63 protein-coding genes (2 of these 63 only partly in view) are annotated in these 56539 nt (G+C 44.0%); 42 read left to right on the top strand and 21 right to left on the bottom strand.

What is annotated here, in order from left to right; all coding sequences use genetic code 11:
* Positions 1 to 227 carry the beginning of a TolC family protein gene (locus R7H07_RS15765; RefSeq protein ID WP_206959784.1) on the bottom strand. 1189 nt of this gene lie to the left of the window's left edge, so only the first 227 of its 1416 coding nucleotides appear in the window; its start codon is at positions 225 to 227; its stop codon lies off the left edge, out of view.
* A gap of 130 nt (positions 228 to 357) precedes the next feature.
* Positions 358 to 585: a hypothetical protein gene (locus R7H07_RS15760; protein ID WP_005377125.1), complete on the bottom strand. Its 228-nt coding sequence runs from the start codon at positions 583 to 585 to the stop codon at positions 358 to 360.
* A 476-nt stretch (positions 586 to 1061) separates the two neighbouring features.
* On the opposite strand from R7H07_RS15760, the gene R7H07_RS15755 reads away from it, so the two are divergent.
* On the top strand, positions 1062 to 2681 hold the full coding sequence (locus R7H07_RS15755) for a sensor histidine kinase (RefSeq protein WP_053306993.1): 1620 nt from the start codon (positions 1062 to 1064) through the stop codon (positions 2679 to 2681).
* On the top strand, positions 2678 to 3364 hold the full coding sequence (locus R7H07_RS15750; RefSeq protein ID WP_206959786.1) for a response regulator: 687 nt from the start codon (positions 2678 to 2680) through the stop codon (positions 3362 to 3364). The genes R7H07_RS15755 and R7H07_RS15750 overlap by 4 nt, the downstream gene beginning before the upstream one ends.
* A gap of 91 nt (positions 3365 to 3455) precedes the next feature.
* Here the strand turns inward: R7H07_RS15750 and R7H07_RS15745 are convergent, their stop codons facing one another.
* Positions 3456 to 5591 carry a TonB-dependent siderophore receptor gene (locus R7H07_RS15745; RefSeq protein WP_053306995.1) on the bottom strand — a complete coding sequence of 712 codons (2136 nt, stop codon included), beginning with the start codon at positions 5589 to 5591 and terminating at the stop codon, positions 3456 to 3458.
* Between the two features lie 100 nt (positions 5592 to 5691).
* Positions 5692 to 6657 carry a helix-turn-helix domain-containing protein gene (locus R7H07_RS15740; RefSeq protein WP_065274583.1) on the bottom strand — a complete coding sequence of 322 codons (966 nt, stop codon included), beginning with the start codon at positions 6655 to 6657 and terminating at the stop codon, positions 5692 to 5694.
* 537 nt (positions 6658 to 7194) lie between these two features.
* On the opposite strand from R7H07_RS15740, the gene zwf reads away from it, so the two are divergent.
* The 5 genes from zwf (at position 7195) to R7H07_RS15715 (ending at position 12473) form a co-directional block, all read left to right on the top strand.
* Positions 7195 to 8697 (top strand): glucose-6-phosphate dehydrogenase, encoded by a 1503-nt coding sequence (zwf, locus tag R7H07_RS15735; protein WP_017634563.1) that lies wholly within the window; start codon positions 7195 to 7197, stop codon positions 8695 to 8697.
* The gene (gene pgl, locus R7H07_RS15730; protein ID WP_017634562.1) at positions 8694 to 9410 is read left to right on the top strand and encodes a 6-phosphogluconolactonase; all 717 of its coding nucleotides are present in this window, start codon (positions 8694 to 8696) and stop codon (positions 9408 to 9410) included. Before zwf ends, pgl begins: the two co-directional genes overlap by 4 nt.
* Positions 9411 to 9448: 38 nt before the next feature.
* Entirely contained in the window at positions 9449 to 10897 is a 1449-nt protein-coding gene (gnd, locus tag R7H07_RS15725; protein ID WP_005377160.1) for a decarboxylating NADP(+)-dependent phosphogluconate dehydrogenase, read from the top strand.
* Between the two features lie 197 nt (positions 10898 to 11094).
* Positions 11095 to 11949, top strand: coding sequence for a hypothetical protein (locus R7H07_RS15720; RefSeq protein ID WP_053350327.1), 855 nt, complete (start codon positions 11095 to 11097; stop codon positions 11947 to 11949).
* The gene (locus tag R7H07_RS15715) at positions 11946 to 12473 is read left to right on the top strand and encodes a hypothetical protein (RefSeq protein WP_053350328.1); all 528 of its coding nucleotides are present in this window, start codon (positions 11946 to 11948) and stop codon (positions 12471 to 12473) included. Before R7H07_RS15720 ends, R7H07_RS15715 begins: the two co-directional genes overlap by 4 nt.
* 10 nt (positions 12474 to 12483) lie before the next feature.
* Here the strand turns inward: R7H07_RS15715 and R7H07_RS15710 are convergent, their stop codons facing one another.
* A complete protein-coding gene (locus R7H07_RS15710; protein WP_005377162.1) occupies positions 12484 to 12687 on the bottom strand; it encodes a hypothetical protein in 204 nt (67 codons plus the stop codon).
* A 578-nt stretch (positions 12688 to 13265) separates the two neighbouring features.
* On the opposite strand from R7H07_RS15710, the gene R7H07_RS15705 reads away from it, so the two are divergent.
* Positions 13266 to 13403, top strand: coding sequence for a hypothetical protein (locus R7H07_RS15705; RefSeq protein ID WP_005377165.1), 138 nt, complete (start codon positions 13266 to 13268; stop codon positions 13401 to 13403).
* A 61-nt stretch (positions 13404 to 13464) separates the two neighbouring features.
* Here R7H07_RS15705 and R7H07_RS15700 read toward each other — a convergent pair whose 3' ends face one another.
* Positions 13465 to 15231: a sigma-54-dependent Fis family transcriptional regulator gene (locus R7H07_RS15700; RefSeq protein ID WP_065274581.1), complete on the bottom strand. Its 1767-nt coding sequence runs from the start codon at positions 15229 to 15231 to the stop codon at positions 13465 to 13467.
* Between the two features lie 239 nt (positions 15232 to 15470).
* Here R7H07_RS15700 and R7H07_RS15695 point away from each other — a divergent pair, with 239 nt between their 5' ends.
* The gene (locus R7H07_RS15695) at positions 15471 to 16991 is read left to right on the top strand and encodes an aldehyde dehydrogenase family protein (RefSeq protein ID WP_005377169.1); all 1521 of its coding nucleotides are present in this window, start codon (positions 15471 to 15473) and stop codon (positions 16989 to 16991) included.
* A gap of 126 nt (positions 16992 to 17117) precedes the next feature.
* Here the strand turns inward: R7H07_RS15695 and exsE2 are convergent, their stop codons facing one another.
* Both exsE2 and exsC read right to left on the bottom strand, forming a co-directional pair.
* A complete protein-coding gene (gene exsE2, locus R7H07_RS15690; RefSeq protein WP_005377171.1) occupies positions 17118 to 17423 on the bottom strand; it encodes a T3SS regulon translocated regulator ExsE2 in 306 nt (101 codons plus the stop codon).
* A gap of 8 nt (positions 17424 to 17431) precedes the next feature.
* Positions 17432 to 17878 (bottom strand): type III secretion system regulatory chaperone ExsC, encoded by a 447-nt coding sequence (gene exsC, locus R7H07_RS15685; RefSeq protein WP_005377174.1) that lies wholly within the window; start codon positions 17876 to 17878, stop codon positions 17432 to 17434.
* 388 nt (positions 17879 to 18266) lie between these two features.
* Here exsC and R7H07_RS15680 point away from each other — a divergent pair, with 388 nt between their 5' ends.
* The 19 genes from R7H07_RS15680 (at position 18267) to R7H07_RS15590 (ending at position 33396) form a co-directional block, all read left to right on the top strand.
* On the top strand, positions 18267 to 18680 hold the full coding sequence (locus R7H07_RS15680) for a YscW family type III secretion system pilotin (protein WP_054579559.1): 414 nt from the start codon (positions 18267 to 18269) through the stop codon (positions 18678 to 18680).
* A gap of 609 nt (positions 18681 to 19289) precedes the next feature.
* Positions 19290 to 20150, top strand: a complete 861-nt coding sequence (locus tag R7H07_RS15675; RefSeq protein ID WP_005377191.1) for an AraC family transcriptional regulator — start codon at positions 19290 to 19292, stop codon at positions 20148 to 20150.
* 148 nt (positions 20151 to 20298) lie between these two features.
* Positions 20299 to 21279, top strand: coding sequence for a T3SS regulon anti-activator ExsD domain-containing protein (locus R7H07_RS15670; RefSeq protein ID WP_206959788.1), 981 nt, complete (start codon positions 20299 to 20301; stop codon positions 21277 to 21279).
* Positions 21280 to 21291: 12 nt separating this feature from the next.
* Positions 21292 to 21720 (top strand): YscB family type III secretion system chaperone, encoded by a 429-nt coding sequence (locus R7H07_RS15665; protein ID WP_017821346.1) that lies wholly within the window; start codon positions 21292 to 21294, stop codon positions 21718 to 21720.
* Positions 21717 to 23591, top strand: coding sequence for a type III secretion system outer membrane ring subunit SctC (gene sctC / locus R7H07_RS15660; RefSeq protein WP_025768114.1), 1875 nt, complete (start codon positions 21717 to 21719; stop codon positions 23589 to 23591). Before R7H07_RS15665 ends, sctC begins: the two co-directional genes overlap by 4 nt.
* A 5-nt stretch (positions 23592 to 23596) precedes the next feature.
* Entirely contained in the window at positions 23597 to 24898 is a 1302-nt protein-coding gene (gene sctD / locus R7H07_RS15655) for a type III secretion system inner membrane ring subunit SctD (RefSeq protein WP_031781102.1), read from the top strand.
* Entirely contained in the window at positions 24885 to 25088 is a 204-nt protein-coding gene (locus R7H07_RS15650) for an EscE/YscE/SsaE family type III secretion system needle protein co-chaperone (protein ID WP_017821343.1), read from the top strand. The genes sctD and R7H07_RS15650 overlap by 14 nt, the downstream gene beginning before the upstream one ends.
* Before the next feature lie 18 nt (positions 25089 to 25106).
* Positions 25107 to 25355, top strand: a complete 249-nt coding sequence (gene sctF, locus R7H07_RS15645; RefSeq protein WP_005377199.1) for a type III secretion system needle filament subunit SctF — start codon at positions 25107 to 25109, stop codon at positions 25353 to 25355.
* 3 nt (positions 25356 to 25358) lie between these two features.
* Entirely contained in the window at positions 25359 to 25718 is a 360-nt protein-coding gene (locus tag R7H07_RS15640; RefSeq protein ID WP_005377200.1) for a YscG family type III secretion system chaperone, read from the top strand.
* Complete coding sequence (locus R7H07_RS15635) at positions 25715 to 26350, top strand: YopR family T3SS polymerization control protein (RefSeq protein WP_206959796.1); 636 nt, start codon at positions 25715 to 25717, stop codon at positions 26348 to 26350. The genes R7H07_RS15640 and R7H07_RS15635 overlap by 4 nt, the downstream gene beginning before the upstream one ends.
* An 8-nt stretch (positions 26351 to 26358) precedes the next feature.
* The gene (gene sctI, locus R7H07_RS15630) at positions 26359 to 26703 is read left to right on the top strand and encodes a type III secretion system inner rod subunit SctI (protein ID WP_005387149.1); all 345 of its coding nucleotides are present in this window, start codon (positions 26359 to 26361) and stop codon (positions 26701 to 26703) included.
* Positions 26703 to 27449, top strand: a complete 747-nt coding sequence (sctJ, locus tag R7H07_RS15625; RefSeq protein ID WP_206959798.1) for a type III secretion system inner membrane ring lipoprotein SctJ — start codon at positions 26703 to 26705, stop codon at positions 27447 to 27449. The genes sctI and sctJ overlap by 1 nt, the downstream gene beginning before the upstream one ends.
* The gene (gene vscK, locus R7H07_RS15620; protein ID WP_005387147.1) at positions 27442 to 28107 is read left to right on the top strand and encodes a SctK family type III secretion system sorting platform protein VscK; all 666 of its coding nucleotides are present in this window, start codon (positions 27442 to 27444) and stop codon (positions 28105 to 28107) included. The genes sctJ and vscK overlap by 8 nt, the downstream gene beginning before the upstream one ends.
* Positions 28086 to 28724 (top strand): HrpE/YscL family type III secretion apparatus protein, encoded by a 639-nt coding sequence (locus R7H07_RS15615; RefSeq protein WP_005387146.1) that lies wholly within the window; start codon positions 28086 to 28088, stop codon positions 28722 to 28724. Before vscK ends, R7H07_RS15615 begins: the two co-directional genes overlap by 22 nt.
* A 134-nt stretch (positions 28725 to 28858) precedes the next feature.
* Entirely contained in the window at positions 28859 to 29341 is a 483-nt protein-coding gene (locus R7H07_RS15610) for a type III secretion system chaperone (protein ID WP_242539610.1), read from the top strand.
* A gap of 3 nt (positions 29342 to 29344) precedes the next feature.
* The gene (locus tag R7H07_RS15605; RefSeq protein ID WP_025768118.1) at positions 29345 to 30508 is read left to right on the top strand and encodes a VopS family T3SS effector adenosine monophosphate-protein transferase; all 1164 of its coding nucleotides are present in this window, start codon (positions 29345 to 29347) and stop codon (positions 30506 to 30508) included.
* 255 nt (positions 30509 to 30763) lie between these two features.
* A complete protein-coding gene (locus R7H07_RS15600) occupies positions 30764 to 31210 on the top strand; it encodes a type III secretion system chaperone (RefSeq protein ID WP_033906168.1) in 447 nt (148 codons plus the stop codon).
* A gap of 239 nt (positions 31211 to 31449) precedes the next feature.
* Complete coding sequence (locus tag R7H07_RS15595) at positions 31450 to 31908, top strand: CesT family type III secretion system chaperone (RefSeq protein ID WP_005387141.1); 459 nt, start codon at positions 31450 to 31452, stop codon at positions 31906 to 31908.
* Positions 31909 to 31917: 9 nt separating this feature from the next.
* Positions 31918 to 33396 (top strand): cation transporter, encoded by a 1479-nt coding sequence (locus R7H07_RS15590; RefSeq protein WP_065274576.1) that lies wholly within the window; start codon positions 31918 to 31920, stop codon positions 33394 to 33396.
* Between the two features lie 89 nt (positions 33397 to 33485).
* On the opposite strand, the gene R7H07_RS15585 is transcribed toward R7H07_RS15590, so the two are convergent.
* The 10 genes from R7H07_RS15585 to vscN form a co-directional block, all read right to left on the bottom strand.
* Entirely contained in the window at positions 33486 to 34388 is a 903-nt protein-coding gene (locus R7H07_RS15585; protein ID WP_373920872.1) for a DMT family transporter, read from the bottom strand.
* A 106-nt stretch (positions 34389 to 34494) separates the two neighbouring features.
* Positions 34495 to 35205 (bottom strand): helix-turn-helix domain-containing protein, encoded by a 711-nt coding sequence (locus R7H07_RS15580; protein ID WP_054576983.1) that lies wholly within the window; start codon positions 35203 to 35205, stop codon positions 34495 to 34497.
* A 102-nt stretch (positions 35206 to 35307) separates the two neighbouring features.
* Positions 35308 to 36357 carry a SctU family type III secretion system export apparatus subunit VscU gene (gene vscU, locus R7H07_RS15575; RefSeq protein WP_005387129.1) on the bottom strand — a complete coding sequence of 350 codons (1050 nt, stop codon included), beginning with the start codon at positions 36355 to 36357 and terminating at the stop codon, positions 35308 to 35310.
* Positions 36358 to 36372: 15 nt separating this feature from the next.
* A complete protein-coding gene (gene sctT / locus R7H07_RS15570; RefSeq protein ID WP_137282056.1) occupies positions 36373 to 37158 on the bottom strand; it encodes a type III secretion system export apparatus subunit SctT in 786 nt (261 codons plus the stop codon).
* Positions 37155 to 37421, bottom strand: a complete 267-nt coding sequence (sctS, locus tag R7H07_RS15565) for a type III secretion system export apparatus subunit SctS (RefSeq protein WP_025768124.1) — start codon at positions 37419 to 37421, stop codon at positions 37155 to 37157. Before sctS ends, sctT begins: the two co-directional genes overlap by 4 nt.
* A 13-nt stretch (positions 37422 to 37434) precedes the next feature.
* Positions 37435 to 38085 (bottom strand): SctR family type III secretion system export apparatus subunit VscR, encoded by a 651-nt coding sequence (gene vscR / locus R7H07_RS15560; protein ID WP_005377232.1) that lies wholly within the window; start codon positions 38083 to 38085, stop codon positions 37435 to 37437.
* Positions 38082 to 39050 carry a SctQ family type III secretion system cytoplasmic ring protein VscQ gene (gene vscQ / locus R7H07_RS15555; RefSeq protein ID WP_086046790.1) on the bottom strand — a complete coding sequence of 323 codons (969 nt, stop codon included), beginning with the start codon at positions 39048 to 39050 and terminating at the stop codon, positions 38082 to 38084. The genes vscR and vscQ overlap by 4 nt, the downstream gene beginning before the upstream one ends.
* On the bottom strand, positions 39047 to 40258 hold the full coding sequence (locus R7H07_RS15550) for a type III secretion system needle length determinant (RefSeq protein WP_206959803.1): 1212 nt from the start codon (positions 40256 to 40258) through the stop codon (positions 39047 to 39049). The genes vscQ and R7H07_RS15550 overlap by 4 nt, the downstream gene beginning before the upstream one ends.
* Before the next feature lie 9 nt (positions 40259 to 40267).
* The gene (locus tag R7H07_RS15545; RefSeq protein WP_042523778.1) at positions 40268 to 40729 is read right to left on the bottom strand and encodes a type III secretion protein; all 462 of its coding nucleotides are present in this window, start codon (positions 40727 to 40729) and stop codon (positions 40268 to 40270) included.
* Positions 40726 to 42048 (bottom strand): SctN family type III secretion system ATPase VscN, encoded by a 1323-nt coding sequence (vscN, locus tag R7H07_RS15540; protein ID WP_086046788.1) that lies wholly within the window; start codon positions 42046 to 42048, stop codon positions 40726 to 40728. The genes R7H07_RS15545 and vscN overlap by 4 nt, the downstream gene beginning before the upstream one ends.
* A 185-nt stretch (positions 42049 to 42233) precedes the next feature.
* Here vscN and sctW point away from each other — a divergent pair, with 185 nt between their 5' ends.
* From sctW to R7H07_RS15470, 14 genes are all read left to right on the top strand, one after another.
* Entirely contained in the window at positions 42234 to 43127 is an 894-nt protein-coding gene (gene sctW / locus R7H07_RS15535; RefSeq protein WP_005388156.1) for a type III secretion system gatekeeper subunit SctW, read from the top strand.
* Positions 43108 to 43392, top strand: a complete 285-nt coding sequence (locus tag R7H07_RS15530) for a TyeA family type III secretion system gatekeeper subunit (protein ID WP_005377239.1) — start codon at positions 43108 to 43110, stop codon at positions 43390 to 43392. The genes sctW and R7H07_RS15530 overlap by 20 nt, the downstream gene beginning before the upstream one ends.
* Positions 43379 to 43753 (top strand): type III secretion chaperone SycN, encoded by a 375-nt coding sequence (gene sycN, locus R7H07_RS15525; RefSeq protein WP_005388159.1) that lies wholly within the window; start codon positions 43379 to 43381, stop codon positions 43751 to 43753. Before R7H07_RS15530 ends, sycN begins: the two co-directional genes overlap by 14 nt.
* On the top strand, positions 43750 to 44127 hold the full coding sequence (gene vscX, locus R7H07_RS15520; RefSeq protein ID WP_064368455.1) for a type III secretion system protein VscX: 378 nt from the start codon (positions 43750 to 43752) through the stop codon (positions 44125 to 44127). The genes sycN and vscX overlap by 4 nt, the downstream gene beginning before the upstream one ends.
* Positions 44128 to 44132: 5 nt before the next feature.
* Entirely contained in the window at positions 44133 to 44474 is a 342-nt protein-coding gene (vscY, locus tag R7H07_RS15515; RefSeq protein WP_206959811.1) for a tetratricopeptide repeat protein, read from the top strand.
* Positions 44458 to 46584, top strand: coding sequence for a SctV family type III secretion system export apparatus subunit VcrD (vcrD, locus tag R7H07_RS15510; protein ID WP_086026689.1), 2127 nt, complete (start codon positions 44458 to 44460; stop codon positions 46582 to 46584). Before vscY ends, vcrD begins: the two co-directional genes overlap by 17 nt.
* A complete protein-coding gene (locus R7H07_RS15505; RefSeq protein WP_033906159.1) occupies positions 46584 to 47006 on the top strand; it encodes an LcrR family type III secretion system chaperone in 423 nt (140 codons plus the stop codon). Before vcrD ends, R7H07_RS15505 begins: the two co-directional genes overlap by 1 nt.
* 60 nt (positions 47007 to 47066) lie before the next feature.
* Entirely contained in the window at positions 47067 to 47351 is a 285-nt protein-coding gene (locus R7H07_RS15500) for an LcrG family type III secretion system chaperone (protein WP_005395092.1), read from the top strand.
* Positions 47352 to 47361: 10 nt separating this feature from the next.
* Positions 47362 to 49185, top strand: a complete 1824-nt coding sequence (locus tag R7H07_RS15495; RefSeq protein WP_277987614.1) for a virulence-associated V antigen — start codon at positions 47362 to 47364, stop codon at positions 49183 to 49185.
* Positions 49186 to 49197: 12 nt separating this feature from the next.
* Positions 49198 to 49683 (top strand): SycD/LcrH family type III secretion system chaperone VcrH, encoded by a 486-nt coding sequence (gene vcrH / locus R7H07_RS15490; protein ID WP_005377258.1) that lies wholly within the window; start codon positions 49198 to 49200, stop codon positions 49681 to 49683.
* A 7-nt stretch (positions 49684 to 49690) separates the two neighbouring features.
* Complete coding sequence (vopB, locus tag R7H07_RS15485; RefSeq protein ID WP_206959818.1) at positions 49691 to 50890, top strand: type III secretion system translocon subunit VopB; 1200 nt, start codon at positions 49691 to 49693, stop codon at positions 50888 to 50890.
* Between the two features lie 10 nt (positions 50891 to 50900).
* Positions 50901 to 51905: a type III secretion system translocon subunit VopD gene (gene vopD / locus R7H07_RS15480; protein WP_005377262.1), complete on the top strand. Its 1005-nt coding sequence runs from the start codon at positions 50901 to 50903 to the stop codon at positions 51903 to 51905.
* A gap of 353 nt (positions 51906 to 52258) precedes the next feature.
* Positions 52259 to 52624 carry a hypothetical protein gene (locus R7H07_RS15475; protein ID WP_017821699.1) on the top strand — a complete coding sequence of 122 codons (366 nt, stop codon included), beginning with the start codon at positions 52259 to 52261 and terminating at the stop codon, positions 52622 to 52624.
* A gap of 259 nt (positions 52625 to 52883) precedes the next feature.
* Complete coding sequence (locus R7H07_RS15470; protein WP_005388171.1) at positions 52884 to 53855, top strand: TAXI family TRAP transporter solute-binding subunit; 972 nt, start codon at positions 52884 to 52886, stop codon at positions 53853 to 53855.
* A gap of 294 nt (positions 53856 to 54149) precedes the next feature.
* On the opposite strand, the gene R7H07_RS15465 is transcribed toward R7H07_RS15470, so the two are convergent.
* The 3 genes from R7H07_RS15465 to R7H07_RS15455 all read right to left on the bottom strand — a co-directional run.
* The gene (locus tag R7H07_RS15465; RefSeq protein ID WP_206959819.1) at positions 54150 to 54920 is read right to left on the bottom strand and encodes a sulfite exporter TauE/SafE family protein; all 771 of its coding nucleotides are present in this window, start codon (positions 54918 to 54920) and stop codon (positions 54150 to 54152) included.
* An 81-nt stretch (positions 54921 to 55001) separates the two neighbouring features.
* Positions 55002 to 55517 carry an adenylate kinase gene (locus R7H07_RS15460; RefSeq protein WP_053307019.1) on the bottom strand — a complete coding sequence of 172 codons (516 nt, stop codon included), beginning with the start codon at positions 55515 to 55517 and terminating at the stop codon, positions 55002 to 55004.
* A gap of 279 nt (positions 55518 to 55796) precedes the next feature.
* Positions 55797 to 56539 carry the final stretch of a tripartite tricarboxylate transporter permease gene (locus R7H07_RS15455; RefSeq protein WP_042523757.1) on the bottom strand. It continues 784 nt past the right edge of the window, so the window shows 743 of its 1527 coding nt (coding positions 785-1527); the start codon falls outside the window, past its right edge — the gene reads right to left on this strand; its stop codon occupies positions 55797 to 55799.

Raw genomic sequence — 56539 nt, 5'->3', positions numbered from 1 at the left:
AAACGCGTGTAATTCGCGCCAATGGTAACTTGAGGTAAGTTGAGATTGCTGGTGGCACTCTCTTGGTATTGGTAGTTCTCGACGTTTGAGCGTTGAGCTTTAAGAGAATAGTTGTTTTCTAGCAATAGCTGCCATGCGGTATCAAAAGTGATCGGTGCCGCATGACAGGCAAGGGAAATCGAGCTGCTAAGTAAGCCCAGTATCCAAACCTTTCCTGTTTTTTTCATAATGGCTGCTTTGTCGTAGAGTATTAGCTCTAATATAAAGGATTCGTAACTGCGTGTTAAGTAGGAGGGAAAATTGGGCAGTAGTATGCGCCCAGTTATATTTGTGCTGGGCGCGGGAGATGTTACAAATTTATTTCGTATATGGACAGTGAAACTCCGCTCTCCACTCGAGCTGACGAGAACCTCGCATCGTATTCAATAGATCTTTTCCACTCATTTGAGGGAACGATAACAGGACTTTTAGATCAGAAGTACCGCCTCCGTTTTTTTCATAAGCCCTGACGTGTGTAAATGTTGAATACATATTCTCTGACAGCATCGCCTTATTCAGGCATATTCCAAAGGTATCGCGTTCCATGTTTGGTGTTCCTTCTAACTATAAATGCACCTCTGTTTATAGTTTTCCAGTTTTCAGATGGTGTCTAAGTGTTTGTCATATAGTCAGTATTTGTGTTTTGTTTTATTTGTGTCCAAATCACTGACATCAATGTTGAGCTTTTAATAGACTTCCAGCTTCACTGCTTTCAAACCGAAACTCTCATTGGTTTCGTTGATTAAAAATTATACGTTGTAAAGTCTAAAAACGCCTCAAAAACCGCTAAAATCGATGTGATCGCGATCATGATTTTAAGGGCAATTTATGTATGGAATTGAGTATCAGAGAGGAATGCTAAATTTGGTGAATGGTTGTAATTTTATGTTTCAGCTCGTCGATTAATTAACCGTAAACTCTGCGGTTTGTTTGCCTTCCTCACAGATTTATCACCGCGACAACGTCATGCTGTTAACTGAGTGTTAACGTTACGCTCAAGAGTGAATCACAAGGATGTATCAATGAGTTGGAAAACCATCAGCTTTCGTAAGCGGATGCTCATTATCATGACGCTATCGGGGTTGATAGAGCTGTTATTGCTTGTCGCCGCGGGGTTCACTTATCTCAAAATCAATCAAGAGCAAGAAATGGGAGAAAAAGCACTGGGTGTTGCCCGTTTTTTAGCGGACTCAGCGGTTGTTCGTGAAATGATCGAAACCCAAAACCCCCAGCCATACCAACTTCGCTTTAGAGAATTAACCGAAGCCATAGGTGCTGCATTCATCGTTATTGGCGACCATAAGGGAGTACGCTTAATCCACCCTGTTGATGAGCGGTTGGGCAAGCCAATGAGAGGTGGCGACAATCGTCGAGCGCTAGAACAGGGGTTGTCTTATGTTTCGACGGCACAGGGCTCGTTAGGTTATTCAGTTCGTGGTAAAGCTGCGATTTTTGACGAGCAAGGGAACATCATTGGTGTGGTTTCGGTTGGCTATTTGCTCGACCGACTGCAAGACCGCATCGAACCATTTTTGGCCTTTTTGATTTTAATGGTCATCGTAGTTGTCGTCGCTAATGCCATTGTATCCAATTATGCGTCGAGAAAGTTTCAGCGCGCCATTTTAGGCTTTGAGCCTGAAGAGATAGGGCGATTGTACGGCGAATTAGAAGTGACGATGAGCACCATCAAAGAGGGCGTGTTAAGCATTGATGCCCAAGGGATACTTCGCTCGATAAATCGTAGTGCCTGCCAGATTCTCGGTATTGATAGAGAATCAGCGCTCAATAAACCTTTGACTGACACGCTGCGTGATAGCGATCTATATACAGTATTAGAAAGCGGGCAGGAAGATCATGATATTGAAATATTCCTTAATCATAAGCGCCTGATTGCAAATCGCTCTCCAATTTATGTTGATGGAAAAATCGTGGGGGCGGTATCGAGTTTCCGTTTAAGGGATGAAATTAATGATCTAACCGAGCAGCTATCACAAACCAAGGAATATGCAGATTTGTTACGTTCGCAAACCCATGAGCATCGAAATAAGCTCAACACCATTAGTGGGCTAGTACAAATGGGTGAACTTGATGCGGTGCAAAAGTTAATTGGACAAGAAACCGCACACTATCAGGCAATGATTGAGTTTTTAAGAGATACCGTTAAAGACCCGCTAATTGCAGGTATGTTGCTTGGAAAAACTGAACGTGCTCGCGAGTTAGGCTTACAACTGGTGGTTGAGGAAGGCAGTCGTCTGGAGCCCCTGCCTGAGTGGCTAAATTCGGAAGACCTAGTCACAATTTTGGGTAATTTGATTGATAACGCTTTCGATGCCACGTTAACTTCAATTCGCGATGAATCAAATGTTGCGTCAGAACGCAGAAACATTGATGTGTCCGTTAGCGATTACGGAAATGAAGTGATACTTGAGGTGATAGATCATGGCTGTGGCCTCCCAAAAACAATGGATCCACAAACATTATTTACAAAAGGCGTTTCGACGAAATCTCGTCAAAATCGAGGTGTTGGGTTACACCTTGTCAATCAGCTTGCTACTCGATATCACGGCCATGTTGAGATGATACCCAATACAAATTATGGGACAAGAATAACGGTGTACTTACCCAAGGAAGAACAATTATGAGTATGGCGACTCGCGTAATGATCATTGAAGATGATCTGGCTATTGCTGAGCTGCACCACAAATACTTAAGCCAACTGGCAGGTTTGGAAGTGGTTGGAATTGCGACCACGAGAATGGAAGCGGAAATGCAACTCGACATTCTTAAGCCGGATTTACTATTGATGGATGTCTATCTTCCCGATGGCACAGGGCTTGAGATACTAAATACACTGCGTGCAAGTAACCAAACGTGTGATGTCATTTTGATTACAGCCGCAAGGGATGTCGATACATTACAACAGGCGATGAGGGGTGGCGTTGTCGATTACCTGTTAAAACCCGTGATGTTTCCACGCTTAGATGCCGCACTGAAAAAGTATGTGTCCCAACGCCAACAACTAGACATCGTGGAGAGTTTGGATCAGAACCTCGTTGATAAAATGCTGCAGTCTCATGCCAATCAAGACAACTTGCCGAACCGATTACCAAAAGGGATTGATGGTGTAACGCTAGACAAGATCAGGGAGTTGTTCCCAAATGGCAGTGCGCTGACCGCTGATGAGGCAGGTGAAAAAATCGGAGTGAGCCGAACAACGGCAAGGCGCTATTTGGAGTATCTGATCAGCACTGGTGAACTAGAGGCTGATTTAAACTATGGCTCTGTTGGTAGGCCGGAAAGGTGCTATAAAAAAGTGACACGGTAGCGTTTATATTGATGCTCTATGCAAAATAAAAAGCGATGGCTTGTTGTAGAAACCATCGCTTTACAAATTACTGCTGTTCTGTTCTAAGAGGTTAGAAGTTGTATTCTAACTTCGCTTCGATAGAGCGCTCAGCGCCAAACCAACAGTTATTTTTGTCGTAACAAGAATAGTATTCTTTATCGAATAGATTGCTTGCAGAAAGCGTGACGCTAGCCCCTTTCATTGATTCAGATACCGTTGAGAAATCGTAACTTGCTGCCAAATCAAACAAGGTGTAGTCCGGTACTTTTTGACTATTCTGTGCATCAATTTGTGCTTCCCCGACATAGCGAACGCCAGCACTGGTACGAAGGCCTGAAAGATTTCCTTCAAAGAAGTAATTGGCCCATAGAGAGGCCGTTTGCTCAGGTACCCAAACCGGCGTTTTACCTTCTTGGTTGTAATAACTGTCCTCGGTAATCTCCATATCGGTATATGTATAGCCTAGAGTGAAATCAGCTTGTGCTGTGGCTTGCCATTTTGCCTCAAGTTCAATACCTTGTGATACCACTTCGCCCGCTTGATAGTTCGGTGCATATGGATTATTCGGATCGGTCAAGATCGCGTTTTTCTTCGTAATATGGAAGAGTGCTAAGTTACCTGAGATATCACCAGATAATGGTGCGTATTTAAAGCCTAACTCCCATTGATGACCGGTTGATGGCTCAAATGCTTTACCAGAAGAGTCGGCACCCGCAATTGGCTCGAAACTTTCCGAGTAAGTAAGGTATGGCGAGAGACCAAAGTCTAGCTCATACAAACCACCGACTCGGAAAGATACGTTGGTATCGTCTAACTCTTCCTTGCTCTTGGATACTGTTCCTAGATAATCGCTAACGGCGTCTGTATTTGAATCGTATTTATCCCAACGAAGACCTGCAATCATTACAAGTTGGTCGTAACGAACTTGATCTTGGAAATAAACGCCAATCTGCTTCGTTTTGATATCCAAGTTTTGTTTGTATTGGAAATTCAGTGCATTACGATCAATGCTGTTGTGGTCAGGATTAAAAATGTCCTGAGTTAGCGAATACCCAAGCGTGTCTTTGTATTTTACATCTGAATCTAGATACTGATAATCAAGCCCGAATAATAAGTTATGTTCAAAATTTCCTGTTTTAACGTAGCCAGATAGTTGGTTGTCAATCACAAAGGATTTGGACTTTTCATCGGTTAAATAGGCATTTCGACCAACGGTACGGTTATCCGCTTCAAGTGCACCGTTATATGTGTTTTCCTGATAGGCATCGGCGGTCATGTAGCGGGCATTCTGTAGAAATTGCCAATTGTTGTTAAAGTCGTGTTGGACTTTGTAACCCATCATCAGAACTTCGCGTTCGTAAGTGTTCCAGTCCTCATCCCCCAAATAGGTGCTTGGTGACATCGAGCCAAGTGGGTTTTTAATCACTGAGCCAGACGCAGGCACAGTCGTGTAGATACCTGCTGATGGATCATTTTGATAGTAAACATTCACGTTCACTAATGTGCTTTCTGTCGCTTGCCAATTGAAAGATGGGGCGAGTACATAACGTTCATCTTCAGACGTATCGGCTTGACCATCTCGCTGTTTTGCCAGGCCGACGATACGGTAATCCACATTAGAATCACCAATTTGTCCTGTGGTGTCGAACGTTAGTTCTTTTAGGCTGTTAGTCCCAGTACTAATCGAGACAGAGTGCGAGGGTGTTGACTGAGGCGCCTTGGCGATAATGTTGACCATACCTCCTGGTGGAATATTGCCGTAAAGAACAGACGTTGGCCCTTTAAAAACCTCGATTTGCTCAAGAGCAACGGAATCGACCTGCGGTTGAAGGTTCCAACCGTTGTACAGCAAAGGAAGACCATCATAAAAGTTGGTGTAGTTAATAAAACCACGAATATTGAATAGGTCAAGTCGGGAAACGGCACCGCCACGCAATTCTGTATTTACGCCAGGCGCATAACGCAATGCTTCGCTCACCGAGTTTACGCCGCGTAGGTCCATGTCATCTTTAGTGATTACCGTGATCGCTTGCGGTGTTTCCTCCGGTTCTAAAACGGTTTTAGTTGCGGTGTTTCGGTATGTTTCTCCTAGCACCGTAATCGTTTCGTGTTGGGATACGCTCTCAGTCGCATTGGCGTGGCCAGCGAGCAATGCGGATACGACGATAGCAACCGCTGAACGATGAAATCGAATTGGACTTTCCATATTTATAAATTCCACTACTTTTTTCTATTTATTGATAATGATTGTTATTTGTATTCTATATTCAAAGAAATAGGAAAAGTTAACAATTTGGTGCAAAACACTAATCTTTGGAACTTATTCTTCTGTTCTTAGGTTTTAAAGATAGCGAGTCGTTTGGCTCGACAGGAATCCAATACTGCATTTGTGCTTGTTCGCTATCAACATCATAACCTTCTGGATAAAGCTCTAACTCATAACCATCGATAGCATGATAATTAGAGTAGGGTAGCCAATGTAAAATAAACCATTCCAGCGTTGAGGCGAGCTCTGATGCTTTGCCTATGTGTGTAATGACGGCGTAGGTTTGCTCAGGAACAGCCAAGAGGTCTAACCCCGAGTTGGAAGAGTTCGTTGATCTTGATGCGTTTGCTGTTGGACCACACTCATAACCTGCCCAGTACTCAAGTTGTTGGTTGTTTGAATACGCTTGCGTCACATCAATCACGCCAAAGTAACTACTTTCCGAATTATTAAGGTTTTCAGATGAATAAAGACGTGACCAAAGTGACGGTACTTTGGATTGGAAATCGGGCGTAGCGGAAAACAATCCGTGAATAGGTTCATGATAACCAGCAAGTTCAAAAGCCGATTTTGTTTCTATTCGAACTTCAATAAAGCGCTGATGTTTTTTCTCTTCCTCTGGTGTCTTACGCAGCGTTAAAGGTTGTCTCAACCCGGAGAGTTGTTGCGTTTTGCGATATTCGCGTGGGCTTTTTGAAAACATATTCCTGAACGCTCGGCTAAATGCGTGTTCAGATGTAAATCCCATTTCTATCGCTATATCTAACGAGCGGTCAGAAGTATGGATTAAGCGCTCAGCCGCAAGGCTAAGTTTAAGCTCTCTGATGTAGTGAGCGACGGATATGCCAGTGTGTTGTTGAAATACGCGTTGCAGTTGCCAGCGCGACCAACAACTTGCTTTCGATATTTCATCTACGCTCAGAGTGCTGTCTAAGTTGGTGTGAATGTAGTCAAGCACCGATTGTATTCGGTTTATGGGATGTGGGTTAATGGCGCTTGATTTCATGGCGTTCTACTTTCACATTAATAGTGATTTCATTATCTTTAATTGAGTATCATTATCAATAGGATGATGAAATAAAAAGTAAGTAACACAGATCACGATAAAACTGTAATGGATTGCAAGTATGAGTGATTTTTACCCATATTAGAGTTTTTGCTTAAATTTTGTAGCGTTCAGATGAAACTTTTTTTATCAATAAAATACAATCGCTTATGACGTTTTGTGCAACTTATTTAAACGTTTGCACTGGCAAGTGTTGATGTAAATCAAATAGTCGTAGACAATATTGCCCCGTGTCGGACTCTCCTCCAGCGAGTACAGTGTGTACTTTTGAGACATAAGTGACTTAAATGACCTCAATACGTCGTGTTTCCAAGAATCGGAAATGCAACTTCTTAAGGTTCTTTGGGCCCATAGACTTTACCTATCAACGTAATAGGTAAGACCAATTTTCTATTTTGAGGTGCCATTGATAGGGTTGGCTCATTCTCTAGCCGTATCCGGGCACACAATAAGTACCTCGTTTTTAAGGGAAAGATGATGGTAATACCAGAAAACAGCAGCATCGTTATTTTTGGTGCTTCAGGTGACCTTACGTACCGTAAGCTCATTCCTGCTTTATACCACCTCTACGCGAACAAGCAGCTTCCAGAGAATTTTGCCATTCTGGGTGTAAGTCGCACTGAATACAGTGATGAGTCTTACCGCGCGAAGCTGAAAAAATCGCTTCAGGAAATGGAAAAGACTGAGCCAGAAACGCTTGATGCATTTATTAACCATCTGCACTACCAAGCAATTAATACTTCTGACACACAAGATTACGGTAAGCTATCTTCTCGCTTAGACCAACTTGCGGACGAATATCAATTCGAGCAACGCAATACGCTTTTTTACTTAGCAACCCCACCAAGTTTATACAGTGTGATCCCTGCAAGTCTTGCAGCACATGGTCTTAACAGTGAAGAGGATGGCTGGAAACGCCTGATCATTGAGAAACCATTCGGCTATGATCTTGAATCGGCGCGTATTCTGGACAAAGAAATTCACGAGCACTTCCAAGAGCATCAAATCTACCGAATTGACCATTACTTAGGTAAAGAAACGGTACAAAACCTACTTGTGCTTCGTTTCTCTAATGCGATGTTTGAGCCGCTTTGGAACCGTAACTTCATTGATTACGTTGAAATCACAGGCGCAGAATTCCTTGGCGTAGAGGAGCGTGGTGGTTACTACGACAACTCTGGCGCTGTGCGCGACATGTTCCAAAACCACTTGCTACAAGTATTAGCAATGGTAGGTATGGAACCACCAGCGCAAATCAATGCAGACTCGATGCGTGATGAAGTGGTAAAAGTGCTTCAATGCTTAAAGCCATTAGACGAAAACGCTCTGCGCAATGACCTAGTATTAGGCCAATACACGGCGTCTGAAGTTCGTGGGCAAAGCCTACGCGGCTACCGTGAAGAGCCGGGAGTTGCAGACGATTCTCGTACAGAGACTTACATCGGTTTGAAAGCGTACATCAACAACTGGCGTTGGAATGGCGTGCCATTTTACGTGCGTACTGGTAAGCGTCTTCCAACACGCGTTACTGAGGTGGTTATCCACTTTAAACAAACACCGCATCCTGTGTTTGGTCAAAACGCACCAGAAAACAAGCTGATCATTCGTATTCAACCAGACGAAGGCATTCAAATGAGCTTTGGCTTGAAAGAGCCAGGCGCAGGCTTTGAAGCGAAGGAAGTGAAAATGAACTTCCATTACGCTGACCTGCAAGAAACGCAAATGCTAACGGCATACGAGCGTCTTCTACTTGATGCTTTGAATGGTGATGCTACGCTATTTGCACGTAGTGATGCGGTGGAAGCGTGCTGGCAATACGTACAGCCAATCTTAGATTTTAAGCAAGATCCACAATCCCTCTTCGGGTACGCATGCGGCACTTGGGGACCTAAAGAGTCAGATGACTTGTTACAGCGTGATGGCCGTGCTTGGCGTTTCCCATGTAAAAACTTAACAGATACGGATTACTGTGAACTATGATCAACCATAAGATCTACCAAACAGCAGAACAGGTAGTTGAAAGCCTAGCTAACGATATGAAAGCGTTTAGCGAAATGGGCAGACCTGTTCACATCTCTCTTTCTGGCGGCAGCACTCCTAAAATGCTGTTTAAACTACTGGCTTCAGAGGCTTACGCAACCTCCATTCAATGGGAAAACCTCCACTTTTGGTGGGGTGACGAACGTTGTGTTGCCCCTGACGATGCAGAAAGCAACTACGGTGAAGCGAACACGTTGTTGTTTAGCCAAGTAAATATTCCTGCAGAAAACATTCACCGCATCCGTGGCGAAGATGAGCCTAAAGCAGAAGCCGAGCGCTTTGCAAAAGAGATGGCAGAGGTGATCCCGAGTGAAAACGGCACACCTGTGTTTGACTGGATCTTATTAGGCGTTGGTGCAGATGGTCATACAGCTTCTCTGTTCCCTGGCCAAACGAATTATGATGATGCGAACCTATCTCTTGTGGCGTCGCATCCTGAATCGGGCCAACTTCGTGTGTCGAAAACCGCACGCGTATTAGAAGCAGCGAAACGCATTAGTTACTTAGTGCTTGGTGCAGGAAAAGCGGACATTGTTGAAGAAATTAACAGTTCACCAGCACACGCACTGCCATACCCAGCGGCTAAGATTCAAGCTAAATCGGGCCTAACGGAATGGTATTTAGATTTAGATGCGGCAGCAAAAATTGCTTAAGACGCTGCTCGTCGATGAAATAAAATTGGAGAGAAACAATGAAAGGTGATATCGGTGTAATTGGCCTAGCAGTAATGGGTCAAAACCTTATCCTAAACATGAACGATCACGGCTTTAAAGTGGTTGCTCACAACCGTACTGCTGCTAAAGTAGACGAGTTCCTGGAAGGTCCAGCAAAAGGCACGAACATCATCGGTGCATACTCTCTAGAAGAACTAGTAGAGAAGCTAGAAACGCCGCGTAAAGTAATGTTGATGGTTCGCGCTGGTGACGTTGTAGACAAGTTCATCGAAGCGCTAGTACCTCTGCTAGACAAAGGCGACATCATTATTGACGGTGGTAACACTAACTACCCAGATACAAACCGTCGTGTTGCTGCACTACGTGAAAAAGGTATCCACTTCATCGGTACTGGTGTATCTGGTGGTGAAGAAGGTGCGCGCTTCGGTCCATCTATCATGCCTGGCGGTGCTGCTGAAGCATGGGAAGCGGTTAAGCCTATCTTCCAAGGTATCGCTGCGAAAACTGACGCTGGTGAGCCATGTTGTGACTGGGTTGGTAACGACGGTGCTGGTCACTTCGTTAAGATGGTACACAACGGTATCGAATACGGTGACATGCAGCTTATCACAGAAGCTTACCAGTTCATGAAAGACGGTCTTGGTATGTCTGCAGACGAGATGCAAGCAGTATTCGCTGATTGGAACAAGACTGAACTAGACAGCTACCTTGTTGAAATCACGGCTGACATCCTTGGCTACAAAGATGAAGACGGTGAGCCTCTCGTTGAGAAGATCCTAGACACAGCAGGCCAAAAAGGTACTGGTAAATGGACTGGTATTAACGCACTAGACCTAGGTATTCCACTAACACTTATCTCTGAGTCTGTATTCTCTCGTTGTCTATCTGCACTGAAAGACCAACGTGTTGAAGCTGAATCTCTATTCGGTAAGACAATCACTCCTGTTGAAGGCGACAAGCAAGAGTGGGTTGATGCACTACGTCAAGCGCTACTAGCTTCTAAGATCATCTCTTACGCTCAAGGCTTCATGCTAATGCGCGAAGCATCGAACGAGAACGGTTGGGACCTAAACTACGGTAACGTAGCCCTAATGTGGCGTGGTGGTTGTATCATCCGCTCTGCGTTCCTAGGCAACATCCGTGATGCGTACGAAGCGAACCCAGACATCGCATTCCTAGGTTCTGATGAGTACTTCAAAAACATCCTACAAGGCAGCCTAGCAGCATGGCGTAAAGTAGCAGCGAAGTCTCTAGAGTCTGGTATCCCAATGCCATGTACGATTTCTGCGCTATCTTTCCTAGACGGTTACACAACAGCTCGTCTACCAGCGAACCTGCTTCAAGCTCAACGTGACTACTTCGGTGCTCACACTTATGAGCGTATTGACCGTCCACGTGGTGAATTCTTCCACACTAACTGGACTGGTACAGGCGGCGACACAGCGTCTACAACTTACGACGTGTAATCGTTTTAAGTAAACCGACTAAATATAAAGATATAAAGGGATGCCCAAGTGGCATCCTTTTTTGTGTCTGTAAGATATTGGTAGATTTAAAAGTTACATTAAACGTTGATTCGTCACGCACTTCTCAGAAATGGGAGAGCAGGTTTTTTTCTTCCGATTAGAATATGCCGAGTTAAAAAGTCTAAGGAATAGTGGAGATGACCACCGATAAGTTTCAGTGTTTGAGTAAAAGAAATAAAGTTAAAAGAAATGGTTGCTTAAAGAAAATTGAAGAAAATGAAGTAGATATATATGTATTAGATAGCAGAGGCCTCGTTGATCTTTGGATATTTGAAAAAAGATTCAAAGGATTAAGTGAAGAACAAGTTAAGGATCTTGCAGCATCTATGAAAGTTGCTGAGTTTGTTAGCTCGAGGGGAAGTTTATTACATGATATTGCCGCATTCTATATACTCGCAGAAGACCTTCATAAAGGAGGGACGATAATCGGGAAATATGAGATAACTAGGAATGGTTCTAAAAGTTACATCACCTTTAAAGGCAACCACAGACTCAGAAGTATAGTAAAAGGCACACGTTACCTTTTGAACAATGCCAACATTTTGGCTTTAGGAATAGGACAAGCTGGTCTGAAAGTGAGTGCTAAAGGTGGAGTGTTTCTCACAATTATTTATTCAGTCCCCTATCGAACTCTAGAGCTTGCATTTAAAAAAGATTATTTGTTCAGTAATTGGGTTGTCAATGTGAGTTCTGACGTTATAAAAGCTTCAATTTCAGCGACAATTGGATACTTAGCAGGAGCTTATTTTATAGGTGCTACAGGAGTCGTATTATTACCTATTGGAGTTGGTATTGTTGCTGCTTTATTAGTTGGAGAGGTGCTAAATTCTTTGGAAGGAAAGCTCGAATTGAAAGAAAAAGTTATTGCGGCTATCGATGAGCACTTTGAGAAGAGGGCTATACAAGCAATTGACGAAATCAATGAAGACATTGTGAGACGCAAATCTATAAGTCAACTTAAGCGTGCTACCACCAAGGCTATTTTCTTATGATAGAACAGAAGCACCCGGCGCATTCAGCTTTCGTTTTGGTAATATGTATTACCTTGAGTGCGTACTCAAGTTATCGGTTGTATGAGTATTTAACATTAGAGTCTCTCCAACATCAAATAAATAGTAACTTTTTAGTCATATATTTAAGTACGTCTCATGTGATTAGTGTTAGTGGCCTGATTCTAGCTCCGACTTTAAGTGTATTTATAGCTTCTCGTGTTATTTTTAAATCTTCAAGTGTATCGATCAAATGGATGGGTTTTGCAACTGTACTTGCTTTGCTAGTTGCTATTCCTGGAAGACTTTGGGAGTTCGGACGACTGCAAAATATTGCCGAAACCAACGGTTACTTGACATGTCCACCTTTCACAATTGCATCAAGCGGAATGTTTGTAGAAGCTATGGTAAAAGAAGAAAAATACTGTATAGAACCAGAAATTAATCGTATTGGTATGTATGGCTATTTTCACGAACTCGAACGGATTGATAACTATATCAAGTCACACAGAAATGACATTCAATAGAAAAGAGCGCCTAGGCGCTCTTTTCAGTGGTCGTTTTCTTGTTTTGATAAAACCTGTCTTTTAGGTAGAGAATTGCACTGACCACAAGAGCCACTAAAGAAACAGTGAATAGGGCGTACATGCTGAGAATCCATGCGAATGTGGCCGTCAAGAATGCAATGAAGGAAAACATTCTGCTGAAAGACATCACATGGCCAAGTTTGTTACTTTTCATAAACGCCTCCCGAAGCTAAGTGGGGATAGACAATTGTGGTCATATGCCACACTTTTAATTGTCTGCTCTTTTGGGACGTTTCACACAAAAAAGTGGCTAAAGATTTCTCAAAAAAGGTGAAATATTGAACTGGTAGACAAATCGTTAAACTGAGTTGCACAGATATGACTTCGGTTGTCTATCACTTCAAAGTTTTTAACTACACAGATTAAGGGCATGTAGCGCTATTATTATCGTATTCGAACTCTACGATACACAATTGCAAGTGAACCTACACTCGTAAGCTCATCCCTGTCGTCAGTTACAGTAAAAGCTTTTTTCTCTGTTTAACAATACCTTAGTAACGACGGGCAATTAAACCCGTTTTTCGATCGAAACTCAGATTGCACAAAAGGTGAAAAAGAGTGCTAGGTAAGCCTTTAAACTACGCCTATAATTAGCGCCCACATGGAGGATGTTTATTATATGAACATCCTTTATTTTTTGAAACTAGCAACAAGGATCCAGTAAAACATGTTTTTCTGGTTTTGTTTACGTCGACCAAGAAGGTAATTAACACAGCAAATTGAGGTTCTAAGATGACTCTTAACAAGTACTTTGTTTTCATTCCAGCAGAATTGGAACAGGAAATGCACAAGGACAATCAAGTGATCTCTGAGAAGGAAACTCAACGTCAGGCATTAGTAAAACAGGCACAACAACAAGGCGGCCTGTAAGCTAGGTTTCAAAGAGAAAGAGCACCGCAACGGTGCTCTTTTTGTATCTGAGGTCGTAGAATTAACTTAATATGCCAAGGCTTTTCAACTTTCTGTAAATGGTATTTCGGCTCACACCAAGCATACGAGACGTTTTGCTAATGTTCCCCTGGTTGGCTTGATATGTTTTGAGCAACTTATCTTCGACGGTTGCACGCAGTTCTGAAGTTGGTTCAGCGGATGCTGCTCCTTCTTGAGCTTGGCTGAGTTTCTTACTTAGGTGGGCTGGGACGTGTGTGAGTTCCAATATTTCTTCAACTTGCGCCATTAAGGCGGATACTTTGATTAAACTATCGAGTTCACGCAAATTTCCTGGCCATGAGTAAGACAGCATCAGAGAAAGTAGGTGAGGGCAAAGCTGTTGTTCAGATTCGGCGTGACGCCGATGAATGTTCTCAATCAGTTGTCGTTTATCTTCACGCTCCTCAAAGCGAGGTAGCTCAATGATCAAGCCATTAAGGCGATAATACAAATCTTGGCGGAACAATCCTTCGCTGACCAAATGTTCCAGATCTTTATGCGTGGCTGCAATGATTTGCGTATCGACTTGAATACTTTGGTTGGAACCCACGGGAAGCACGGTTTTATCTTGCAATACATGGAGCAATCGGCTTTGAGCTTCCAAGGGTAAATCTGCGATTTCATCTAGAAACAAAATCCCTTTGTGTGCTTGGCGAATTTTTCCCTGATAGCCTTTGCTGTTTGCGCCAGTAAAGGCACCGGCGACATAGCCAAACAATTCAGATTCAACCAAGTCTTTTGGTAACGCTCCGCAGTTAACGGAAACCAACGGTCCCGTTTTTCTCTGGCTGTTTTTATGGAGTGCTTTTACAAACTCGTTTTTGCCAACACCAGTCTCTCCGAGAATCAACAAACTGATGTCTTTATCGATGACGCGATTGGCTTGCTGCCAACAGTGCTCAACAGCGGAGTCGCCATAATGAAGATCATTGGACGCCGCTACAGCACGAGACTTGACCTTGCTATCTTTATCGGTAAGCGGTTTTGTTTTGAAAACGAAAGGGTGCTCATTTCCCCGAGTGGATAGAATGTCGTCTAAGGATTGCCCAATGATACTTTTTTGCGCAAAAAGTTGAGAGGCTACTTGATTGTGAGCCAAAACTTGTCCGTCTTCATTTGCAATGATAATTCCTTGCCAACCACTATTCAGTAAACCTTTTTCGCACGCTAAATCCACACGAATATGCCCTTGTGGAATCAAGTTAAGTAGTTGATTCTCCACTTGCTGGACCATGTTTTGTACTAGTACTTGCGTTGAGAAGTCATGTCTCTTTTGCTCGCTTGTAATATCTAATACGCCAATGAGGTTACCAAGATGATCGAAAACAGGATTAGCCGAACAGCTAATAAAACGATGGTGTTGGATAAAGTGCTGATCACCAATAACAGAAACGGGCTTTGCTTCAACCAAAGCTGTACCAATCGCGTTGGTGCCTTTGACCTTTTCTTGCCAGCATGCTCCAGAGCTTAGCGAGATTTCCGTTAACTTTTCACGAAATCTAGGCTGTCCCCAACTGCCGATGATGACACCATCTGAATCCGTCAAAATTAAGCGACTGTCGCTATGAGCAAATAGCTGATTAAACAAAGGGAGCGCAAATTGAGTGACTGCCTCTAGCAAAAAATTGAGTTGGTGACGCCTATCTTGGAGCGTCGCTGGCGTTACTCGAATATCTTCAGGGCGTCGACGCTGTTTTAAACCCGCTTGTTCACTTCTGACCCATGAAGTTGAAAGCCAATTGTTATCGCTAATATGTTGAAGTTCCATGACTGTACCATTTTGTCACAGTGAGGGTGTGCCATTTTGGAACACTTGAACATTGGTGTTCACACCATACATCCGCTCAAACATCGCTCACTTGGTTTGTTATCGCTTGGTAATCATAGTTTTACATTTAATTAACAACAAGTGTGGCGTAGTTGGCGTGTGACTTGCGTAATGCTCTTTGTGAACAGTGCGATACGACACTGCAATAACACATTGAACGAGAAACAAAAGGAAGAGTTATGATTTATGCACAGCCAGGTAGTGAAAATGCCATTGTTAACTTTAAATCGCATTACGATAACTTTATCGGTGGGGAATGGGTAAAACCAACGGGTGGTGAGTACTTTGACAATATCTCACCAATCAACGGACAAGCGTATTGTAAAGTTGCTCGATCCGGCGAGGAAGATATTAATTTAGCACTGGATGCCGCGCACAACATCAGAGCAAAATGGGCCAAAACCAGCGTGACAGAACGTTCGAACATCTTGCTGAAAATTGCTGACCGTATTGAGCAGCATCTAGAAGAGCTTGCAGTTGCAGAAACTTGGGAAAACGGCAAACCAGTTCGCGAAACCTTGGCGGCAGATTTACCTTTAGTAGTGGATCACTTCCGTTACTTCGCTGGCTGTATTCGCGCACAAGAAGGCAGTGCGGCAGAACTGGATGAGCACACCGCAAGCTACCACTTCCCAGAACCGATTGGTGTGGTTGGTCAAATTATTCCGTGGAACTTCCCAATGTTGATGGCGGCTTGGAAACTAGCACCGGCACTAGCGGCGGGTTGCTGTGTGGTATTGAAGCCAGCAGAGCAAACCCCAACATCCATTCTGGTTCTGATGGAAAAAATCGGTGACCTTCTTCCTCCTGGTGTCATCAACGTTGTAAACGGATATGGTTCTGAAGCGGGTCAAGCATTAGCAACCAGCAACCGCATTGCGAAACTCGCGTTTACCGGGTCTACGCAAGTTGGCAACCACATTCTGAAATGTGCAGCAGACAACTTGATCCCATCGACAGTTGAGTTAGGTGGTAAATCTCCAAACATCTACTTCTCAGATATCTTCGATTACGAAGATGAGTATCTTGATAAGTGTATCGAAGGTACGTTACTTGGTTTCTTCAACCAAGGTGAAGTTTGTACTTGTCCATCTCGCGTACTGGTTCATGAAGCGATTTATGACAAGTTTGTAGAGAAACTGACGGAACGTGCACAGCTGATTAAACAAGGTAATCCGCTCGATACCGATACTCAAGTTGGTGCTCAGGCTTCTCAAGAACAGTTTGATAAGATTTTAAGTTACCTGGAAATCGGCCGTGAAGAAGGCGCAAAAGTGGTCTTTGGTGGTGGAGTGTCAGAACAGCCAGAGTCTATCAACCAGGGGTACTACATTCAGCCAACCATGTTGGAAGGCCACAACAAGATGCGAATCTTCCAAGAAGAAATCTTTGGCCCAGTGATCGCTATCACCAAATTCAAAGATGAGGCAGAAGCGTTGGAAATCGCAAACGACACCGAATATGGCTTAGGCGCAGGTGTTTGGACACGTGATGCGAACGTCGCATATCGTATGGGCCGTAATATTGAAGCTGGTCGAATCTGGATTAACTGTTACCACGCTTACCCTGCACACGCAGCGTTCGGTGGTTACAAAAAATCGGGTATCGGGCGTGAAACGCACAAGATGATGCTGGACCACTACCAGAATACTAAGAACTTGCTGATTAGCTACAGCATCGACCCGTTAGGCTTCTTCTAGTGAAACTAAGTAATTAATAAAGAAAAAGCAGTATGAATCAAAACCCCGAATCTTCGGGGTTTTTTATTAGCGTGAGCTTGTCGGCTGAAGGTTAACTTAGATGTTTAACCTGCTTATATTGTGATATCAGGAACGTTGAATTATCGCCACTTTTCGCTCCATAAGCTTTTCTACGGCGGCGTTTTGCTTGTCAATATTGAGTTGCGGATCAAAGTCCAAAACGCGATTGCAAGATTCGAGACTGGCAAATTGATTTAAACATTCACCAAGCTCTCTTTTAGAGCTTGTTCGCGTCATACTGCTTTCTGATGAGGAGAGTAGGGTGACTTTACGGCCATGAAACGTTCCTTGCGGCACTGCATCACTTTGCTGCGCTTGTTGAACGTCATGAACCGATGAATTGGTGTATGTGGATTGGATGTCATTGGACATAAAGACACCTAAACTCTCAAGTCTAAAGTTTGTGGCATCGGTGGTGCCTCATCAATGGTTACATGCGAAGACAATAACGCTTCCCACGACTCGCTGTGCGTCAGCAATTCTGCTAAAGCTGTTTCAAAATATTCGTAATCCAGTCGCCTAATGTTAATGAGTCGGTTTAAACATAGGACATGTCGGTGGTTATCTAAACTAAAAAATAACTGGTGCTCAGGCCAGTGATAATTAAAAGCCAAGAAAGAGCGATAGAGATCGGAATTTACAATTTGAAGGCCAACAATCTCAGCTTCGAGCTGCAGAGTTGTCGATTCAGGATGAAAGATGATATGCACCCTTAGATTATCATCAAAGGCTAAGCTTACTTCATTTTCCGTTAGATGCAGTGCAGGCAAGCCTATTTGATGAGCAAACTTTAGCAAAATCTCATCGATAGTTTGGCGTGCTGACATAGGAATAGTCCCTTTTGAAATTTTATCAAGGAAAATATTAGATGTATCTCTTCATGTTTATCAATATTAGTCGGTTGTTATTATATTTTGGCTTTTAAATGTGTTGAGAGAAATAGAAAGATAAAAGTAAGAGTGTTCAGATGCATATCTCGATGGCAATGATATATATGAATATCACTTTTCTCTAATGAACTTCAATTAAGGAAGGAATGAAAGAGAGCAGAAACTGTTTTTGAAATTACAGTCCATGTTAACTACGTGTTGTTGAAAAATGCGATTTATTGTCCGCTTGTAGTATAAATATAAGTTGATCTTTTATATTTTTACATAAAGAATTGTGTGAATTTCAAATGAGCTAGATTATATAAAATACGTTTATGGGGTCATAATGAACAATTCTATATGGGCTGGTTTTATTGGGTTATTCATACTGAGTGGGTGCAGTCAGACTGTGTCCGTCAATGGGGTGGATGGCTTTGATACACAGAGTCAGGCATCAGTCTATGGTTGGGTTTCTGTCGACGGCTACTTTCCACCTTCGATTACTTCTCTTGAAGTGGAAATATGTAAAGTTATTGATAATCAATGTCTTAAATCGGCATCTCAGAGCTACCAAGGCGTTCAGTTGCCTGTGCAGTATTCGTTTTTAATTGCACCAATTCAAGCTGGTGAAGGAAAAATGAAGATTATTGGAAAGCTTTATTCAAACGGTGAGCTCGTTGCTGAAAAAGAAAAGAACTATTTATTTTTAGAGGGAAATAAACAAGAAAACTTGATTCTTGTTCCAAAAATAAACAGATAAAATTTTAAGTACTACATTTTTATTAGAATTTTCTAATTTATAAAAATAAAGACCATATCTTTCCTTTTGTGAAAGATTTGTTGTCTTTTATAAACATTAATTACATGACTTTGAAGTCATCGGGTCAGTTGTTTTTTAGACTCATACTTGTTGCAAAAACAGTATTTTTTATGATTATATCTCGCTCCTTGAACACGTTGGCTTGGCGTTTTAGGCTATAAAACATACATTTTTATGATTTTGGAAATTTAATTTTGTTCTCGAAACGATGCCGAAATCTATTTAATTGTATTCTAATGTATAACAAAACAACCAAACTTAAATAACGAAATGATATTTAAGTTTTGGCTAATGATAAACGCTATCTGATAAAAATAATAAAGACGGACAGCAGAAATTTACTAAGTCAAACCTTTACCTTTAGGTAAAGGTAATGCTTGGGTTATTTGCTAATTATTCGGGGGGTATGGTAAGTGATAGAACTTCTATGCTCTTTTCTTTGCTTCTTTAATTCATACAGCAGTACTTAGAAATAACAACAATCAAAGTAGTGCTTTGAAAGTTTCTCAACATTTGCACTGAGAAACTCAAAATAATGAAGGGTAGAAAATGGATGTGTCAGGCCAACTAAACTCAGAAAGGGTCGACTCGAGTTCACGAAAAATTCGTAGTTTTTCCTGCTATGAAAAATCTGACGAAGTATTTCACTCAGACCAGTCTCACATTGTTGTCGTTCACAATGGTCAGCTTCGAGTGCAAACAGGTGATTGCACAATCGATGTTGCTGCAGAAAATGGGGTATTTCTATCTCAAGGGGATTACTTGTTAGAGTACTCTCCGCTAGATGGGGCATACAAAGCGTCGATTATTGCTTACGACAATGAACTCGTTAGTCAGTTGCTGCAAAAACACAGTGATCTCTTGATGATGCTGCCTAAGGTAGACAAAGTTTGTTCTGGTTTGTTTACTTTTGGTTTGAACATACTCGTTGAACAAGTGCTTTCTAGCATGCAGACGCTTGAGCAACAAGCGTACCCTGATGCCATTATGTGCCTAAAATACGAAGAACTACTCATTCTCTTGCTACACAGCAAAGGAGGAGAATCACTGTATGCGTTGCTGTCACAACAAACAAACCGTACGTCGGAACGGTTACGTCGATTTATGGAACAGCATTACTTAAAAGAATGGAAGTTGACAGACTACGCGCAGGAGTTTGGTGCCAGCTTAACCACTTTTAAAGAGCTTTTTAATGAGCACTATGGCATTTCTCCAAGAGCCTGGATCAGTGAGCGTCGACTACTGCATGCTCATAAACTGCTGTTGACGAGCAAGATGAGCATCGTAGATGTGGCGATGGAGGCAGGGTTTTCCAGCCAGTCTTACTTTACGCAGAGTTACCGTCGTCGTTTTGGAACGACCCCAAGCCGCGTACGTTCGGGAGACGATCAAGTGGCTATCGCGAAATGAAATGACTTGGGACTAAAATTTTCTGACTAATTTTGAAAGTCACTCACCAGTGTAAATTCTATTATGTATCGTGTAACAACGAACGATTAAAAATTATTACATCTCTTTCTTTCTGGATTGTTCGAAAGGGGTGCGGAGACGAACATAAATGAAAAAGCAGCATTGGCGACGCCGTTCGCTTTTTCCAGACAGCATAGTGACACAGCGGAAAGTGACTGTTTTACAAAGAGGAGCTCGTTATGAAAGCGCCTCGAAACCTACGCAGGATCTCAATGTTGTGCACGTCAATCACCGACAATTGTTGAGTGAAGGCGTCATAAATTATGAGCAGTTATCTTTACTTCAACGCTTGTTGGATAGAAATGTCGTCGATAGCCTATGCGCTAGCCAGTTAGTTAAAACGTATCAAAAACTTGGTGCTTCGATAGACCGGTTTGCCATGCGTTTATTTTTGGAAATTGGATCGCAGCTCAGTGATAGCAGCACAATCACAACGTTCGAACAAAGGCTGGACTACATCAACTCTCGTCTGGGCTTTCGCTTTAATTTGGCTGTCCCAAAAACGTTGATGCTTTGTTTCCATTTATCACTCAACGAGTGGATTAACCGACAAGTCGATCAAAGTGCTCTTCATGCTTCGATTAAAGTTGAACAACTTATCAATCAACTCGATATTCAGAAGGAATATTGGTCGAAGCTATCAGGGGAAGACACCAGTGCCGTCTTTGTTCAACAGCAACTCGATCTCATTAAGAGCCAGCAGCATCAACTTAAAAAGCAACTTGGGACGTTAAGCGAACAACAGTTGCAAGTGATTGAATGTCATCGTTCGTTAATTGAGAAGTGGCAACTGTCTTTAGACGAGCTGAAAGGGTTCGCGGAGTACACCTCTACAACCGAACAATTTATTTCTGAGTGGAAAAATTGGTGTTCGGAAGTGCGACTTGAGGCCCCCGAGCTGAACGAAGTTTGGGATGCATGCGATGTGGTTTACAACGACCAAAATGCGGTTGCGAAAGTATGGCAATGGTTCAAGAACATGCAAACTGTTGGTGATATCGATCACTACTATTTTGATAATCAAAGTGGTCAGTGCGGCCAGGCTTGCAATCACCTCAGCCAGATCTAAATAGGGCGTTAAATGTTAGATAAGATGATGAAATCTTTAGCGGAAGCGCTAAAGGTAGGGGATTTTATTGCCTCAGAAAATGGTTCTTACAACATCGAGGTTGACCAGTTATCACTGACCATCAAGCAACATGCGTCATGGATTTTATGGGAAGCGACGTTACCCTTCCAGTTTAAAGAGCATCTAGATTATCAACAAGAACAAGCGTTACAACGTTGCATGCAGCTCTCATTAAAAACCATTCGTGAGGATGGCGGCGTACTGACAACCAATGATGATCAGCAATTGATTTTGCAAAGTAAAGTAAGGGTTGAGGACTGTTCGGTGGAACGGTTCTCTGCTTTGCTTTCTAAGCACGTCAATCTATGCGAACGTTACATTGCATTACTGGAACAAGCACGCGTGAACCACACAATCAACCATACAGTGTGGTTACCATGATGCTAAAAATCTTTCCCAACATTAGGCGTGCTGCAACAAAGGCATTGTTATGCGCAGTGAGTGTTGTTCCTTTGGGATACGCGCAAGCAACAGACTTACACTGGCCCGAACAACCGTTCCGCTACTATGCAGATAACGACTCATTAAAAGAGTTGTTGAATAACTTCGGTGCAAATTATCGTGTCTCGGTTTCTGTTAGTGACAAAGTCAACGATCGAGTGAATGGGCGTTTTACCCCTGAAGATCCGGCGGAATTCCTCGATTACTTATCGCAAGTGTACAACTTGATGTGGTATTTCGATGGTGCCGTCTTACATGTCTATAAGGCGACAGAAACTCGCTCACGTTTACTTCAATTGGAATTACTTACGGCTAGAGAGCTACGCAGTACGTTAATTTCCACCGGCGTTTGGGATTCTCGTTATGGTTGGAGAGCTGCTGAGAGCAAAGGGTTAGTCTATCTTGCGGGTCCTCCACGTTATGTCGACTTAGTGGTACAAACGGCGGAGGCATTGGAAACGCGCTTGCTGCAGAAATCGAATTCAACCGACGAATTATTCGTTGAGATAATTCCTTTGAAGTACGCTTCTGCAACGGATAGAGAAATTGCATATCGAGATCAGACAATTACGGTCCCTGGCATCGCATCGGTGTTAAAACGGGTCGTGTCTGGTGTTCAAACTCAAGTGGCGAGTGCGTCTAGCAAAGAAGTTACCAGTCCAGATAAGCCTGTAAAAAGTAATAAAACCGCCTCAGTTCATGGTGGCGCAACAGTTGAAGCAGAGCCGGGCCTTAATGCGATTATCGTTCGTGATACTCAAGCACGATTACCGCTCTATCGTAAACTGGTCGCGCAATTAGACCAGCCGCAATCAAGAATTGAAGTCGCGCTATCGATTGTCGATATCAGTGCCAACGATTTAAGTCAGTTAGGCGTGGATTGGCGAGCGGGAGTGTCTGTCGGAAACAACCGCATTGTCGATATCAAAACAACAGGTGATGTGAATTCGGGGGATGTGACGCTCGGCAGTGGACAGAACTTTAAGTCCTTGCTTGATTCAACCAACCTAAATTACTTGCTGGCTCAAATTCGTTTATTGGAATCCAAAGGCAGTGCTCAAGTGGTTTCAAGACCAACATTGTTAACTCAGGAAAATGTCGAAGCGGTACTGAACAACAGCAGCACGTTTTACGTCAAGCTGGTTGGTAAAGAAACCGCAGCGCTGGAAGAGGTCACGTATGGCACGTTACTGAGAATTGTCCCACGTATCGTTGGTGATAGATTTGCTGCACGACCTGAAATTAACCTGAGCCTTCATCTCGAAGACGGTGCAAAGATCGCTGATGGTGGTGTCGATGATCTTCCTTCCGTTCGTAAAACTGAAATCAGCACCTTAGCGACGGTTAAACAAGGGCAAAGCTTACTTATCGGTGGTGTGTACCGAGATGAAGTGAGCCATCAGTTACGTAAAGTGCCATTGCTAGGAGACATCCCATATTTAGGCGCGCTGTTTAGAAGTAATACCAATACTAAGCGCCGCACAGTACGAATGTTTATTTTAGAACCTCGAATTGTTGTGGATGGTATTGGCGATAGTGTGTTGATTGGCAACGAATATGACTTGCGACCAAGTATCGGCAAGCTTAACAACATCTCCAACAATAGCGCTGAATTTAAATCGGTAGTGGAAGTATATAGCTGCACATCGAGGGTTCAAGCCGAGCGCTATCAACAAGACTTATTGTCACAGCAAAAGTCGTCTCAATTAACGCAGTGCCGATTACCAACAGGGCAAAAGGGTTGGCGGGTGAAAGTATTGGAATGTGATGACTCACAAAGTGAGTGTGTGCGCCCTTCAGAGGAGTCTTAACCGCGATGCAGCAATGGAAAATTCGTATTTTATCAGGCGTGCATACCGGAGTAGAAGTCACCTTGCCTGAAGGTGCTCTCGTGCTTGGCAGTGACGACTTTATTGCTGATCTTGTACTGTCTGATGCTGGGGTCGAAGCGAACCATTTCACCCTCGTTTGCCAGCAAGACTCGGTCATTTTACGAGGCTGCGAAGAGGCAAATATTAACAGTGAAGACATCGCTGTTGCAGGTGATGGTATCGAGTTGTCACGCCATGCTGTTGTCTCGGTCGGCGTTGTGAAGTTCGCTCTGGGATACGCGGAAGATGCGTTAATTGTGAGTAACGTCAGCGACGAATCTAGCCAACAGAATACACCTGTGGTTGCTGTGCAACGCTCTAGCTGGAAAAAAACAACGCTCATCGCTTTGCTTTGTAGTTTTGTCCCGAGTGTCATTTTTGCTGGTATGTGGTACAGCCAAGCTAACGGAAGCAACAATGAAATTGTTACAGAAGCAGAACCCATTGTTTTGGTACGTAACATCTTAGGCGAGCTCAAACTTAGCGACGTTCGTGTGGAATGGAATGCCGCCGCACGCCAAGCAGTCTTAGAGGGCTATGTTGAAGACCGAACACAGAAACTCGATCTGCTTGGTCGAATTGATGTATTGGGCATCAATTACAAAAGTGACTTAAGAACGATGGAAGAAATCCGTCGCGGGGTTCGATTTATTTTGCGCAACCTCGGCTATCACCAAGTGAAAGTCGAAAATGGCGATGAGACCGGCACACTGCTGCTGACGGGCTATATCGATGATGCAAGCCGCTGGAACCAAGTTGAACAAATCTTGGAGCGAGACGTGCCGGGTCTTATTGCGTGGAAGGTTGAACTGCAGCGAGCGGGTGCCTACATGGATACGCTAAAAGCGTTATTGACGGATGCGGAGTTACTGAAGAAAGTCCAGTTGGTCACCAGCGGTGATCGCATCGAAGTTCGTGGTGAGCTTGATGATATCGAAACGACTCGATTTTACGGTGTGACCCGAGACTTCCGGGAACAATATGGTGAGAAACCGTACTTAGTTTTGAAATCCATACCTAAGGTGAGTAAAGGCACCAACATCGATTTCCCGTTTCGTAGCGTTAACTTTGGCCAGGTTCCATATGTGATTCTGACCGATAACGTTCGCTATATGGTCGGTGCAAGAACGCCTCAGGGCTACCGAATATCCAGTGTTACACCTGCTGGTATTGAGTTGGTTAAAGGCGGGCGGGTGATAACAATAGAACTCGGATATGAAGGCGAGACGAACAATGACAAATCTTGAACAAATTTTAAATAACGACACAAACGGTGCGGAAGTGCACAAGATTAAGAGCAAGCTCTTAGAAGCACAAGCGGTGGTGAAACGTCAGTTGGATTTAGGGTGCTCACCACAGCAGTACCAATTGCTACTCAAACAGTATGAAGCTTACACAGCCGCCTATGCGGTCGTTGAATCATACGAAGCTAACTAAAAAATACGAGGAAGTCTTATGTCATTTTACGATGCTAGTAACAGTGTAAACCTTGATGATGTTAAAGCTAAGTTAGAACAACAAGCGAAAGATGCTAACACAGAAGTGACGGCAGCCATCAAGAACCTAGAAACCAATGCCGATGATCCATCAAAGCTTGCCGAGCTTCAGCACGCGATCAACAAATGGTCTGTTGTTTACAATATCAATGCGACCACGACTCGTGCGATTAAAGATGTGATGCAGTCGATTCTCCAGAAGGTGTAAAGCATGGAACGAGAAACGCGCCAACTGCTGGCTGAAATCGCGCTGATGGCAACAGGTATGCATCGTCATCAAGAAGCCAACACGATTGCAGATGGCCTTGAAGCAAGCTCAGGTTCTGAAGAGACCGTTGCGATGATTCGTGCAATGAGCCTCATGAATAAAGGCTTGTATGAAGAGGCTCATCAATTACTCGAACCACTTTGTAACGCCTATCCAGATCTGATCAGCTTAGCGGCTCTTGCTTCTGCCAAAGCCGGTTTACTGAGCAAAGCGGAAAGCTGGGTAGAACTTGCGTCACAAGGAAGCGAAGAAAGCCAAGCATTTGCTGCGAGCTTTTCTCAGGACATTAGGAATCTTGGATGATAATTGATTCGAGTAACCTAGGTCTTCAACACCAATCTTTGCGTCAGTCGGAGTCGCGTCATTATGAGCGGAGCGATGAAGACAAGATGAAAACGCTCATGGAGCGAAGTGACAAGCAAGAGCAAGTTTCACATGTTTCTCCAAAAGAGACGCTAGAGAAAACAGAAGCGAAACTGGCGGAGATTAAAGCGTGGTACGAATCATTAAAAGACGCAGAGGTTGTCAGTAAACAAAGTGTCTTATCATCGTTAAATGAAGCGTTTTCCGACCCTCAAGTTAAACGAGAGGCAATGTGGTACGCCTTTCATGAGGCGAAGAGTGAAAAAGGCAACGAGCAGCCACAATCTGATTTGTTAAAGGTGTTGAAGCAGGAGTTACTAGGGAATTTTTCGGGACAGCTTATTGCCGAACCACCTGCTGATAAAACAGCACTAAAAGCAATGCTAGCGCAGCATTTTCCACTGGGTGCCCAGAAAGAACAAGCCTTATGGCATTGCTGGGCAGAGTTGAAGTCGTTACCTGATATGGCATCAACACTGGACATGGTTCGTGATGAACTTAGCTTCATGATCCAAAAAAATGCGATGGTGAAAAACATCATGACTCACAGTCACAAGTTAGATTTATCTTAGGAGTACATATGATAAACACGCAGTACACCGAGGTGATGCAAACCAACATTGATAAGTTACAGGATGCGCAAGTCGAAGACGGTTTAAGCGAACGTTTTGAGCAAGCCATGTCGGTTCCCGAGGCAAGTAATGGCCTGGAGGGAGGTTTGCTAGAAAACATCAGCGAGTTGAAAAACACTATCGATAACGCGAAAAGTAACCTGCAAGACAACATGAAGATGGTGGGTGATGATCCGGCGCAATTACTGCAAATGCAGTGGGCGCTGACACGCATTACTTTTCAAGAAGAGCTGATCGCGAAAACCGTGGGTAAAACCACACAAAACGTAGAAACCTTATTGAAGGCACAATAGTGATGATGAATAAAATGAGAGCAGTTTTCATCATGCTCACGTTGTTTCTGGTAGGTTGTCAGACCGAGCTATACACCAACGTTACTCAGAAAGAGGGTAATGAGATGTTGTCGATCTTACTATCCGAAGGTGTCGTTGCAACAAAAGAACCTGACAAAGACAACACCGTCAAGTTAATGGTAGACAGTTCTCAAATCGCCTTCGCGGTAGATGCGCTAAAGCGAAAAGGTTATCCAAGAGAGCAGTTTTCTACACTGAAAGAGGTGTTTCCTAAAGACGATTTGATCTCGTCACCATTAGCAGAACGAGCCCGTTTGGTGTACGCGAAATCTCAAGAGCTCTCGTCAACCTTATCTCAGATTGATGGCGTGCTGGTGGCACGTGTTCATGTTGTTTTGGAAGATCAAGATCTGCGTCCAGGAGAGCGCCCAACTCCAGCTTCTGCCTCCATATTTATTAAACACGCAGCAGATATTGCGCTTGATTCATATGTTCCGCAGATCAAATTATTAGTGAACAATAGCATTGAGGGGCTGAACTACGATCGAATCAGCGTAGTGATGGTACCCTCATCAGAGGTTCGAGTTGCTACTCAAAACAATCAATTTAAAAGCATTTTGTCGGTTCAGGTCACCAAAGAGACGGCGAATAATCTTATCGCCATTTTGGTGTTCTTGGTAGCGGCACTCATCGGCTCGAATATCGCTACTTTTACATGGTGTCGTAGGAACACGAAGCGTGGTTAAACCAGAAACACCACTCGCGCAGGTACAACACCAGTTTAACTATGCGCCTTGCCAGTACATCCATAGAAGTTGGATAGAGCAAAAGCAGCCTTGGTTACTAAATATCGAAGGCTGGAGAGATAACCCCATGTTTAACCAATGGTGCATAAATGAGTGGGCGTTATCTCCCGTTCCTGAGACGGCTTTTAACAAACCTTGCCATAGCTTGGCGTTGCTCCCAGCGGATGCGTTGAACCAACTCGTATTGATGGTGGGCGGAGCTTTACACTGTGTGGCAATGCGAGGCGTTGTTTTAAAACGCCCGAAACAGGTTCTGAACAACGTTTTTGGTTTGGAAGGCGCTCGGTTCTTAATTCAAAACGGGCCGATGCTGTTATCCAGCTGGCCGCAAGGCTGGCAGCGTTCGTTACCAGAACTATTGGATGAAAGGTCTGTTGAAGCAAGTATGAGGGCGCTGGGATATTTTTGGATGAGGTTTATTTTGATTAACTCACCAGAAGATGTTGTTCTTCGTTGGCAATTCAAATTAGAAAAGCAACTTAGCGAAAACGCGGAAACAGCTAACTGGTTGGAAGCGGATCAACGAGATCTGGCGTATCGACTCACAAAAAAAATCGCAAAACAGGTTATTCCTCAATGGTTTCATTTGTTGAAATAAAAACAGACAATTTGCAGCTGGCACCTGGCTTAAAGGTGCTGAAAGCGAAAGATTATGCCAGTTATCTGGATTCGCAACACTTAGTTGAAGCCGCGAACTCCAAAGCTGAAAGCATCATTGCTAATGCCCAACAAGCCTACGAAACCGAAAAACAACGTGGTTATCAAGATGGCCTTGCACAAGCCAAGATTGAAAATGCGCAAACGATGGTTGAAACCTTAGCACGTTGTAATGACTACTATCAGCAAGTCGAAGAAAAAATGACAGGTGTGGTGTTAGAAGCAGTACGTAAGATCATCGATACCTTCGATGATGTCGATACCACGGTGAGTGTAGTTCGAGAAGCGTTGCAACTGGTGAGCAACCAAAAGCAGGTCATTTTACATGTCCACCCAGAGCAGGTTGTTGAGGTGAGGGAAAAGGTGGCTGGTGTATTAAGTGATTTCCCTGAAGTCGGTTACGTTGACGTGGTAGCAGATGCGCGCTTGAAAAATGGAGGCTGCATTTTGGAAACAGAAGTTGGGATCATCGACGCCAGTATTGATGGACAGCTGCATGCATTAAAGCAAGCCATGGTGAAGCAGCTCAGCGAGCGTAAAATTACGATTCATGAATAAACCTCAAAAACTCAGCACTTGCTGAGTTTTTTCATTTTAATGCCTTTAAACAAAAAAAATCCGACCATTTCTAAAATATTCACTGCCATAAATCCTTAAGAATACACCTAAGAAAGCTGCTTAGGTGATAAGTGTTGCAACCAAGCAGCGCCTCTAAAACAACAAAAATAGGATTATTTAGTCGAATGGCTAATGGATTTATAACTTCTTTACTGACAGATTTTGCCAGCCGCTGCCAATTGGAGCCGTTGGTTTTTGATGAGGATGATTGTTGCCATCTACTCGTTGAGCAAAACACAGCAATCACAATTCGTGCACAAGAAGATCGTGTGACGCTTATCGGGCTGATTTCAGGTGATAAACCGAGTGCTGATATTTTGCATCAACATATGAAAGATGCCTTAACGCAAGGCTCTCCAGCGGTATGCTGGGAGGAAGAGACCGGATATATCGGTTTCATACACCTGCCTCAGCAACTGCTAACTGCATCTTTTTTCGATGAGTCATTTGCGAATTTCATCGAGTGGTTAAAAAGTGCGAATACACAAGAAGTAACCAATAAAACAACCGAAGTACCGGAAACGAATACCACTCATTTTTCCACATTAAGGGTTTAAAATATGATCAGTTTTGGAAGTGTTAGCGCGTTGCAGGCCGCCATGCCGCAAGCTCGTAACGAGATACTTAACGAAGGTAAGCTGAGTATTGGTGGCAAAGAATACCAAATCAACGCAGCGACCCAAGAATTTACTCGCGCCAATCCTACGAATGGTGCAGTAGCGCGATTTTTTGAAGCGACAGGAAAACTGTTTCGCGAAGGTAGCCCACAATCGGTAGCGAAAGCCCTTACAAAAGCCGTATTTGATAATGAGCAAGGACAAGCTCAGCGTTTACAAGCTGCTTCTTCTGTTGAGCATGGACAAATGTTCTTCAAAGATGGAAGCATAAAAACCGCATCAGATGTCTTAAATGCCTTTGCGAAGTTAGACAGTAAATCAGTTCAGTCGAACTCTGCTGAGCTAAACCAGTTAGCAGAGCGAGCGATGACAGAGGCAATGTTAGAAACCGATTCTGGTAAAAACCTCACATCACTGATTGGCGAAAGTGCAGCGAAGTCGCTTGCTGGACGTGTAGTAAAAGACTACGGCGGTGGTGTATCTGCAGCGCAGAAAAACCCGGCAGGTAGCATTAATCAAATGCAAGCGGTGTTTGATATGGAGGTGATGCATCTTAAATCGGCGCAACGTCATATCGAAGGTCTAGCAAGCACCGATCTAAGCCAAGGTGTATACGCTGAAGGACTGGCGGAGGATGCGTTTAACAAAAGTGGCGTAACCAATAATGTTGAAAGAGCTGCGGCGTGGATCATTAATGCTTCTAACTCTAAAGGAAACGATGCCGAAAATATTACGTCTTTACTGAAAGAATACGCGTCTAATGGTAAAGATTTATTGAATATGGAAAACCTAAAAGAGCTACACGCTCGATTGGTGCCTAATGTTGAGCGTGATTACCGAGGGCCAAATATTTCGGGTGGCACTTTGCCGTCAAGTATTGGCGGTGAGGGCATGTTAAAGCAGCACATTGAAGGCTTTTTGAAAGAGAACCCTGTAGAAGATAAAGACTTAGGTAAACATTTGTTCGCCGGAGTTATCGGGTACCATGGCTTTACCGATGGAAATGGTCGCATGGGGCGCATGCTATACGCGATAGCAGAACTTCGTAACGACTCGTTCAATCCTTTAGCTATGGATGCAGAAAATAGCCTTCACGGTATTAAGTGATTTTCTACTTCTATTTAATTTTTGGAGCGGCGATTGCCGCTCTTTTATTTTCCAGCTTAACCTTAATTTTTCTTCTCAATAAAACGGCTAATAGCAATAAAAATGAGACGTTGAAATAAAGTGTCGGTTTCTATCTCGCCATAAAATCTCTTTTATCCTTATTCGCTTATTTAAATGAGCCGTTATACCCAAGTGGCTTCGCTGAAACAAATATATCGATGTCACTTAGTTATAATAAATTAGACAGGACACAACATGGATACAGGAAAGATTAATATGCTTCTCTCTGAGCTAGGAGAAGTGCTGAACCTTGAGCGCGTGACAGCGTATGACGATCAAATGTGGTCACTGCATTTTGCTGAAAACAACAGTGTCGATGTTCTGCTCGTAGAGGAAAAAGGCGAGTTATTGATTTCCAAAAACCTGCTTATAGAACAAGATGATATTACGCTAGATAAACTTCAAGTTTTACTTGAATACAACTTTTTGTATCGAGAAACAGGTGGTGTGCAGTTTTGTGTGAATCCAACACGCAAAGACGTTGTTCTTCAAGTTGCTATCGCGGCTGGAAGTGAACTCACCAACATTGCTAACTTAATCATTCAGTTGAACGAATTAGTTGATACTTGGGGACAGTTATTTCAAAACAACACGGTTGTAGATTTTAGCCAAACAGACGTACACGCATTTATTCAAGTTTAAGGCATCACACATGGTCAATATTAATACATCGCAAATACACCATGCTAAGCATCTAACCTTTATTGAAGAGCAGCTCTGAGCTGCTCTTTTTTATTACTCTGGCAACTCGTTTTTAGAGCGAGATTTCTGAGGAAAACCTCACAATGAAGGCGAAAAAGTGACAAAAATAAAGCCATTACCGACATCGTTCAATCTGCAATCGTTGTTCAATAGAGTTATTGAAACAAAAGGAAAAAGTTATGAACACGATTCAACAACTGCTCTTGGAGTTTTGCCAGCTCAATGAGTTGCCCGAACTGAATTTTGAAGAAAATGAACGTTGTCAGCTACTGGTCGATGATCGCTACATGTTGTATTTCATCGCGACAGATACGGATGATTTGATGTTGTCTGTAACGTTCGGAGGGTTAGAAAAATCCGGTGAACAACGACTAAAAGGTTTAGAGCTTCTTGCTCATGCTAACTATCAAGGAATAGGTAGTGGCAGCCTCGCACTTGCTTTGGCTCCAAACGGTCGACAGCTTGTCTTAGCAGGACGTAAACCCGTTGAGCATCTAAATACGACGAACCTTACCGCTTGGTTTCACGAAGTTATTGAACAGGCCGAGCTGTGGCAAGCGCGTTTCGCAATGTTGGATCAAGCGATTCCAACCACCTCTAATCATGAACAAGCTCATGTTCAATCACTTCGTGTGTAGGAGAGAAAAATGGTTAATACAACACAAAAAATCAGCCAAAGCCCAGTACCTGATCTAGAACAGTTTCGTGCAGTTGCTGCGCAAAAAGATGACCGAGTGATCAGTAAAAGAGGTGAAGTAAAAGAACCTTCCACATTCCACAAAGGTCATAAGTTTGCTTCTATTCACGAAGGCGTATTGAGAAGCAAATACACTAAGTTTTTCCAAGAAAACATCAAAACTCACCTTGATCTAAAGCAGGCGCTACTTAAGCAAGAAAAACCTGAGGTTGCGCTGTTGGCTTACTCCCTAGTGAGTCCTTCAGGCTATCGCGGTGAGCCACTTACTGAGCGTAAAATCTTAGAAGTTGTCAGCCTATTGGATGAAATAAAAGTGAGCAGCGATACGTACCAGCAGCTTAAAAATACGTTTGATGCGATCAGCAAAGATCCGCGTATGCAGGTGAGTTTAGAAGCCCAGTATCCAGGAAAAATGGATGGCTTCGCTGCTGAACTGTTACAGATGGGCAAAGAAAAGCTAAAAGGTTCTGGTGTGAACGCCGTTATTAACTTGGCATTACCTGGCGTTGGCTTATTGATTTCTACAGGTCGAGAGCTGCACAAAGCGGCCGTAAATGGTGATGCTGAGGCTTACCATCATCAGTTAGAACAAATTTCACAGCTGCCAGGGCGAGATCAACGTCTTTCTATGCCGATGCAGCAAACCTTGGCTCAAGGTCATGCGATACTGTCGGCTGAAGGTGGCATTGGAGCTACATTAGGTATGGCGACGGGGAGCCTGGGCACGTTCGGTGTTAGCTCTGTAGCAACGGTGGGCGTCACACCGATAGCAAAAGAGGCAATCGGTTCTGCGGCAACGACTGCTATCATGAGCGGCGGTGGTTTTGTGGCGAACCAAGCTGGGGCATACGGGTTAAATACGGAAGTAAAAGAGCAACTTATGCAAGGTGAAATGTCTGGTGTTTTACCTAGACTTGAAGTTTCCAATGCAAAAGGAGACTTTACCTTCAGTATGCAAGATCCGGCTTCTGTCCGTGCATTAATGGCGTACCTTGGTCCTAAGGAGAATACTGCAATGACTTCTCCTCAAGCGCCTAAAGAGGCACAAGAGATGGAAGCCGCTCGATTAACACTGAAAAAGATGTTGGGTTCAGAGCCAAGTGAGCACTTGGTTCCTGACGTAGACTCTATCTTGAAGCTAAGCCCAGAGGATGCACCAAGTAAAACCGAGTCTATTGCTAACGGGGCGTTTAAAAAACTGTTAGGAGAAGATTGGGATTGGCTCATGCCAGCTGTTCGAGCGATTGATAAAGGGGAAGCAAGTAAAATCAACGAAAAGCTCACCTACAAGCTCCCCCTAGATGCAGCAAACGGACGAGTTTATCTTGATAAATGCCCAAACCTGAGTGACGTCCAGTTAGAAGCGCTAGAAAAATTAGGCTCACCAAGTCAATTGCGATTGATGTACTTGGCAGAAGGCTGGGTGTAATTTCAAATGGTAAAGTAGGGAGTAGGTGCTGCTCCTTACTTTATCTACCGTCAGCGTTACTTTTTGGGGCTGGCTCATCGCCATTGAATTTAATTTTTCGACTGAAGAAACAAACACACAAGTGTCAACGTTATACCAACCCAACCAATGAGAGAAATTTCTTCCCCAACAATCGCAACTGCTAGTGCTGCTGCGATAACAGGTTCAAATAGCGTGAGTATACTAGCTCCACTGGCTGTAACAAACCGTAGCCCAAACCCAAAAGCGACGTAACCTAACCCCATTGGAATCAAGGCCATGTAGAGCATGACCGTCGTATTAGTTGACGATGCAAATAGATTATCACCCGTGATAAAAAGTGTTGGTAGAAGCAAAACTCCACCAATACCAAAAACACTTCCCATGGCCGTTTGCGATTCAATGCCGTGGTCAATCATAGCCTTTACTCCCCATGAGTAAATGGCGTACGTCAAACCTGCCAATAGGCCAAGTAATACACCCCAATGCTTCATATCCTGATCAAATAAGCTATTTGCGGATGACTCAGAAGCCAGCAACAAGGTAATGCCAATGACCCCGATTGCGAAACTCATCATCCAGCGCTTGGTTATGGTCTGATTTCGGCTAAAGAGACACTCTAACAAAGCAGAAAAGAAAGGAGCAGTGGAGATAGAAATAACCGTACCAATAGCCACACCAGCGAATCGCATTGATGAATAAAAAGCCAGTGGGTAGGTGGCTAAGGCGATAATACTAACCAGTAACGTTTTCTTCTTATGTGCGACTTTTCGAAAATCTCTCTTCAGTGACTTCGCAGACAGACATGCTTGCATAAATCCACCAATACCCATAGAAAATGCGCCAATGGCGAGAGCACTGACATCCGGTGCCAAGCTGGCAGCGGTGCCCGTCGTTCCCCACAGGGTTGAAGCAAAAAGTATGGATAAAGTTCCTAATTGATAGTCGGTGAAATGTTTTTTTAACACTGTAATTTCTACCTAGTGAATGGCTGTTTTAGGGTAGAAAGAATAAAAGAAAGCGATAGAGATTTTTGTGCTGAAAAGACGGAATACTTGTTCCAGAAGACTATTTTAGTGACTATCGGGAAAACTCTCTAGGAGACATACCAAAATGCATTGAAAACCGTCGACTAAACGCGGAAAGATCACTATAGCCAACTCGTTCAGCTATCAACTGAACTGGAAGGTCTGTATGAGTCAGTAGTGCTTTGGCTTTTTCCATACGTTGTAGTGTAATGTACTTATGGACGCTTACTTTTAATTGCTCTTTAAAAAGCTTTTTAAATTGCGTCGGACTCAAGCAAGCGGCATTCGCTAACGAGGCAATGGTGAGTGGCTGATCAAGCTGCTCGGCGATCAAAACCTGTACATCTCGAATACGCGAATCCACGGAGCGAGACCGCTTTTGCTGCTCCAGCAACAGATAGAAGGTTGCAACCATTGAGTTTTCAATTTCATCATTAACCTGATACTCAAGTTGCTTTTCGACAAACTGGATAAAGCTCAGTAGAGGCGGGCTAATCGAAAACACAGCCACACTATTATCCATCAAATGAGTGGGCAAAGTGGTCATATCCGCAACAATAAAGCGTGATGACTCTTCGGCATTAAAACCGTGAGCACAACTTTTGGGGATGACTATGCAGTCGCCAACCGCCACCTTTCCGACATAACTATCCATATCAATATGTATGTTGCCCTGGAGAGGAAGCACCAGTTGATGATAATCACTATGAGTATGTCGGCTCATACGTTTCGTGTAGGAGCGAATGCTTAAGCTAGATTTCATAAAAACAACATACAGTTAAAGGATACCGCATTATAGCGTTGAAAGTATCGAGGTTGAAAGCTGGGCAGTTGTAAGCCCAGATCTTGAATGGGATGTGGTTTGTTAGTCCGCCTCGGACTCTAACGAAGCCAACCAACGAAGCACTTCCGCAGTTGCCTCAATAAGATCGCTTGGGATGTACTGGTCGACGTTACCGTCGGCGTATAGTGCACGAGCAAGAGGGACTTTTTGCATCACAGGCACGCCTTCCTCTTTAGCGATTGCGACCATACGTTTGGCTACCGCATCGGTTTCCATCAAAGTGATGACGGGCAGAGGCGTTTCGCCTTTCTTGTAATAAAGGCCAACCGCGATATGTGTTGGGTTTGTAACTAATACATTAGAACGTTTAACGTTTTCGCGTTGATTGGAGGCTTGTAGCTCTTGGTGCAACTGACGACGTTTGCTTTTTATTTCTGGACTGCCTTCCATCTCTTTGTATTCGCGCTTCACTTCGTCCTTGCTCATTTTGAGCTTTTTCGTGTGATCAAACTTCTGGTACGCAAAATCTGCTGCAGCGATGACGATGAAGCCTACCGAAGAGATAATCATTAATTGTTTAATCATGACGCCAGTAATGGTCGGGACACATTCTAGCCCACAAGTTGGAATTTGCATTAAAGCGTTGATGTTACCGCGTAATGTCACCCAGATAATGCAGGAAAGAAGAGAGACTTTAAGGATCGACTTGATAAACTCAATCACACTCTTGAGGGAAAAAATGCGTTTGGCCCCTTCGACGGGATTGATCTTTTTGATGTCGGGTTTAACGGATTCACCACTAAATAGGAAGCCGAACTGCCCCATATTGGAAAAGATGGCGACGAGTGCAGCAACCAGAATAATCGGAGCGAGTAGATAGGCAATTTCTTTTGCGATGGCAATAGCGACATCGACTAGCGCATCTTGGAAGCCCTGATAAGCAAGCTTACTTGGTAGTAGAATAAGCGCTGAGATGTGCGACATGTAATAATCGGCGAACGCAAACAGTACAATTATGAGCGCCAAAATTAATGCAGACGATACGATTTCTTGGCTTTTGGCAACCTGACCTTTCTGTCGAGCATCGCGTAACTTTTTTGCGGTGGGTTGCTCTGTTTTTTCTGCACTCATAAAGAATCCTAAGCGTTATTGCCAAATGGTATTGAGTTGTTCTGCGAATCGGGTAATGCCGTAAAACTGTACTTCAAAGTGATCCATCATTATTCCGAGATACACGATCAGTAAAACACTCGCGATGGCACTTTTTATTGGCATGGCAAGGAAAAAAACATTCAATTGCGGTGCAAAACGACTGATAAGCGCCAGACCAAACTCAGCAAGAAACATTGCCAACACTAGTGGAGCGGACATCAACACACCAAGCCACATAAGCTGTTCAAATTGCGCGTAGAAGAAGCTCACCCATGCGTCGCTAACGGTTGGGAAAAAGTCCACGATCGGCCAAGATGTATAGCTTTTGAATAACGCATAGATAAAAGTGACAAAGCCCCCGCCAGAGAAGAACAGGGTAATCAACGTTTGGGTCAGTAATACCGCTGTTGGTGTGGATTGTGAGCCTAGCGTTGGGTTAAACATACTTGCCATGGCAGCCCCACGTTGGTTGTCGACCAGAAAACCGGCCGCTTCTATCGCCCAAAAAGGGATAGCAGCAACAAACCCTATCAATAGCCCAATTAATACCTCCTTACCCAAAATCACTATCAGCCAAATGCCGTCGGTTTCTGCGGGCAAGCTTTGCTGATTAATCATCGGAAATATAAACAGTGCGAGTGAGCAAAGCACACCATTTCTCACCATGGTGCCGCCTAACATTTGCTTGCTCAAAATAGGCAAAAAGATGAAGCATGCCATTAACCGAGGTAACGTCAGGCTGTACAAAAATAAAGCCTGGTGTAAGTCGTGATAACTCATCGTATTTGAGGAATTTTATCCATAGCAAGCGAGGCGAAGGCGTGGAGCTCTGCCCCTAGCCATTGCGTTGTGACGAACAGCGTAATAATGACCGCGATAAGCTTGACCACAAAGCCTAACGTTTGTTCTTGGACCTGAGTTAACGCCTGAATAAGCGACACCAATGTACCAACCAATGCTGCGACTAAAATCGGCGGTAATGACAAGTACAACACTAGGGTTAATGTTTGAGTCGTGAAATGAATGATTTCAGCAGAATGCATACTTTCTCCGTGATTAACCGTAACTCAACACTAAGCCGTGGGTGAGCTTTGTCCAGCCGTCAAGCAAGACAAAAAGCAACAATTTGAAGGGGAGGGAAATCGTCATTGGCGATACCATCATCATCCCCATCGCGAGTAGGATATTCGACACAATTAGGTCAATAGCGATGAACGGTAAGTACAACAGAAAGCCAATTTCAAAAGCGCGAGTAAGCTCGCTGACGGTAAATGCGGGCAGTAAGAGCAATAAACTGTCCGACTCTAAACGGTCTACGTACTTCTGTGGCCACAATGTGCGTGCAGCATCAGTGAAGAATATGGCTTCGGTTTCCCGAATATGCTTTTTCAAAAATTCTCGATAAGGCTGTAAACCGCTTTCAATGAGGCCTTCTACACTTGCAGAATCTTCAAGGGAGATATCATGCTGCTTTACGTAGTCGTAGGTTTCAAACCCGACGGGAGCCATGATGAAAATTGACAGAATGATAGCCAATCCGTAAAGCGCCATATTCGGCGGAATTTGCTGTACACCGAGAGCGTTACGCAGCAGTGAGAATACAACGGCGAGTTTCACAAACGACGTCGCCATCATGGCGATAAATGGGATCAGTGCCAGCAGTGCTAAGCTGACAATGAGATTGAGCTCGTCGGGTAACTGGATCATGCTGGCTCCTGCGTGCCACCGAACAGCTCCACTACGCGCACACCTAAATGTTCGTTAACATTAACCAGTTCACACTCACCAATGATTTTGCCGTTGGCACGCAATGTTACCGGCTTAGATACAGGCTGGTTTAGCTCGAATACGTACCCTGGCTGAAGCTGGTTAAGCTGCTCTAGCGTGATGGTTTGATGGCCGATATCAAACGTGAGTTCCACAGGCAGTTGCTGGTGGTCGGTTAACATTTCTGAAGTGTTTACGTCATTCATATTGGTTTCTTTTTCAATAATGTGAAAAGTTTGGTCATCTAGCTGGCAGCGCCAGAGATTCTGGTTAGATACTTGAAAAATGGCTTGTTGCTTGGCGATGTAACCATCGTCAAAAAAGATGACATCTCCCAGCTCGAGCGAATTAAATTCGCTTAACGTCAAATGGGTCCTTCCAAGACTTAACCACACAGGTAAAGCGAGGTGTCGAGCTTGTAGAGCAGCGCTGTTTGGTAGCGCATCCAACAACACGTCTGATCCTTCGCTAACCCACAAACAAAGAGAGCCGTTAGGCTTATTGAGGGTTAACATTAAAGTATGCTCTTGGGCCTGGCTCGCCTCTAACGGCTGTAGTTGACTAAGAATGGGTAACTGACCAAATAGCGCTTTGATTGCCTCACTATGCGGTTCTATCTGTGAGCTCAAAAGTGCTAACTGGAGGGAGTTAGGCAGGGACTCAAACGCAGTAGCATTTAAGGTCGATTTCAGCCAATGTTGGAGCTGCGCACGAGAAAAGTCTACTTGTAGGGTTTGCCCTCCAATCAACGTGGTTAAACGGAACCCTTCAAATGAAGGGATTTGAGCAACAGTAATCGATACGCTCTGACCATCAGTCCCTTGGAAGTGGCACTGTTTTGCACAAAGTTGATTGCTGAGCGCGATACTTTCTGCATCCACTTTGGGTATTATTAACGGCGTCATAGGTCATTCTCCGCTTGCCATTCTTCATACACGCTGCGTTGTTGGCGTGAGTGTTGTTGTTCATGTTGTTGTTGATCGAGCTGTTGAGTTTGTTCGCTGATCGCTAAGCGAGGTGGCTGCTCACCGCCGAATCGGTTTAGCCGTTCAGCAAGATCTTGTCTAGCTTGCTGGCTAATAATGGAAAGGGCATGCTCTTGTCGAATCGTCACGCTATACCCTTGAGCGTCCAACTTTATGTGGATTTCACCACCTTTTAATTGCCCTTCACTTAGAAACAGCCGAACCTCTTTGTTGTCCGATGCGGTTGGTAGAGCAACATAGATTTTGTCCACCAATTGCTGGAGTAATTGGTTTACGTCTCGCGTTGGGCTTGGTTGAGCCTGCGAAGCAACACTTTTTAGGATGACATCGCCTTGTGTTACCGCACTTGCAAAGGGTTGAGAAGGCACTTTTTCTTCATCCGTTTTAACGGCGACTAGTGCGCTTTTCGTCACGATTTTTTCAAGAGGCTTGGTTTCAGGCAGGCCACCAGTTTGGTCTGGTCGTTTGCCTGTATTCTGTAGCGGCGGAGTTGCACGCTTATTGTGCGTTTTTTCAGTTTGCTTTTTCGTTAAGCCAACAATGTTAATCCCATCTTGAGCGAGCTCTGTCGCTGTCGCACTTTGGGGGAGCAAGCCAGATTCAAGCGTAGAGAGACAATCCGGTGAGATACGTTGATCCATCGGCGTCGGTTTATCATCTTTCAAATGAGCTTGAGCTTGAAAGTGAGGATCAACACGCTCGGTAGAAGGGGAACTTAGAACTGTGTCGCCATCGCTTTTTCCATCATGTTTAAGCAATTTATTGTTTTTGCTAATTATTTCTTCGCTATTTGCTGCGTCGTCTTGCGATTTCTCTATATCTCTCTTACTGACGACGTCACTTTGACCTTTTAAAGTGGAGATGTTTTTGTCAGCGTTGGCTTCTTGGTTCGATAGGTTAAGTTTCTTATCTAGACCTTGAGATGTCTTATGCCTTAGCGGTATGTCTTCTTCGCCAGTATGATTTTTTTGGGGATTCGCAACGATAGACTCCTTTCCCTTGCTAGGCTTCTTCGTCATTGCATGCTCGAATTGTGATTGAAGCTCGGCCTCCTTCTCGAGAGGCGCTTGTTCCGGCGTTGATTTGTGCAGCGTATTCGATGTTTCAGTTGTTGGGGTAATGCGCATAGTGAACCTTTAGATAATGTCGACAGTGCGAAACTCTTCCTGTTCGAGTTCTTCTTGGTATTGCCTTTCTCGCGATTTTTCCGCGACTTCTTGTTGCTGCAACTGAACGAATTTTTCTTTGGTTTTATGGGCTTGTCGCGCCTCTTTTTGCTTTTCTTTAAGTGCCGAGCGTTCGATTTCAAGCGCTTTTTTTGACTCGGCCACACGTTGTTTAAGTTCGGCTTCTCTCTCTCTTAACAACGCGATTTCTTGTCTTAATGTTTCTAGCTCTTTGAGAACGAGTGTTTGTTGTTTTGCTTTAGCAAAACGTCGCTCTTCTTCTTCCTGGCGCCAAACGTGATAGTCCGCGACAGAACGTTCGGCCTTTTGAACCTGTGCTGCGGCGTTTGACACTCGGTATTCTTGACGCTTGACGGCTTTATCCGCACGTTCAGCGCGAATTTTTTTGATTTCTAATAAGCGTTCTATCATTGTTTCGCCATCCCTTTAAGTTGAGCGATAGCGCCATCAAGATCGCTTGGTTCATGAGTGCCTTGGCGTAAAAAGGTGCGTATATCATCACTTTGTGCAATGGCCAAATCCGCTCGACTATCTGCGCCATGTTGGTATTCGCCAATTTTGATTAGCAGCTCAACTTCTTCATACTTAGCTAACATTTCGCGAATATGAGCAGCAGACGCCTGATGATCGGGTTCAACGATTTGATTCATCACTCGGCTTGCTGACCGAAGTACATCAATGGCGGGGTAATGGTTCATTGCCGCAAGTTTGCGCGAGAGAATGATGTGCCCGTCTAGAATTGAGCGAGTTTCATCCGCGACAGGCTCCGTCATGTCGTCACCTTCCACCAACACGGTGTACAGTGCTGTAATTGATCCTTTGTCTGATTGTCCAGCTCGTTCCATCAGCTTTGGCAAAGCGGCAAAAACAGAAGGCGGATAGCCACGTCGTGTTGGTGGCTCGCCTGCGGCTAGTCCAATCTCCCTCTGTGCGCGGGCGAAACGCGTCACCGAATCCATCAGCAGTAGCACGCGTTTACCTTGGTCACGAAAATATTCTGCGATAGAAGTGGCAACAAAGGCGGCTTTGGCGCGCTCCATTGCTGGGCGATCAGAGGTAGCGACCACTAAAACCGATTTGGCCATTCCTTCTTCGCCTAGGTCATGCTCAATAAACTCGCGCACTTCGCGTCCGCGTTCACCAATTAAGGCGAGAACGGTCACGTCAACTTCTGCGGAGCGAATCAGTTTTGCCAGTAGGGTACTTTTACCCCCGCCAGCCGCTGCAAAAATACCCATGCGCTGACCTTCACCACAGGTCAGTAGCCCATCAATGGATCGAACGCCAAGAGAGATTGGCTTTTCAATTAGTTTACGTTGCATTGGTGGTGGCGCATCGCGATAAACAGGATACCAAGCACTTGGTTCCTGACTCTGCGTACCATCGAAAGGACGTCCAAGCCCGTCAAGCGTTGTACCTAACAGGTGGTCGCCAACACCCACTTCGTGCATTTTGCCCATTGGGCTTACTTCTGTATTTGAGGAAATCCCAAACATATTTCCTAACGGGGTGAGCAGAGCGTGATGCTGCTGGAAGCCAACCACTTCCGCTAACAAAGACAGAGTTTGATCGGGATTACGCAACTCACACAGTTCACCTACACGAACGCCAGGGACGACAGCTTTGATAATGGTGCCGGTGACTTGTGTAACGCGCCCGCGAATTTGGATCAAACGCGTGTGTTTAATCGCAGATTGTTGGATATCAGTGATGTATGAGAAATCGTTCAAGGTAAAAATATGCGCAATGATTGATGCTGAGAGGATAGAAAGTATAAGAATCAATTTATAGTGAATATCAGTCGGGAGTTTTTAGAAAACTGAAAGCGCACTAAAAAAACACGTCTGATTTTGACAGCTTCAAAAAAGCGCACTTCCTATAATTCGCCTGTATTGTGCGGAAGGAGTGCAAGTGAATGAGTATTATCAACAATCATATCGCAACAAATCCAAAGTTTGATGCGTCTATCCAAAACGGGTTGGAATCGTCTCGCCCCGACGTTTCACAAAAAGGCAATTATCGCGGTGAAACCGTCCGTGTTCACAATGCCACACAATCACTTTTTGATGCGATGGAAGAACTCACTTCACTCGGTTCCGAAAAAGCAGAGAAAGATCTGACCAAGCGCAAAGTGAAAGACAGTGGTGTTCGAGTTAATGAAGCACATGAACTCGTTTCGGACTATTTAAGAAAAGTCCCTGATCTTGAAAAGAATCAAAAGATCAAAGATTTGGCTACAAAAATGGCGGGAGGAAATATCTCGACCATCGCGCAATTACAAGCCTACTTGAATGGGTTTTCCGAGGAGAAAAGCCATCAATACCTCGCCCTAAAAGCCGTTAAAAAGTTTTTGAGTGCGAGTCCAGAAAGTAAACACCTACTAGCGCTGATTGACCAAGCACTTCTAAGAATCGAGCAAAACCCAGATACATGGTCTCAAATTGATACGGAAATCCGTGTCTCAAATTTTGCTGATGAATACAGCCAAGAGCAAGAGTTTAGCTCTTTGCATCAGCTGCGCGGCTTCTACCGCGATACCGTTCATAGTTATCAAGGGCTCGGCGCGGCTTATCAAGATGTAGTGGCGCGCTTTGGTGAGCAGGAGGTATCGACTGCTGTTGACTTTATGCTGCAAGGCATGAGTGCAGATCTTAGTGTTCAAGGTAGCAGTATCGATTCGGTTAAGTTGCAGTGGTTGATGTCCGATATGCAAAAACTCAAAACTCTAAATACGTTGCAAGATCGTGTGAATCAGCTGTTCCAAATGTTTAAACCGGAAAGGACGAATTATGGCTTATCAAGTTTCTAATTTGATGGCTGATGTGATTGCGTTGGTAGAGCAGCGATGGGTAAGCAGTGATGAGATATGGAAAGTCGCCAACGCAATGGAATTGACGGCGGTAGAACAAAAAATCGATTTTTTTCGAGAGTTCCATAAGTTAGTTCGCGCAATCCCAATTGACGTATTCGCCGATGAAGAACAACGACAGAATTTAATCCAAGCGGTACAAAAGGCGCTAGACGAAGCCATTGATATAGAAGAAGAGGAAGCGTGGGAAGATGAGTTGGATTGATGCATCCGTCGATGAATTTTGCCGAGGAATGGGGCTCGATGCCGTCGATTTCTCATCAGCTGGACGGGTGCAGCTGGATTTTGAGCAAAGTGGTACGCTGCATATTGAGCGACAGGGTGAGCAGTTATTCTTGATGTTGTCTCGAGCGTTATCTTGGCATCAAACCAGTGACATGATTCAAAGTGCACTGTGTTTGTGTCATGCCGATCAAGGCTGGCCTTTCGAAATTAAAACCGGCTTGTTAGATGAGCAAACTCTGGTTTTTTCAGCAAGGCTAAAAGGAGAAGAAGTAACACTTCCGACCTTAGAGCAAGCGTTTACGCTTTTGGCTCGTCTACATAACGATGTGGCAGGCTCATGACTCGAGTTAGCACTTTAAACGTAGGCATAGAAGCCTTCACGCATGTTACTCATAGTGAGGTTAAGGCCGATTTCCCTGAACGGTTTCAATTACTTCCGGATGGACAGGCGGTCGCTACGCATTTAGAGAAGCTCTATGACCTCAGGCCTTCAGACCAATACCTAATCGCGTTAACCAAGCCAAAATTGTTGCACTCAGAATTGTTGCGTCCAGAAAAGTACCGCCAACAGTTCGATGAAACGTTGGCTCAGCTGCAAGTTCTTGCACAGGACTCAGGCTCCGTTTCTTTTATCAAAGCATCCGAAACGCTACAAAGTACACAACTTGATCAGCGTTACCTTACTATGGCGCTCAATCTCCTTATTCAGGTCTAACCAACATGTTGAGATCCAAAGACATTGAACTCTTACTTGTTCACGCTGCGCTACAAGTTCAATACCAAAAGCCAGAGCATGCCATTTCTATTCTCGATGCGGTTCTAGAAATAGAACCGCAGCACAAAGAGGCGATGCAAACACTTGCTGTGGCGTGTTTACAAAGTGGTCGATATACCCGGACGATTGAGGTGTGTGAGCACTTATTAAAATCTGACCTTCATCCTGACTCGGCAGGACTCTGGTTTTGTTTAAGCCAAGCGCGTTGGAAACAAAATGACGTCGATGGGGCACGCCAAGCGCACCGACGCTATCTGCAATCTTTAAATAGTGAATCACATGAATAAGTTGATCGATATTCTAAACAAAGTAGGGCAACGCAAAGACATCATGCTTGCGGTGATGTTACTCGCGATCGTCTTTATGATGATATTGCCACTTCCTACCGCACTGGTGGATGTGCTGATTGGCACCAACATGAGCATTGCGGTGGTGCTGCTTATGTTAGCGATTTACATCACCACGCCACTTGAGTTCTCTGCATTTCCTGCGGTGCTATTGATCACGACATTGTTTCGTCTGTCTTTATCTATCACGACAACCCGCTTGATCTTGCTACAAGGCGATGCTGGTCAAATCGTTTATACATTCGGTAACTTCGTTGTGGGCGGTAACTTAGTGGTCGGTATTGTTGTGTTCCTGATCATTACCATTGTTCAGTTTATGGTGATCACCAAAGGCTCAGAAAGGGTAGCAGAAGTTAGTGCGCGCTTCTCACTCGATGCGATGCCTGGTAAGCAGATGAGTATTGACGGTGACATGCGTGCCGGAGTAATTGACGTACACGAAGCTAGGCACAGACGATCACTGATTGAAAAAGAAAGCCAAATGTATGGCTCGATGGATGGCGCGATGAAGTTCGTTAAAGGCGACTCCATTGCGGGTCTGGTCATCATTGTGGTCAACATCTTAGGTGGCGTCACGATCGGGGTAACGCAAAAAGGCATGAGTGCTTCTGAAGCACTTGAGTTATTTGCGATTTTGACCGTTGGCGATGGTTTGGTATCGCAGATCCCGGCACTCTTTATCGCGATTACCGCCGGTATTATCGTGACGCGTGTTTCTCATGAAGATTCTTCTGATCTTGGGTCGGACATTGGTGGGCAGGTCATTGCTCAGCCACGTGCGCTTCTTATTGGTGGTGTGCTTTTGGTGCTGTTCGCACTCATCCCTGGGTTTCCAAAAATCACTTTTCTGGTCTTGGCCGCCGTGGTTGGTGGTGGTGGTTTCTTCCTTTTCTATCAACAGAAAAAACAAGCTGAATCAGATAGCACCGACTTATCAAGCTTTGTTTCGCAAGGGGCCGGTTCGCCAGCAGCGAAGCCAAACAAACCCACTCCATCTAGAAACAGTAAAGGCAAATTAGGTGAGCAAGAAGAGTTTGCCATGACGGTCCCACTCTTGATCGATCTTGACGCGAGCCTTCAGGAAAGCTTGGAAGCGGTCGCATTAAATGAAGAGCTAGCAAGGGTTAGACGCGCACTATATCTCGACCTAGGCGTGCCTTTCCCAGGCATCCACCTGCGCTTTAACGAGGGGATGCAAAATGGCGAGTACTTAATTCAGTTACAAGAAGTCCCGGTTGCACGAGGACGAATTGTTAAAGATCAACTCTTGGTGACAGAAGGGAATGAACAGATCGATTTATTAGGCGTGCCTTATGAGCAAGATGAAGATTTTCTACCCGGCATTTCTAGCATTTGGGTGGCACAGAGTTATGAGCAAAAACTCGTAGCCAGTCATGTCGGTTTTCTCACACCCGACAGGATTTTAACGTACCACTTGTCTCATGTTCTTAAGGAGTACGCACAAGACTTTATTGGTATTCAGGAGACGCGTTATCTGTTGGAGCAGATGGAAGGCAGTTATTCGGAGCTAGTCAAAGAGGCCCAGCGTATTGTTCCGTTGCAAAAAATGACGGAAATCTTGCAACGCTTGGTTTCTGAAGACATTTCTATCCGAAACCTTCGCGTGATCTTGGAAGCGATGGTTGAGTGGGGCCAAAAAGAGAAAGATGTTGTACAGCTGACGGAGTACATTCGTTCCAGCTTAAAACGTTACATTTGCTACAAATACGCGAGCGGACAAAACATGTTGCCCGCTTACTTATTGGATCAAAGTCTCGAAGACACAATACGCAGCGGTATTCGTCAAACCTCAGCAGGGAGTTACTTGGCGTTAGACCCGTCAGTAACGCAACAATTTGTCAGTGATGTGAAACAGACCATTGGTGACTTAAGCCGCATGCCGAATAAACCTGTGCTAGTTGTGTCTATGGATGTACGCCGATATGTGCGAAAGCTTATTGAATCGGAATACTACGATCTGCCCGTTTTGTCATTTCAAGAACTAACCCAGCAAATCAATATTCAGCCACTGGGAAGGGTGGGGATGTAATGAAAACAAAACTAATACTCTCGCTGGCGCAAGCGGGGATCGAAGTGACGCCATACTTTTGGCAACAAAGTGAAATTCAACTTGGTTATCGAATTGAAGTTGAGGGCTTAGAGCTCGTTTTTCGGGTGGAGGACGGTGAAATCATCATCGTTCTTCTGAAACGCGTTCGTCCAAAATTGGGGTTGAGTAACCCCTTTGCCGGCTTATTTCTCTTGGCTGAACATGCCATTCAACTTTATCCCTCCGATTGGGTCATTCGCGGCAACGTCGATGTGTTACGTGGTAGCAACATGAGCAGCCAGCGATTGGCACAGTTCTATCTAAAAGCATGCGGTGCAAGCCATGATGAGCTAGAAGACTGGTACTGTTTACGCCTAGCAGATTATAGACCTTTGAAAAAGTTGAAAAAGTTGAAAAAGTAAAAACTCACGACTGTTACTGACAGCACCGATGAGATGACCCGCTTTAAGATAGGAATCAAGATGAAGCAACCGTTTACCGATGCGATTGAGAACGCTGAGCTTGCCATTAGAAAAGCTGAAGACAGAACCGATATTTTTAACGAGCTATTGGAAGGCTTAGGTGTTGGTCCTGTTGCGGGGGATGTTTTACTTGGCGGCATAAAAGCGCCAGTAGATACCATGAAACGTGCAGAGCAAGAGCTAATAGACGAAGTCCAGCGCCGCCGGCAACAACAAAATCAGCTACAAGGTACGTCAGGTAAACGCAGAAAGCGTCCCACAGTGATGCGCGGCATGATGATTTAGAGGTTTGGAAATGACGAATATGAAAACGACTGGCTCTACGACAGGAGCAACAGACACAGCTGCGAGTAGTGCACCATTACCCACTTTCCAACAAAACGTGATAGAGGCATTTACCCCTGTACTGGGTGAAGCAGAGACTCAGCAACTTGCCTCTCTAATCTCTTCATTGCCAACTATCTCGGGACAAACGGAATCACAAAGTATCGCGCTTTATGTTGATACACTTGAAAACCTAAAAGCGAAAAATAACGCGTTTGCTGGTATATCATTGACCGACACCGCATCTGTTTGGATAAAGTCGCTACAAAGTGCTAACTCAGATGGCGAATTAACCGCAGCCGAGTTTAATGCTCAAACAAACCAAACGCTATCAAATCAGTTTCATGCTTGGTTTAGTAAGTTACTGACAGAAAACGTAGATAGCTCGTTGTCTACTGAGTTTGTTAGTCAATTTAATCTGGGCACTCAGAGTAACCAAGCGGAGCAGATCGCCAACCTCTCCGAGACAGGTCTGGCTAATGCCACCAAAGAAATTTCTCTTTTTGTTGCAGAGCTTGCTAATCAAATGGGCTCCCGTGAAGTGAGAGATGCTTCTATTTCTTTTCTTCGCAATGCCTTTAGTAGCTTAGGTTCCGTTAATCTCGCGCAACTGAAGAGCTCGGATTTTCTGTTGACTAAAGAGAGTTTCGCCCTTCAAGTCTCAGCTCAATTAAAAAGTAGTTTTCAAGGCATTGGTATTACTTTAAGCACCGATGACGCAAGTGCGCTAGCTAGCAGAATTACCTGGACTCCTGGTATTTCTAAACAGCAGCTTAAAGAAGCGTTAGATGAAATGGCCGCTCAAGTGAAAGGCCAATATAGTGCAGCTTATGGTGAGGCGACTGGAACGAACAATCTAAAAGCAGCACTTAACACTGTTATTGGTGGAACTGAGCCTTTGACCCTTTCTAGCTTGTTCGCCAACTTCGCGGTGAGTTTAACAAATATAGAAATCGACGACTTTTACCAGGACAGCGCGATAGCCGATGTCCAAAAGACACAAATAACGGCAGCTCAAGTTAATTTGATCAAAGAAAACACCGAACGAGATATCCGATTACAGTTTGAAAAAATAGTAAAAGGTGAATCTACCGGGGCTTCATTTACTGAGCGATACGAGGCATTGCGCAAGAACTTAGGGGCATTGAAAGAGCGTCTACTCAATATCACCGATAAAGAGAAAGCGGATCGCGAGGTGAGAGCAGAGCACTCTCTAACGGCTCGTGATTTGTTGGCCGTTGTTGAGTCCAGCATTGGAGACCGTTTTGATGAGCAAGTGCTGCTTGCACTAAATGAGCGTCGTGTTAACCGTTTAGAGAAACGTAATGACCAGAAAGAGGCATTAGAGGATCTCACAATACAGCTTAAAGTTTTTGGTGTTGTGCAATCAAAAATTCACTCTACGCAAAGTGTTGATGGGGTTTATAAACCGGGATATCCAGAAAGTAACTTCAAAGCGAGTGACTTTAACTACAGCAATCAAACGGATTTTGAAGCTTCACCTGAGTACAAGTATTTGACGGATAATAAGATAACAAACCATCGAGACTTCCTTCAAACACAAGGTATTACTATCGGTGATGGTGCGTCGTACCAAGACGAAGAGAAGTCGAAAAAACTGTCTAATTTTTCTAGTTCTGTCAGTGCTAAATCCAAGTTGCTTAACGATGAAGTGCAAATCAAAACCACTGAGCTGAACGACACCAGTTCTCAATACAACTCGACCGTTGAAGCGATGAACAAGTTTGTTCAGAAGTACCACAGTATTTTACAAGAAATCCTACGAGCCATTTAAGGATAACCAACCATGACTAAAACAAACGCGACCGATCCATCCCAAATGCAAGCAGAAGAGCTGCTGTCTTTTCTGGAAGAGGGAGGCACGCTAAAAATGTTGCACGATGTGTCTCAGGACACCATCGAACACATTTATGCCGTAGGTTACAACTTTTTCCAATCGGGAAAGATTGAGCAAGCAGCGAAAGTATTTCAATTACTCAGCATGCTTGATCATTATCAGGCGCGATTTTTCATTGGCCTTGGCGCGGCTCGTCAGGAGTTGGGTGAGTATCTGCAGGCAATAGACGCCTACAGCTACGCAGCGCTAGTGGACGTAAATGATCCACGCCCACCTTTTCACTCTGCTGAATGTCACCTGAAACTGGAACAACTGACAGAAGCAGAGAGTGGGTTTTACAGCGCGAAGGAGATGTCTGCCGGAAAATCACAATATGCAGATTTGCATGAGCGTGCAGGCATCATGTTAGAAGCGGTGAGAAATAAAAAGGAGTAATTAGACTATGAGTTCTATTGCACTTGACCGCATCCAGACACAGGTTTATAGCCCTGAATCTGGCCAAGCCACGTTAGATAACGTGCAGAAAACGGCGTCTACAGCGACGCCTTCTGTGACGGTAGAAAACGTGAAGAGTAAAGATGCAGATGTACTGAACACCGGAAAAGTAAAAGTTCAGTTAGATGCACCTAACGCAGCTGTTAGTGACAAAGTGAATGATTTGACGCTAAAAGCCATGGCACAGCTGCAAAAGATCGTCGATACCATTGCAAAATCTCTCCATGCAGTTGCAGACCAAACAGGTTCGATTGCCGTCAAAATCATCGCAGGATCTGCTGATGATTTTGAAGTAGAGCTTGCTGCTATCACGGATAAACTGAAAAGTGCTCAAAACGAGCTGAAAATTCAGGAAGTGAAGGTCGCAAAAGCTAAGCACGAAAAAGAGATGGTGGAAAACCAAGACAAAATCAAAGAATCGGAAGCCGCTGCAAAAGAAGCCCAAAAATCAGGCTTAGCAGCGAAGATCTTTGGTTGGATCAGTGCGGTGGTTTCTATTGTTGTTGGTGCCGTAATGGTGGCAACGGGTGTTGGTGCAGCAGCCGGTGCACTTATGATCGCTGGTGGCGTTATGGGAGCAGTGAGCATGGCGCTGCAAGAGCCAGCCGTTCAAGATGCGCTAAAAGAAGCGGGCATAAATGTCGATGTGCTAAACAAAGTCGTAATGGCATTAGAAATCGCCGTCGCGGTTATTGGAGCTGTTGTGACGTTTGGTGGTGCAGCAGCTGGCGGTATCGCGAAACTTGCAGCAAAAGGTGCTGGTAAGGTAGCTCAAAAGGTCACAGAAATCGCTACGAAAGCCGCTGCAAACATGGCGAAAGTGGCGGATATGGGCACAAAAGCTGCGACAACAACAGCGAAAGCGATTCGTTATGGCGCAGAAACCGTCGATCTTGCCGTCAATGTGGGTAAAGGCGCAACGGACAGTGTCCACGCTGCTAACAATGCTCACGTGACAGAGATTCAGGCTGATATCACAGACCTTCGAGCCAAAATGACGTTAAGCCAGGCTGTCATTGATAAGCTCAAAGAAGAGATTGGTAAGTTGACGGAAGACTTCCAAGAGTTGATGAGCCTCATCATGCAAATGATTCAAGCGAAAAGTGAAACTATGCAAACGGTGTTAAGCCGTCCTGCAACGGTATAAGGAGTTTATTATGCTAGATAAAGTAGGCGGAACGGGTCGTGGTGAACTATACGGTTTAGGCGATACCATTAAAACCAACAAAGCAGAAAAAGCGCCGGAAACAAAGCTTGAAGCGGGTGCCGTTAAAAGCCAAAGTGAGTCAGGTGTTTCTGGTGCAGCACGCTACCAGTTAGAGACACCTAAAGCTCCTACAGTGAGTAATCAAGCTCAAGTTGTTGCAAACTTAATGAGTGCTCTTGCGCCGACGGTGAGCTCATTAATGAGCACAACGATGAAAGCACTTAACGGTGAGGAGGTGATCAAGTCACCATCAGATGCGGTATCACAATCGTTGACGCTATTAACATTGTTGTATCAAGTATCAAAGCTGAGCCGTGAGCAGCAAGTGCTACAACGTGAAATTGCTGTTGAAGCAAACGTCGCGAGTTTAGAAAGCCAAGCGGCAGAACTCAACAACTCGGCAAGCGCAATGATCGCGATGGCAGTCGTTTCGGGTGTATTAGCGGGTGCTACCGCAATTATTGGTGCCCTTGGTTCTTTCAAAGCAGGGAAAGAAATCAAGAATGAAATGGCGAGCAATAATGTACTGAAAACGCAAAAAGCTGGCTTCGATCAAGCAGAAGAGTTATTAAATAACAATAGCTTGTCTAAAACTCAGCAAGATCAGGTTAAGCGTGCGCACTCACTAGCGAAAGACAATATCGCAGACACGACAGCGCAGCTGACAAGTGGTGGCCGTAAGTTCGATAAGTTGATGAGCTCAAACCAAGCAAAGAACGCGATTCTTCAAGCTTTGGGCCAGATGGCAAACTCAGCATCGAATGTAGAGCAAACCAAAGCGCAAGCGCGCAGCAAAGATGATGAAGTACAAGCGACTCGCGCACAAGCAGCCAAACAGAAAGCCGATGAAAACATTGGTTTCCAAGAAGGCTTATTGAAAGAGCTACGTGACTTGTTCCGATCTATCTCAGATAGCCAGAACCAAGCGTGGCGAGCATCAGTCCCAACGGTGTAACCATCCGTTTCACTAACTACAAAGCGTTGTTTATACAACGCTTTTTTTATTTCAGCTATCTAAACTAGATACGGATATTTACTGGGTGATTTGTTTGTAAAGCAATATAACGTAGTGAGTTACATTGCATAAAAGTTACTGTTTTTGTTGAACTCAGCTCAAAGCTAACAACTTCATAGTAGCCTTGTTGCGTAAAATTAAGTTAAAGTGCCATTATTATTCACAAAAAGTGTGTTTAAGAATTTTTTGTAGTGAAGGGTGTAATTAGATACTCAATAACAAAATATGGTAGTTCGACTGGTGAGTATTTGGGAACAGAATTATATAAAACTCAACTTAATAAGTAGTCGAAGATGGAAGATATCAGTTTAGCATCAGATTTAGTGATTTATCTGACTACGGTTGGAATTTTAGGTATATTTGCTTGGTTTTTGTTTGTTATTTATTTGAAATCCAAGTGGTTGAAGTATCTTGAAGATGCTCTTGATAATGGAGTTCGATACTACACTCTGAATATATTCTTATCAGGTCACGGAGTACTACAATATGGAACTGTTTTTCTGAGCACTTTTCATGCGAAACGATATAAAATGTTAGAGAAGAGGGATAAGGTTCCAATTCATATTCAACGATTGTTTGTTCTCTCATTCGTATTATTTATTTCAAGTACATCATGTCTTCTGGCTGGAGTTATAACTCATCATATTTATATAGAATAAAGGTTATTTAACAAGATTATAGTAATTTGACCTGAGTATTTCTATTTAATAGATAATTTAGAATGGACATATCAGTCTAAAGATTTAATTTTCTAGACTATACGGTTTACGCTTATATAGAGCCATTATATAACGGCAGAATATGCCAATAAAATGGTGATTACTAAGCTAACCGCCAAGGATGAGAACTCAAACGTTATCAAATTGTTAACGGTTGCTATACTTAAACGGTCATCAACACAAGTAAAAGGGATGTTCAATGTTTAAGTTTAAGCAAATCGCACTTGCGGCTTCTTTGGCGGCACTCACAACAGGCTTTTCTGCGTCTGCGGAGGAAACGTTTGTCACGATTGGTACCGGTGGAGTAACAGGGGTTTATTATCCGACTGGTGGCGCTATTTGTCGCTTGGTTAACAAATCGCGAGAAGATCACGGTATCCGTTGTTCGGTAGAAAGTACTGGGGGATCGATTTATAACATCAACACTATTCGTGCTGGTGAATTGGACCTCGGTATCGCGCAATCAGACTGGCAGTATCATGCTTACAAAGGAACCAGTAAGTTTGAAGAAAGCGGGCCTTTTAAAGAGCTACGCGCCGTATTCTCCGTTCATCCAGAACCGTTTACTGTCGTTGCACGTAAAGACGCGAACATCAAAACTTTTGATGATTTGAAAGGTAAGCGCGTTAACATTGGTAATCCTGGTTCTGGTCAGCGAGGTACTATGGAAGTGCTAATGAACCAGTATGGTTGGAGTAACGACGACTTTAAGCTTGTCTCTGAGTTAAAAGCAGCAGAGCAATCAAAAGCACTTTGTGATAACAAAATTGATGCGATGATTTATACCGTTGGTCACCCAAGTGGAGCGATTAAAGAAGCCACTACGTCGTGTGATAGTAATATCGTAACGGTAGCTGGACCTAATGTAGAAAAACTGGTTGCAGACAACAGCTTCTATCGTGTCGCAAATGTCCCGGGTGGTATGTATCGTGGCACAGATAGTGATGTTCAAACCTTTGGTGTGGGCGCGACGTTTGTTTCTTCTACTGCGGTACCAGAAGATGTGGTTTATAACGTGGTTAAAGCGGTATTTGAAAACTTCGATGATTTCCGCCGTCTCCACCCAGCGTTTGCAAACTTGAAGAAAGAGGAAATGGTAAAAGACGGTTTATCTGCGCCTCTTCACCCAGGAGCGCTCAAATACTACAAAGAAGTAGGGCTGATTAAGTAAGCGTTACTTTCTCTTATTATTGATGTAAAACGCCATCTTTCTCGATCAATGCCACTCGTTTAACCGCGAGTGGCATATTTCTATTTCTCGTCATCCTGTACAGCGACGAAGGAGCGTGATACAGGATCTTCTATCCGAGCACTTTGTGATCAAAATGGTTTCATTAGCCGCTTAGTGTAGTGTTATTAGATTCCTAACCTCGCTGGAGTGACACAAAAAATCGTTAAGCTATCTGCATTAATCTTTCGCGCTAGCGTTTTTTGTAGGAGTGTTATCCACTTGTACAAGTTTTGCTTAAACATAAACATCAATGAAAAAGTAGATAGTGATGAGAATAGAAGAAAGAGCAACAAACCCTTTAACATGATTGGGATTCAGTTGACGAGAGACACGAGCTGCAAGATACCCACCTACCAACGTACCGACCAAAACAACACTACCTGTGTGCCAATCAATGGAGCCATTGGCAACAAAAATCACGATAGCAATGAGTGAAACACACGTAGATACGAGCAATTTCAAACCGTTCATTAAATTAATGTCTTGGTGACCAGCTACTACCAGATAACTCAGAACAATAACCCCTAAACCTGCGTTGAAAAAACCACCGTAAGCAGAGACACCAACAAGTAGTAAACCCAACGCGATTGCTCCGAGTATGCCAGCATGTTTGTGCTCTTTCGCGACAGTTTTGATTAGCATTGTTAAACGAGAACCGGTGAGAAAAAGCACGGTGGCAAATAAGAGTAACCAAGGGATAGCTTCCATAAATAGCGATTCTGGCGTGTTGAGCAACAGATATGCTCCGAAAGCGCCGCCGACTAAACTGAATGAGACTGTGAACAGCAGTTCATGCTTGTTCTTCATGATCTCTTCTCTGAACCCGACGGCTCCGCTAATGTAACCCGCACATGAAGCATACGTGTTTGTTGCGTTAGCCATAATAGGAGGAACACCAACTGCCAATAGAGCCGGAAAAGTAATAAAGCTTCCGCCTCCTGCTATGGAGTTAATGATCCCACCAATTACGCCAGCAACGAATAAAAGTGCGAGTTCTAAAAGCATAAACAATCCTTGTTATGTTCTTTTTCATTGTTAGAGCTTCAGATGATCCAACCTACATGCTCTAATGTTCTGATATGAGGTTTACTTTACCCGCTCCAAAACAAAATTGTTCAGTTCTGTAACGTTTTTGATGACATGAACGGCTTTAGTTTGAGAGTACCCCTCGAGGCGAGACATAAAGTCATCATTCCAGAATGCAGGGCATTGCTGAAGAACTTTGTAGCTTTGTAACGTTCCTTTCAGTACCGAACTACCATCAGGCCAACCTTCAGGTTTAATGAAAAGTCCTTTAAGGAGACGTTTCGTCACAAACCAATAGCTTACTGAGTATGGTAGATCAATATAAATGAGAGTATCGGCTGCATCTAAACGAGCGTTAAAAGAGCTGATCGGTCCAAGGCCATCTATAATCCAACGATCTGAGCTTAGTATATTGCTATGGGCTTCATCAAAAACGTTACGCTCAACGGGATCACCGTTTGGTTTATAGACTATTGAATCTAATTGATGAAGAGGAAGACCGGTAGCCGACGCGATTACTTTACTTACCGTCGATTTTCCACTGCCGGGTTTACCAAAAACTGCTATTTTTTGCATTGTGACCGCCTCCAAGAGAGCTTTTCCCATACGGTAGAGACAGAAAACCCACCGTTATGGGTGGGTTCGATAAATACTGAGCGCATCAAAAAATCCCACCATTCCTATGGAATGATGATAATTCGTTGGTTAAGTTGCGCTAAGTGTGTGTTCATACAATCACCTTCATATAACGAGAGTGATTTGTCAATACCATCTGCACAATAAGCGAACGATTTGGAGGGCGGAAGATAAAGCCATCACGATGGATGGCTTTATCTAGGTTGAAAGAGACAGCGATTACTGCTCAACGCTGACTGGCTGTGCTTTAAACTTTTGAATCAGCTTTACGATTAGTGGACTTGCCAATACCAATACAGCTAAAACAGTAAAGGTAAGGGTAATAGGACGCTCCCATAAGAAACTCAGTTCTCCATCTGAAATCATTAATGCGCGGCGTAAGTTCTCTTCCATTAATCCTCCAAGGATGAAGCCCAGCAATAAAGGTGCGAGCGGGAAGTTAGCGAGCCGAAGTGCAATGGCAGCTATAGCCACAATCAGCATCACGAACACATCCATAGTGTTAAAGGAGACCAAATAAACCCCGGTGATTGAGAAGAATAAAATCATCGGTAGAAGCACCGTTCTTGGAACCGCCAAAAGCTTTGAAATATACGGAATCAACGGTAAGTTCAGGATCACAAGTACGATGTTGCCGAAGTACATGGAAATGATCACTGACCAGAACACATCTGGGTGTTCAACAAATAGGCGAGGGCCAGGCTGGATACCATAAGCGATCAGCGCACCGAGCATTATTGCTGTTGTACCAGAACCCGGAATACCAAGCGTTAATAGCGGTACAAATGAACCACTAGATGCTGCATTGTTCGCAGACTCTGGCGCAACCAAGCCACGGATACTGCCTTTACCGAACTCATCCTTTTTCTCTTTAGGTGCGAGGTTGCGCTCCATACCATAGCTTAAAAAAGCAGCAATAGTTGCCCCTGCGCCAGGAAGAACGCCAGTGAAGAAACCTAATA

Origin of the sequence: Vibrio sp. Vb1127 (genome assembly GCF_033338735.1) — a bacterium.
Classification (GTDB): domain Bacteria; phylum Pseudomonadota; class Gammaproteobacteria; order Enterobacterales; family Vibrionaceae; genus Vibrio; species Vibrio alginolyticus.
Note: the sequence above shows the minus strand (reverse complement) of the source record. Positions and strands in the feature narration are given on the sequence as shown.

Bases quoted from the DNA above. Each gene is read 5' to 3' on its own strand.
- R7H07_RS15760 (WP_005377125.1), bottom strand. From the start codon at position 585: ATGGAACGCGATACCTTTGGAATATGCCTGAATAAGGCGATGCTGTCA.
- R7H07_RS15755 (WP_053306993.1), top strand. From the start codon at position 1,062: ATGAGTTGGAAAACCATCAGCTTTCGTAAGCGGATGCTCATTATCATG.
- R7H07_RS15750 (WP_206959786.1), top strand. From the start codon at position 2,678: ATGAGTATGGCGACTCGCGTAATGATCATTGAAGATGATCTGGCTATT.
- R7H07_RS15745 (WP_053306995.1), bottom strand. From the start codon at position 5,591: ATGGAAAGTCCAATTCGATTTCATCGTTCAGCGGTTGCTATCGTCGTA.
- R7H07_RS15740 (WP_065274583.1), bottom strand. From the start codon at position 6,657: ATGAAATCAAGCGCCATTAACCCACATCCCATAAACCGAATACAATCG.
- zwf (WP_017634563.1), top strand. From the start codon at position 7,195: ATGGTAATACCAGAAAACAGCAGCATCGTTATTTTTGGTGCTTCAGGT.
- pgl (WP_017634562.1), top strand. From the start codon at position 8,694: ATGATCAACCATAAGATCTACCAAACAGCAGAACAGGTAGTTGAAAGC.
- gnd (WP_005377160.1), top strand. From the start codon at position 9,449: ATGAAAGGTGATATCGGTGTAATTGGCCTAGCAGTAATGGGTCAAAAC.
- R7H07_RS15720 (WP_053350327.1), top strand. From the start codon at position 11,095: ATGACCACCGATAAGTTTCAGTGTTTGAGTAAAAGAAATAAAGTTAAA.
- R7H07_RS15715 (WP_053350328.1), top strand. From the start codon at position 11,946: ATGATAGAACAGAAGCACCCGGCGCATTCAGCTTTCGTTTTGGTAATA.
- R7H07_RS15710 (WP_005377162.1), bottom strand. From the start codon at position 12,687: ATGAAAAGTAACAAACTTGGCCATGTGATGTCTTTCAGCAGAATGTTT.
- R7H07_RS15705 (WP_005377165.1), top strand. From the start codon at position 13,266: ATGACTCTTAACAAGTACTTTGTTTTCATTCCAGCAGAATTGGAACAG.
- R7H07_RS15700 (WP_065274581.1), bottom strand. From the start codon at position 15,231: ATGGAACTTCAACATATTAGCGATAACAATTGGCTTTCAACTTCATGG.
- R7H07_RS15695 (WP_005377169.1), top strand. From the start codon at position 15,471: ATGATTTATGCACAGCCAGGTAGTGAAAATGCCATTGTTAACTTTAAA.
- exsE2 (WP_005377171.1), bottom strand. From the start codon at position 17,423: ATGTCCAATGACATCCAATCCACATACACCAATTCATCGGTTCATGAC.
- exsC (WP_005377174.1), bottom strand. From the start codon at position 17,878: ATGTCAGCACGCCAAACTATCGATGAGATTTTGCTAAAGTTTGCTCAT.
- R7H07_RS15680 (WP_054579559.1), top strand. From the start codon at position 18,267: ATGAACAATTCTATATGGGCTGGTTTTATTGGGTTATTCATACTGAGT.
- R7H07_RS15675 (WP_005377191.1), top strand. From the start codon at position 19,290: ATGGATGTGTCAGGCCAACTAAACTCAGAAAGGGTCGACTCGAGTTCA.
- R7H07_RS15670 (WP_206959788.1), top strand. From the start codon at position 20,299: ATGAAAAAGCAGCATTGGCGACGCCGTTCGCTTTTTCCAGACAGCATA.
- R7H07_RS15665 (WP_017821346.1), top strand. From the start codon at position 21,292: ATGTTAGATAAGATGATGAAATCTTTAGCGGAAGCGCTAAAGGTAGGG.
- sctC (WP_025768114.1), top strand. From the start codon at position 21,717: ATGATGCTAAAAATCTTTCCCAACATTAGGCGTGCTGCAACAAAGGCA.
- sctD (WP_031781102.1), top strand. From the start codon at position 23,597: ATGCAGCAATGGAAAATTCGTATTTTATCAGGCGTGCATACCGGAGTA.
- R7H07_RS15650 (WP_017821343.1), top strand. From the start codon at position 24,885: ATGACAAATCTTGAACAAATTTTAAATAACGACACAAACGGTGCGGAA.
- sctF (WP_005377199.1), top strand. From the start codon at position 25,107: ATGTCATTTTACGATGCTAGTAACAGTGTAAACCTTGATGATGTTAAA.
- R7H07_RS15640 (WP_005377200.1), top strand. From the start codon at position 25,359: ATGGAACGAGAAACGCGCCAACTGCTGGCTGAAATCGCGCTGATGGCA.
- R7H07_RS15635 (WP_206959796.1), top strand. From the start codon at position 25,715: ATGATAATTGATTCGAGTAACCTAGGTCTTCAACACCAATCTTTGCGT.
- sctI (WP_005387149.1), top strand. From the start codon at position 26,359: ATGATAAACACGCAGTACACCGAGGTGATGCAAACCAACATTGATAAG.
- R7H07_RS15615 (WP_005387146.1), top strand. From the start codon at position 28,086: ATGGTTTCATTTGTTGAAATAAAAACAGACAATTTGCAGCTGGCACCT.
- R7H07_RS15605 (WP_025768118.1), top strand. From the start codon at position 29,345: ATGATCAGTTTTGGAAGTGTTAGCGCGTTGCAGGCCGCCATGCCGCAA.
- R7H07_RS15600 (WP_033906168.1), top strand. From the start codon at position 30,764: ATGGATACAGGAAAGATTAATATGCTTCTCTCTGAGCTAGGAGAAGTG.
- R7H07_RS15595 (WP_005387141.1), top strand. From the start codon at position 31,450: ATGAACACGATTCAACAACTGCTCTTGGAGTTTTGCCAGCTCAATGAG.
- R7H07_RS15590 (WP_065274576.1), top strand. From the start codon at position 31,918: ATGGTTAATACAACACAAAAAATCAGCCAAAGCCCAGTACCTGATCTA.
- R7H07_RS15580 (WP_054576983.1), bottom strand. From the start codon at position 35,205: ATGAAATCTAGCTTAAGCATTCGCTCCTACACGAAACGTATGAGCCGA.
- vscU (WP_005387129.1), bottom strand. From the start codon at position 36,357: ATGAGTGCAGAAAAAACAGAGCAACCCACCGCAAAAAAGTTACGCGAT.
- sctT (WP_137282056.1), bottom strand. From the start codon at position 37,158: ATGAGTTATCACGACTTACACCAGGCTTTATTTTTGTACAGCCTGACG.
- sctS (WP_025768124.1), bottom strand. From the start codon at position 37,421: ATGCATTCTGCTGAAATCATTCATTTCACGACTCAAACATTAACCCTA.
- vscR (WP_005377232.1), bottom strand. From the start codon at position 38,085: ATGATCCAGTTACCCGACGAGCTCAATCTCATTGTCAGCTTAGCACTG.
- vscQ (WP_086046790.1), bottom strand. From the start codon at position 39,050: ATGACGCCGTTAATAATACCCAAAGTGGATGCAGAAAGTATCGCGCTC.
- R7H07_RS15550 (WP_206959803.1), bottom strand. From the start codon at position 40,258: ATGCGCATTACCCCAACAACTGAAACATCGAATACGCTGCACAAATCA.
- R7H07_RS15545 (WP_042523778.1), bottom strand. From the start codon at position 40,729: ATGATAGAACGCTTATTAGAAATCAAAAAAATTCGCGCTGAACGTGCG.
- sctW (WP_005388156.1), top strand. From the start codon at position 42,234: ATGAGTATTATCAACAATCATATCGCAACAAATCCAAAGTTTGATGCG.
- R7H07_RS15530 (WP_005377239.1), top strand. From the start codon at position 43,108: ATGGCTTATCAAGTTTCTAATTTGATGGCTGATGTGATTGCGTTGGTA.
- sycN (WP_005388159.1), top strand. From the start codon at position 43,379: ATGAGTTGGATTGATGCATCCGTCGATGAATTTTGCCGAGGAATGGGG.
- vscX (WP_064368455.1), top strand. From the start codon at position 43,750: ATGACTCGAGTTAGCACTTTAAACGTAGGCATAGAAGCCTTCACGCAT.
- vscY (WP_206959811.1), top strand. From the start codon at position 44,133: ATGTTGAGATCCAAAGACATTGAACTCTTACTTGTTCACGCTGCGCTA.
- R7H07_RS15505 (WP_033906159.1), top strand. From the start codon at position 46,584: ATGAAAACAAAACTAATACTCTCGCTGGCGCAAGCGGGGATCGAAGTG.
- R7H07_RS15500 (WP_005395092.1), top strand. From the start codon at position 47,067: ATGAAGCAACCGTTTACCGATGCGATTGAGAACGCTGAGCTTGCCATT.
- R7H07_RS15495 (WP_277987614.1), top strand. From the start codon at position 47,362: ATGACGAATATGAAAACGACTGGCTCTACGACAGGAGCAACAGACACA.
- vcrH (WP_005377258.1), top strand. From the start codon at position 49,198: ATGACTAAAACAAACGCGACCGATCCATCCCAAATGCAAGCAGAAGAG.
- vopB (WP_206959818.1), top strand. From the start codon at position 49,691: ATGAGTTCTATTGCACTTGACCGCATCCAGACACAGGTTTATAGCCCT.
- vopD (WP_005377262.1), top strand. From the start codon at position 50,901: ATGCTAGATAAAGTAGGCGGAACGGGTCGTGGTGAACTATACGGTTTA.
- R7H07_RS15475 (WP_017821699.1), top strand. From the start codon at position 52,259: ATGGAAGATATCAGTTTAGCATCAGATTTAGTGATTTATCTGACTACG.
- R7H07_RS15470 (WP_005388171.1), top strand. From the start codon at position 52,884: ATGTTTAAGTTTAAGCAAATCGCACTTGCGGCTTCTTTGGCGGCACTC.
- R7H07_RS15465 (WP_206959819.1), bottom strand. From the start codon at position 54,920: ATGCTTTTAGAACTCGCACTTTTATTCGTTGCTGGCGTAATTGGTGGG.
- R7H07_RS15460 (WP_053307019.1), bottom strand. From the start codon at position 55,517: ATGCAAAAAATAGCAGTTTTTGGTAAACCCGGCAGTGGAAAATCGACG.